The organism is Streptomyces sp. ST2-7A (assembly GCF_021390475.1).
Classification (GTDB): domain Bacteria; phylum Actinomycetota; class Actinomycetes; order Streptomycetales; family Streptomycetaceae; genus Streptomyces.
In genome coordinates this window covers 1-57,410 of record NZ_JAJUWS010000025.1, presented here as the reverse complement: position 1 = coordinate 57,410, position 57,410 = coordinate 1, and the positions used below count along the sequence as shown (strand labels likewise).

Here is a 57,410-nt window from a genome sequence, read left to right as displayed (position 1 = left end):
GCACTTCGGCACCTTCTGGCCGCTGGGCCTGGAAGGGGTGCGCCCGCACGAGTTCTCCTCGCCGGGTGACGAGTTCGTGCGGCACACGGGGCGGCTGGCCCCGGGGGTCCGGGTGCACCTGCTGGCGCCGGGACAGAGCGTCCGGCCGGTGCCCGGGAACGGTGACGGCGGATGAGCGGGACGTTCGGCGCGTCGGCGCCGGGGGGCGGAGGAGAGGGCCCGCGGTGGATACGGAAGCGGTGACGGCGGCGGTGACGGCCGCGGCGGGGACGGCGCAGGAGGTGGCCCGGGGCGTGTTCGGGTACCCCTCGCTCTTCCTGCTGGTCTTCATCGGGGCGCTGGTACCGGTGGTGCCCACCGGAGCGGTGGTCAGTTCGGCGGCGGTGGTCGCCCTGCACGAGGGGCAGCCGTTGTGGTCCTCGTTGCTGGTATTGGTGGTCGCCGCCGCCGGGGCGTTCGCCGGTGACGCCCTGCTGTTCGTGCTGGGCCGGCGCGGCCTGGAGTCGGGGGGCGCGGGTCGGTGGTGGCACCGCTTGCGCGAGCAGGTGACGCCGGAACTGTTGGACCGCTCGCGGCGGCAGTTGGAACGCCGGGGGGCGACCGTGCTGGTGCTCTCGCGGCTGGTTCCGGCGGGGCGGGTGCCGGTGCTGCTGGCCTGCATCATGGCCCGGATGCCGTTGCGCGACTACCTGCGCGGTTCGGTGCCCGCGGTGCTGGCCTGGGCCGCGACGTACCAGTTGATCGGGCTGGTCGGGGGCGCGATCTTCCCGAGCACCTGGCAGGCGGTCGCGGTCGCGGTGGGACTGGCCGTACTGGTGACGGTGGTGCCGCGGACCGGTCGGTTCCTGGTCCGCCGACGGCGGGACCGGGCGGGAGGCACGGACTCCCGGGGAGGGGTGCCGAAGTCCCCGAAGTCCTCGGAAACCCCCGGGGCACCGGCGGGGGCGGAGACGGGCACGGTCGGCGAGAACCGGTGACGACCGGCGGCGCGTCGACCCCCAACCGTCCACATGTCGGAATCATCTTGCTCGAGGAATGAGACACCCGAGAAGCTGACCGGCAGGGTCGACCGACCCCGATCCGACTCCCCGGGAGGTTCTCCCATGCCCGAGTCCACGCCCGCTCCCGCCCCCGGGGCCGGGGCACGAACGGCGGTCTACGCCCACGGCCATCACACCTCGGTGTTGCGCTCGCACCGGTGGCGGACGGCGGAGAACTCGGCGGCTTACCTGCTGCCCCACCTGCGGCCGGGCACGAATCTGCTGGACGTCGGGTGCGGGCCGGGCACCATCACCCTCGACCTGGCCGAACGGGTCGCGCCGGGCGACGTGGTCGGGATCGATCCGGCCCCCGACGTGCTGGAGACCGCCCGCGCGGAGGCGACGGCCCGGGGCGGCGCCGCCGGGAAAGCACGGTTCGTGACCGGCGACATCACCGAGCCGGAGAGCTCCGCCCTCCCCACCGGCGGCTTCGACGTCGTGCACGCCCATCAGGTCCTGCAACACCTCGGCGATCCGGTGGAAGCCCTGCGCGCGATGCGCCGACTGTGCCGACCCGACGGGATGGTGGCGGTCCGCGACGCCGATTACGCCGCGATGACCTGGTGGCCGCGCCCGCCCGCCCTCGAACTGTGGGCCGCGCTGTACCGACGGGTCGCCCGGGCGGCCGGTGGCGAACCCGACGCGGGCCGCAGGCTGTGGGGCTGGGCCCGGGAGGCGGGCTTCACGGACATCACTCCCTCGGCCTCCTCCTGGTGCTTCGCCGAGCCGGCCGACCGGGAGTGGTGGGGCGGGCTGTGGGCGGAGCGGTGCACGGCCTCGGGGTTCGCCCGTCTCGCCGTGACCGGCGGCCACGCCACGGAGGAGGAGTTGGCGGCGATCGCCGCGGGGTGGCGGGAGTGGGCCGCCGCGGAGGACGGCTGGTTCGCCGTCCTGCACGGCGAGGTGCTCTGCCGGGGGTGACACCGCTCCCCGTGCCGGCTCGACGACGACCGTGCCGGTAACCGAGGCACCCACCCACCGGCAGCCCGATCAACAGGGTGGCGGGCAGGGTTCCCCCACAGACGCACCACCACCTCGGGAACCGGCGCCCGGACACGGGCCCGCCGGGCCCGCCGGGCGTGCCGGAGGACGGAGGGCCGGGGTCCCGGCGGTGACCGGTGGTGACCGCCGGGGGCACGATTCGGCCGGAGCGGGGAATCCCCGAACCCGGCGGGCCGGCGGCCCCGTGGGGAGGCGCGGGGGCTCGTGGCCCCGGGATGCGCCGCCTCCTCGCGTCCCGCGGACCGAACCCCGGGCGGCGGACCGGCCGCTCCTCCCGTGCCGTCCGCGCGATGCCCCCACCGGCGCACGAGGCGCCGGTGGGGGCGTCGGAGGCGTGACACCCGACTCCGGGCTCCCGCGAAGCCGGTGGGCCCGCCCGGTAGGTCAGTGCGACTCGGCGTAGACGTGCCCGCAGAAGGCGGCGATCTGATCATCGCTCAGGTGACGGGCGAGGTCGGCCTCACTGATCATGCCGACCAGTCGCTTGTCCCCGTCGATGACCGGCAACCGTCGGATGCGATGCTCCGTCATCTCCTGGAGCACCTCCCCCACATCGGCCTCGGCCCCCACCCACCTCGGGGTCCCCTCGGCCAACTCCCCGCAGGTCACCCGGGAGGGGTCGTGGCCGGCGGCCACGCACTTCACCACGATGTCGCGGTCGGTGACGATGCCGCACATCCGGTCGTCGTTGTCGCTGATCGGTAGCGCCCCCACGTCGAGTTCGCGCATCAACTGGGCGGCGCGGTCGAGGGTTTCCCCGGCCGGAATCCAGCGGGCACCGGCGTGCATGATATCGGCGGCGGTGGTCATCTTCTGCCTCCCGGAGGTCTCGTTCGTGTGCTGCCACCCCGGACGGGACCGCGCGCCGGCGGGTCTCCCCGGCCCTTCCTCGTCCCGGCACCGGGACCGACGGGGCGGGGCACCGCCGGGACACGACGGACTCCCCACCCGGGGCACTTCGTCCACCCTAGGGCCGATACGCGCCGGATGCCCACCGGAGGAACTCCTCGGCCCCGGGGGGCGCCGCGGACCTCCGGGCGATCCCGGCACGGCCGCCGGAACCCGCCGGCATCCCCGGCGGAACCTCCTCCGACCGGCGAACCGACGAGCACCCCACAGTCGCTTCCGACGACTGTCGTCCGGAACCGCCGGGGCGGGGACGCGCATCGGAGCACGTCAGAGGGTGCGCAGCGCGCGGTCCAGGGCCCGGACCCCGAAGTGCAGCGCCTCCGCCGGGACCCGCTCGTCCACACCGTGGAACATCGCCTGGTAGTCGAATCCGGGCGGCAACCGCAACGGAGTGAAGCCGTACCCGACGATGCCCAGGCGGGCGAACTGCTTGGCGTCGGTCCCACCGGACATGAAGTACGGCACCACGTGCGCGCCGGGGTCGAAGTACGACAGCGCGCCGCGCAGCACGGCGTAGGTCCGCGAGTCCAGCGGGGCCTCCAAGGGCCCCATGTGGTGGTGGTACTCCCAGTCCACCGATGGACCGGTGAGGCGGTCCATGGTCTCGGTGAACTCCTCCTCGCCGCCCGGCACCACACGGCCGTCCACCGCGCCCTCGGCCCGGCCGGGGATGACGTTGATCTTCCCGCCGGCGTTCAGGACGGTCGGGTTCGCGCTGTTGCGCACGGTGGAGGCGACCAGTGTGGCGGCGGGGCCGATCGCCTCGAGGAGCTCGGTCACGGCGCGTTCCCGGGTCGCGATGTGCGCGGGATCGCCGGGTGTGTCGGCGAGCACCGCCTCCCAGGCGCGGCGGCAGGTCCCGGCCCGGTCGTCCTCGCTTCCGGTCCCGGCCGACCCGTTCGCCGACACCCCGCTCGGCGTTCCGCCCGACGGGCGCACCCCGTGCAGCACGGCCAACTCGATCAGGGCGGCGCGCACAGCGGGTGCCAATCGCAGCGGCCAGTGGTGCTCGGCGATGCGGTTCACGGCGGCGGCCAGTCGTCCGACCGCGTTCTCCCGGTTGACCTTCGAGCCGTGACCGGCCCGGCCCCGGGCGGTGAGCCGCACCCAGGAGGTGCCGCGTTCACCGGCGGCGACCGGGTAGAGCCGACGACCGTCGGCGGTGTGGCAGGTGAAGGCGCCGGACTCGCCGATGGCCTCGGTGCATCCATCGAAGAGGTCGGCGTGTTCGCGCACCAGGTGACCGGCACCGTACTCGGCGGTGTCCTCCTCGTCGGCGGTGAAGGCCAGCACGATGTCGCGGCGCGGACGCACCCCGGCCCGGGACCAGGCGCGCACCAGGGCCACGGTCATGGCGACGGCGTTCTTCATGTCGACCGCGCCGCGGCCCCACACCACGCCGTCCCGGATCTCCCCCGCGAAGGGGGGCACGGTCCAGTCGGCGGCGTCGGCGGGGACCACGTCCAGATGACCGTGGACCAGGAGGGCGTCGGCCCCGGGCTCGGTGCCGGGCAGACGGGCGACGACGTTGGTACGGCCGGGTGCCTTCTCCAGCAGTCGGGGTTCGAGTCCGGCGCCGGCCAGGCGTTCGGCCACCCACTCGGCGGCCTCGCGTTCCCGGCCGTCACCGCCGCCCCGGTTCACGGTGTCGACGCGGATCAGTTCGGCGGTGCCGTCCACCGCCTCGTCCAGGGCCCGCCGGTCGACGGGATCGGGTGGACCCGCCTCGGACCCGCCGCGATCCGGGCGGCGGGAACGGTCGGGAGCCGTCACCGGGGTCCGGGGGGAAGCGTGCTCAGCCATACCACTCCTCGACAGCGGCGGCCACGACCGTGGTGACCGCCTTGAAACAACGGATACCCCGATACATGTCCGAAACGGTGAAGGCCACTCGGCGTGAATCGATCCGTTCGACACCGGGAACGATGGTCGCGGCCCCCGCGAGGTGCTCGGCGTCGAACTCCACCTCGATGGTCCGGCGCCTCGGATCGGCCGGTGCGTGGCGCACGGCGAGGGCCGCCGCGGCCTCGGCGGCGGCCCGGATGTCGGCGGCGGTGCGGGCCGGCGGCCGGCAGACGGCGGCGTAGCGGGAGACGTGGTCCTTGACCGCGACGGTGCGGGCGGTCGGCGCCCAGGATGCGGCCTCGACGCAGGTGAGGTCGTCCCCGGTGACCAGGATCACCGGGGTTCCCCACTCGGCGACCACCAGGGAGTTGAGCCGGCCCTCGCTCGCGCGGACACCGTCGACGAAGACGCCGGTCAGGGAGTTGCCGAGGTAGGTGTGGGCGAGGACGCCCTCGTCACCGGCGCCGGTGTGGTAGCCGAGGAAGACGATGCCGTCGGCGTCGCCGTGCTGGACCCCCTCGACCATGCCCAGCGGTTTGTGCCGGCCGATCAGCACCTCGGCCCGCTCGTCGAGCCGCTCGGGCAGGAGGTTGCGCATGGTCATGTGGGCCTCGTTGACCAGCACCTCGTCGGCACCGCCGGCGAAGAGGCCCTCGACGGCGGCGTTGACGTCCGAGGTGAGCAGGGCCCTGCAGCGTTCCCACTGCGGGGTGCCGGGCAGACAGTCGGCGGGGCAGGTGACGCCGGTGGCGCCCTCCATGTCCGCGCTGATCAGGACCTTCATGGCGGGCAGGGTACGCGGGGCGGCGGGGCCGGGGCGGGCGGCGCGCCGGCGCGTCCCGACGGTTCGCGGCACGCGCGGCCGGCGCGCGCCGCCCGCGGGGTTCAGTGGGACGGGGCGGGGGCGCGGCCCAGCAGCAGGCGGTGGGCGGGGAGCTCGACCGGCCCGCCGTCGGGCCGGCGGGCGGTGGTCCCCAGGGGGACCGGTTCCGACTCCAGCACCTCCAGACCGGCCTCCCGCAACAACCGGGGGATCTCCGCGTCGGGGAGGTCGGCGGGGGTGAGGCCGGCCGCGAACACGGCGGCGAGCGAGGCGGGCGGTCCCTGCGGACGTTCCATCAGGGACCGCAGCACCGGCTCGGCCGCCGCGGCGGGTTCCACCACCAGGGCCCGACCCCGGGATCCCACCAGGGTCGCCACGCCGGCGGCCAGCGCCTCGCGCACGCCGGGCGGGGCCTGGTGCAGCACCCCGCGCAGGTACACGTGGCAGTCGCCGAGTTCGGCGTGCAGGGCCCGGACGGTGTCCGGGTCGGCGGCGTCGGCCCGCCGGAACTCCGGGGTGGGGCCGGGGTCCTCCTCGGCGGCCCGCCGGGCGAGTTCGACGGCGGTGGTCGAGACGTCGATACCGATGACCCGGCTGAAGCGGGCGGCCAGCGCACGGGTCCGGGTGCCGTTCCCGCACCCCACGTCCACCACGGGGAGGTCGGGGAGGTCGGGGTGATCGGCGCCCCCACCGGTGCCCGCGAAGAGGAGGGGCGCCCCGGGGGCGAGCACGGCGGGGGTGTCCCACAGGACGACGCCCTCACCGGGGTCGGCGTCACCGCCGGTGCCGGGCGTGTCCCCGGTTCGGGCGGGGGGAACGGATTTCCAGTACGCCTCCCACCGCTCGGCGCCGGTTCCCGGCTCGCCCGCGGGGTCGGGGGACGTCGGGTGGTGCGGTGTGGTGCCGGGTATCGCGTCGGCCATGCCGTCTCCTCGTCGTGATCCGTGCTCCTGGTTCCCGGTGGCACCCGCGGCGCGGCGCCGACGGGTACGGCGGGACGGCGCGGGACGCCGGGCATACGACCCCGGGTACGGCGCGGCGCCGCACCCGGGCGATGGGCACCGCGCCGGAGCCGTGCGCGGTGGTGGTGCCGGAGGGCCCGGTGGTGGGGTGTCGCCCCGACCGGGGACGTGCGCCGGTGACCACCGCGCGGCACCACAGGTCGGTACCGCGCGGCAGCCGGTCCGTCGGGAGGCTGCCGGCGCGGGGATCAGTGACGGGGTGGGGGTCGGTGACGGGGCAGGGACAGTTCGCACCACACCGTCTTGCCGTGCCCGGTGCGGCTGCTGCCCCAGGCCCGGGCCAGCCGGCCGACAACCGCCAGACCCCGTCCGGCCTCGTCGGTGGGTCCGGCCTCCTCCAACACCGGGAGTTCCGGGTCGGTGTCGGAGACCTCGATCAGCAGCGCGTCGGAACGCACGACGCGCAGGCCGACCGGCCCGGGACCGGCATGCCGTACGGCGTTGGCCAGGAGCTCTCCCACGACCTGCCGGGCGGGGTCGGTCAGGGAATCCAGCGACCATCCGTGGAGGCGGTCGGCCACCCATCGGCGCGCCTCGCCCACCCGACGGGCATCGGCCGGCACCTCCCGCACCGCCACGTCACCGGCCGGGATGCCGTTGAGCCGGGCCATCAGGAGAGCCACGTCGTCGCGACGGTCGTCGGGCGCGGTGGAGGCGGCCAGGGCGCGGATCACGGTGTCGCAGGCGTCGTCCATGGAGGCGGCCGGGTGGGCGGCGGACTCGCACAGTGCCGTCAGTCCGATCCCGATGTCCCGCCCGCGCACCTCCACCAGACCGTCGGTACACATGACCAGCCGGTCCCCCGGCCGTACGGGAACGGTGACCGTCCGGAAGGCGACCCCGCCGACCCCGATGGGCGCGCCGGTGGGCAGGTCGAGCAGCTCACCCCGACCGTCCCGCGCGCGGACCAGTACCGGGGGGAGGTGGCCGGCGTTGGCGATGCGCAGCGTGGAGGCGACCGGATCGTAGACGGCGTACTGACAGGTCGCCAGGTAGTGCTCCCCCAGCCGACGGGCCAGGTCGTCCAGGCCGCGCAACAGGTGCGCCGGGTCGGTGTCCATGGCCGCCATGGTCTGCACGGCGGTGCGCAACTGTCCCATCATCGCGGCGGAGTTCAGCCCGTGCCCCATGACGTCCCCGACCACCAGGGCGGTGCGGGAGCCGGGCAGTCGGATGGTGTCGAACCAGTCGCCGCCGACCCGGCCGAGCCGGGTTCCGGGCAGGTAGCGGGTGGCGACGTCGCAGCCCGCCGTGCGCGGCCGCGCCCGGGGCAGCATGCTGTCCTGGAGGGTGTCGGCGAGGTTCTCCTGCCGGGTGTACATCCGGGCGTTGTCGATCACCAGGCCGGCCCGGGCGGCGAGTTCGGCGCCGGTGGCCACGTCGATGTCGTCGAACGGCGGTCGGGAGCCGTGGCGCAGCAGGATCATGAAGCCGAGCACCACCCGGCGGGCGCGGAGCGGCACCACCAGCATGGAACGGTGGGTGATCAACGGGCGGATGTCGCGCTTCTCGAACTGCGCGGCGATGGCATCGCCCATCTCCTCGGTGATCCGGGGGACCAGCACCGGTCGGCCGGTGGTCATGCAGCGGAAGAACGGGGTGTGCTCGGGGAAGGGCATCGTCTCGCCCACCGGCACCACGTCGTCCCAGCGGCCCGGTTCGTCGTCGTGCTCGACCGCGACCCGGTGCCAGAGGGTGGAGGTGTCGGGCGGCCCGTCGGGGAAACCCTCACCGGCCACCACCTGTTCGCGCAGGTAGGTGCCGGCGACGTCGGTGAAGCGGGGCACGACGGCCCGGCTGACCTCCAGGATGGTGCGGTCCAGTTCCAGCGAGGTGCCGATGCTCGCACTGACCTCGTTGAGGAACTCCAGGCGTTCGCGCACGGCGGCGTACTCGAGATCGGGAGGCTCCCGGGTGTCCCCGGTTCCGCCGTCCGTGCCCGTCCCGGCGCGGCGGGCCCGACGCCGCTCACGGCGCGGGACGCCCCAGTCGGGGATCACCGGCAGCCGGTGCCATCGGTTGATCTCCACCATGGGATAACCGAGTTCGAGCACCCTGGAGACGATCTCGTCGCTCTCGGCGGGGCTCATGGCGGGCAGGACGCCGGCCAACCGACGGGCGACCTCGTCGTCCTCGGGGAGTTCCGCGCGGCGGGCGAAGGACGCGGTCATCAACTCCCCGGCGTCCACGGGCGGACCGGGATCCCCGACCGCTTCGAGGTCGTGGGGGTCATCGGTGGTGTCGGGGTCGCCCACCGGGACCGCGAACGGGTCGGCGGCCAGGGCGAGCAGGCGCAACGGGTGGGGCCCGGTCAGCGGATAGGTCCACCACAGGGCCTCCTGCCGGACATCGGCGCGACGGAAGGTCAGCCGACCCGAGGCGGGGTGGCCGGGGAGCGGACGGGACGGTCCGTCGACGGCGCCGGAGTACAGACCCGCGTACGCGGCCCCGTCGTCCTCGCCGTCCCCCACGACGTCGAAGACGCCCGAGACGGGGAGGACATCGGCGACGGCCCGGCCGCGGGCCTCCTCGCGGGTGAGGCCGAAGAGGCGGCGGGCCCCGGCGCTCCAGTGGGTGATGCTCCCCCGGTGGTCGGCCACCACCACGGCCAGGGGTAAGCGGCCCGGGGAGCCGGGGACCGGATCGGTCCCGCCGGCGGACGCTGCGTTCGGAGGGGTGGGCTGTTCGGCCACGGGATCTCCTTGGCGGGCGGAAGGCAGATCCCACCGTACGCCTCCGCTCCCCCTTCCCGGGAGCCGGCCGACCGATGGGGATCATCGAAACGGTGCGGTCGGACCGATGCGCGCCCAGCGTGCCCGGAGCGGACTCCCGGCGCCCGGTGGCGGAACACGCTCCGACAGGGAGCGCGACGGACGTGCCCGAGGTCGCACCGAGGGATTGACCGGCGCGTTCGCCCCGACGCACGCCGTACGGGGCTCGACGGGGCGCGCTCCGACTCCTGTCGCGGAGGAGCATGCGATCGGGTGATGCGAACGTTTTTTCGGATACAGGTGGATGCACACGAGCCCGGGTTGGGCAGCCGGGTCCCACGGCCCCGCCGCGCGCCCCGGACCCGTGCGGCAACGGTTACCCCGTGTTCACACGGAACGACCCCGTCCGGTCCCCGGCGCCGGCACGATCCGGACATGGTCGGGACGACACCCGGGGGCACCCTGCGCACCTTCCGCGAGGCCTGCCGAGCCACCGCGCGGTCGTACCCCGGGGTGACCCTCCACGAACTCACCGAGGCCCACCCCTTCCCCCACTCCCCTCCCCCGGTGGCCGCGCCGGTGATCGGGCGCGCCCTCACCGACGTCCACGCGGCGACGACGCGCGACGCGCGACGAACGGCACCGCTATCGGGTGGTGTGCCGCCAGGAGGGCGGGATGGTGGCCCTCACCGCGCCGGCGCGGATCGGCTCGCCGCCCTGGGGGTTTTGTGACCCCCGGTGTGGGCGGGGGCGTTCGAGCGGCACGGACGGCGCGTGCCGGAACCGGTGGTGTCGGCCACCCCGCCGGATCTGCCGGGACCGGATGTCCTGGACGGCCGCCGGCGGGCCGAGGTGGTCCGCCGGCGACCCCGCACCCCGGGTGAACTGTTGTTCCCCGGCGATGTTCCCCTCCCCGGTCCCGGCGGGCGCTGAGCGCCGCACCGTCCGCACCGTCCGGGCGGGGGCGCTCCGCCGACCCGTCGGGATCCGGCAAAGCCGTACGATCGGGGCGTGCGCATCGTGACGTGGAATCTGTGGTGGCGGTTCGGGCCCTGGGAGGAGCGCCGGAAGGCGATCCTGGACACGCTGCGCGAGTTGGACCCGGACGTCGTGGGCCTGCAGGAGGTGTGGCGGGAGGGCGGGGAGAACCTCGCCGCCCAGCTCGCCGTCGAACTGGGCCTGCACTGGGCCTGGGCCCCGGCGGGGTTGCCACCGCACTGGGCCGACCGGCTCGACGACCCCAACCTCGGTGTCGGGAACGCCGTTCTCAGCCGCTGGCCGATCGAGGCCACCGAGGTCCGCGGGTTGCCCGCGGCCGGCGGACCCGTGGAGGGCAGGGTCGCCCTGCACACCCGGATCGCCTCCCCGCACGGGGCGGTGCCCTTCTTCACCACCCATCTGCACTCCCCGCCCTTCGGCTCGGCGGTCCGGTGCGAGCAGGTGCGGGAGTTGGCCCGCTTCGTCGGTGAGCGCTACGGCGACGGGCCGATCCCGGCCATCGTCACCGGTGACTTCAACGCCGAGTCGGATTCCGACGAGTTGCGGCTGTTCGGCGGATCGCGGACGGCGCCGGTGGTACCGGGACAGGTGATGCTCGACGTGTGGCGGTACGCCGAGCCGGGTGCGCCGTGGGCGAGTTGGGACCCCCGCAACGAGTATCTGCGGCACCCGGCGGTGTTCCCCTCCCGGATCGACTACATCCACGTCGGCCTCCCCGGCCCCCGGGGCGTGGTCGGGGTGCGTTCGGTGGGGCTCGCGGGGGACGGGCCGGTGGGTGGGGTGTGGCCCTCGGATCACCTCGCGGTGGTGGCCGACCTCATCCCGCCGGAGGAACTGCCGGAGTTGCGCTGAGCCGTTCCCCCGACGCGCGCCCGGCGGGGTTCCGGCGGGGCGGGGGCCGATCCCGCCGGATGGCGGGATCCCACCCCTGAATGCACATCAAAAATGCGTCTTTGATAGTCTCCGGGCGTGCGGCTGACGAAGTTCACCGACCTGGCGCTGCGTGCCGTCATGCGCCTGGCGGTCTGCGACGAGGGCGAGACCCTGACCACCCGGGAGGTGGCGGACGGCGTCGCCGTCCCCCACACCCACATGGCCAAGGCCATCACCCGCCTCCAACACCTCGGGGTGGTGGAGGCCCGTCGGGGACGCGGGGGTGGTCTCACCCTGACGGACTTCGGCCGCCACGCCTCCATCGGCTGGATGGTGCGGGAACTGGAGGGTGAGGAGGAGGTCGTCGCCTGCGAGGGGGATCCGCCCTGCCCACTGCGCGCCGTCTGTCGTCTGCGCGGGGCACTGCGCGAGGCGCAGGAGGCGTTCCACCGGACCCTGGACCCGCTCACCCCCGCCGACCTGATCTCCTCCCCCGCCGGCCCGGTCCTGCTGGGCCTGCCCCGCACGGGACCCGACCGGACCGCCGGTCCGGGGTGACACCCCGGACCCGACCACCCCGCCCGTCCCCACACCTCACCGGAAGCCCATCGGGGCGTACCTTTTCGCGCCCCAAAACACGAAGATCATTTACCTATTAGGAGTCGCCGTGCTCTCCGAACGATCCACCCCGATCGTCCGTGCCACCCTCCCCGCCGTCGGTGCCGCGCTGGACCGGATCACCGATCGGTTCTACCGTCGCATGTTCGAGGCCCGGCCCGACCTGCTGCGCGACCTGTTCAACCGGGGCAACCAGGCCAACGGGGAACAGCGTCGGGCCCTGGCCGGGTCGGTCGCCGCCTTCGCGGGGATGCTCGTCGAACACCCCGACCGTCGCCCGGACACGATGCTGCGGCGCATCGCCCACAAGCACGTCTCCCTGGGCATCACCGCCGAGCAGTACGACATCGTCCACCACCACCTGATGTCCGCCATCGGCGAGACCCTGGGCGAGGCCGTGACCCCCGAGGTCGCGGCGGCCTGGGACGAGGTCTACTGGCTGATGGCCCGGGCCCTGATCGCGCTGGAGGCCGACCTGTACCGGGAGGCGGGCACGACCGCCGGGGAGGTCTGGGGCCGCATGGAGGTGGTGGACCGGCGGCGGGAGACCGAGGACGTCGTCACCCTCGCCCTGCGGCCGACCGACGACCGGTCGCTGCCCCCCTTCCGACCCGGCCAGTACGTCGGCATACGCGTCGAACTCCCGGACGGCGCGCGTCAGATCCGGCAGTACAGCCTGATCGGCCCGGCCAACGGCTCCGAGCGGCGGATCTCGGTCAAGCGGGTACGGGGCACCGAGGGGACCGGGGGCGCCGGCACCCCCGACGGCGAGGTCTCCCACCTGTTGCACGACCGGGCCCGGGTGGGGGATGTCCTCGACGTCACCCTCCCCTTCGGTGATCTTCCACTGCCCGGGGGCGAGGGTCCGATCCTGTTGGCCTCCGCCGGTATCGGCATCACGCCGCTGCTCGCCGTCCTCGAACACCTGGCGGCCACCGGCTCCGACCGCCCCGTCCTGGTGGCGCACGCCGACCGCTCCCCGATCGACCACGCCCACCGGGAACTCCAGCGGGAACTGGTCGACAAGCTCCCGAACGCCTCGCTACGGGTGTGGTACGAGCGCACCGCCGACGGTGCCCCGGGGGATCCGATCGATCCGACCGAGCTCGAACTCCCGCCCCACCCCTCCGCTCCGACGGCCTGGCTGTGCGGCCCGCTGCCGTTCATGCGGGCCGTGCGCAACGACCTGCTGGAGCGCGGGGTGCCCGCCGCCGGCGTCCACTACGAGGTCTTCGGTCCCGACCTCTGGATCGCCGACCACTGACGCTCCCCGGGGGCCCGCCCTCGGGGGCGGTCGGGTGGGGTCGGGCCGCCCCGCTGCCGGGGCGGCGGGTCTCAGCCGGCCGCGCGCGGGCGGCCGGCGCGGCCCGGCCGGCCCCGTTCCGTGCCGGTTCGCCCCCGCTCACGGTCGGCAGGCCGGACGCGCCGACCGCCGGCCGGTTCGGCCGATGGAAGCGGCAGCCCGGCGACGGCCGCCTCCGCCCGTTCGAGGAGTTCGCCGAGCGGGGGCGGGGCGGTGTCGCCGTCGCCGAGCCCGGCACCGAACCCGGCGGCCGGCGGGGCGGTGAGGCGCAGCCGCTCGACACCGCGCCGGGCGTGCGGCGCCTCCACGTCCAGGGCCAGTCGCCAGGAGTGCAGCCGGGTGATGTCGCCGCGCTCGGCGCTCCCCCGGTCGAAGAGGGGGTCACCCTCGATCGGGTGGCCGATCCAGGCGAGATGCACCCGGATCTGGTGGCGGCGTCCGGTGACCGGCCGCACCACCAGGAAGGAGTGATCGGCACCCTCCCACACCCGGGCGAAGACCGTGGTGGAGGGGTGGTTCCGCTTGTCCGGCAGCTCGGTGTCGGGTGCCAGGGCCCAGGTGCGACCGTCCTCGGCACGCACGATGTCCTCGCGGTTGCCCGCCACCCGTACCCGGTTCTTGCGCCCCGTGGTCAGTGGCAGATCGATCGTGCCGCTCTCCGGCAGGCCGGTGGAGCGGGTGATCACCAGATAGTCCTTCTCGACCGTTCGTCGGTTGAACTGACGGGTCAGGTCGCCGTGGAAACGCAGTTCCCGGGCGAGGAGGACGAGGCCGGAGGTGACCTTGTCGATGCGGTGGACGGGGAAGAGCCGTTCGCCGTGCTCGGCCGCCATCTCCACCAGGTCGGTGTCGTGGCGCTCACCGGTCACCGAGATCCCGGTCGGCTTGTTGAGCGCCAGGATCGTCTCGTCCTCGTGGACGAGCGAGGTCGCTCGCAGCTCGGGCCAGGAGGTCGGCCAGGGGGTCACCGGTGGTCCCTTCGACGGAGGCGGGTCCCGGGGGCGGAGGAGCCGCCCCCGGGACCCGCCAGTCTACGGGCGCGGCCGGCCCACCCCTCGGTCCGTCGGGGTAGGGAGCCGGTCGCCCCTCCCCCGGCGCCTCACGCCCCCGGTTCCCGCCGGCCGGGCCCCGACCGCCCTCCGGGAGCGGGACCGCCTGTTCCGTCGGGCCCCTCCGGCTCGGCCGGCTCGGCGGCCCCGGGACCGGTCGCCGCCTCCTCCGGTCCCGGTACGCCGGTCTCGCCGCCGCCGGTGAACGTCTCACCGCCGGCCGGGACCCGGGCCGCCCCGTCGTCGGACGCCCCGGCCGCGTCGTCCACCGCGTCGCTCCCCCGCCGGGACCCGCGTCGACGGGGTTCGGGCGCCACGGCCGCCGCCACCGCCACCAGGACCGGCAGCACGGCCATCGGGATCAGGAGCGTCGAGTAGTCACCGGCGACGTCCCGGCCGAGCGCGACCGCCACCGGCCCCAGCGCGCTGGCCGCGATGACGCCCGTGTGCGCGACGCCCCGAATGGCACCCAGGTGGGTGGTACCGAAGTACCGGGGAACGGCGGCCGACTCGACCGTGCGCATCATGCCGCCGGCCGCCCCCATGATCACCCCGTACCCGAGGGCCGTGAAGCCGGGCGAGACGTGCCCCAGGAAGACGATGCCGCAGGCCATCAGGACCATCGATCCGGAGAGCACCAGGCGGGGGGAGAAGCGGTCCACCAGGAACCCCGCCCCGATGGTGACCAGCAGCACGGCGGCGGTCTGGGGCAGGAAGTTGGCGGCGGCCTCGATGGTGCTCAGGCCGCGCTCGCCGAGGATGTCGATCTGGTGGAAGGCCAGGCCGGTGCCGAGCATGCTGCTGGTGGACAGACAGCCGACGATCACCCAGAACATCCCGGTGCGCATCGCCGCGCGCAGCGGCCATCCCTCCGCCGCCCGGTCTCCCCGGTCGTCGTCGGCGGGCGCGACGCCGTCCACGTGCTGGCCGATGTCGGCGGGGCGGTTGCGGATGCCCCACACCGCGATCGGGATCACCACGGCCCACACCAGCAGGCCCTGGATGGCCCAGGTCTCCCGCCATCCAGTGAACGCGATCAGGCGTTCGAAGACAACGGGAGCGGTGGAGATCCCGGCGGTCCCCAGCGCCCCGGCCAGGCCCAGCGCGAAACCGCGCCGACGATCGAACCAGTAGGCGACGGTGGTGGTGGCGACCAGGGAGAGCGCCCCCTGTCCGGCCATCCGGATGCCGACGAAGCCGGCGGTGAGGCCGACGACGCCACTGACGGCGGAGAGCGCGAGCAGCACCGCGCCGAAGACGGCGCCGACGATCGCCATCACCAGCCGGGGGCCCCAGCGGTCGATCGCCCGACCGATCATCGGCATGGCGCAGGCGCCGACCAGCGTGCCGATGAGGTAGGCGGTGGAGATCTGCGTCCGGCCGATGCCCAGATCCTCGATGAGGGGATCGATCATGACCGAGATGCCGTGGGTCTGACCGGGGGCGGTCATGGCCAGGGCGACGGCGCTGAAGCCGACGATCCGCCATCCGTGGAAGCGGGTGTCGGTGGGTGGCCGGGCGCCGTCGCCCGGCGGCGTGGAGACGTCGTCTCCGGCGACGCGGGACGAATGGCGTAGAAAGCGCTTGCTCACGGACGGACCTCCGGACCCGGGACATGACTGCGGGATACAGCGATCATCGCAGACCCCTTCCCACCATTCGGCGTCGTTTCACCCCGGAGGCCCCCGAACACTCCCGGAACCGCACGAACGGGCCGGTGGGCGCGGAGGCATCCCGCGTCCACCGGCCCGATGGTGTCGGCCGCGCCGCCCGGTCAGTGACCGACGAGCTGTCCGCCGAGCTTCTCCCGGATCGCGGCGCTGTTCTTGTTCAGGCCGATGATGGTGACCTTCTTGCCGCGGGCCGCGTACTTCGTCTCCACCGCGTCGAGCGCGGCCACCGAGGAGGCGTCCCAGATGTGCGCGGAGGACAGGTCGATGACCACGTCGTCCGGGTCCTCGCGGTAGTTGAACTGGTAGACGAGGTCGTTGGAGGAGGCGAAGAACAGCTCGCCGGTGACGGAGTAGACGACCTGCTTGCCCTCCGGGTCCACCACGCCGGAGACGTTCGCGAGGTGGGCGACCCGACGGGCGAAGGCGACCATCGCGGTGATCACACCGACGATGACGCCGATGGCCAGGTTGTGGGTGACGACCACCACGACCACGGTGACGGTCATGACGACGGTCTCGCTGATCGGCATCCGGCGCAGGGTGGCGGGGGCGACCGAGTGCCAGTCGAAGGTGGCGAAGGCGACCAGGATCATCACCGCGACCAGGGCGGCCATCGGGATCTGCGAGACCACCGGACCGAAGGCGATGCACATGAGCATCAGGAAGACACCGGACAGGAAGGTGGACAGGCGGGTGCGGGCCCCGGCGGTCTTCACGTTGATCATGGTCTGGCCGATCATGGCGCAGCCGCCCATGCCGCCGAAGAAGCCGGTGATCACGTTGGCGACGCCCTGACCGATGGACTCACGGGTCTTGTTGGAGTGGGTGTCGGTGATGTCGTCCACCAGCTTGGCGGTCATCAGCGATTCCATCAGACCGACCAGGGCGAAGGCGAAGGCGTAGGGGGCGATGATCGCCAGGCCCTCGCCGGTCAGCGGCATGTCGGGCAGGCCCGGCACCGGCAGCGCGGAGGGCAGCTCACCCTTGTCCCCGACGGTCGGCACGGCGATCGCGGCGGCGATGGTGATGACGGTCAGCACCACGATGGAAACCAGGGGCGCGGGCACCACCTTCGTGATCCGGGGGAACAGGATCATCATGGCCAGGCCGGCCACGACCAGCGGGTAGACCGCGAAGGGGACGTTCCGCAGTTCGGGGACCTGGGCCAGGAAGATGAGGATCGCCAGCGCGTTGACGAAGCCGACCATGACACTGCGCGGGACGAACCGCATCAACCGGGCGACCCCGAGGGCGCCCAGGACGATCTGGAAGATCCCACCCAGGATGACCGCGCCGATCAGGTACCCGAGGCCGTACTCGTGGTTGAGGGGCGCGATGACCAGGGCCATCGCCCCGGTGGCCGCGGAGATCATCGCCTTGCGTCCACCGACGATCGAGATCACCACGGCCATGGTGAAGGAGGCGAACAGACCCACGCTGGGGTCCACGCCCGCGATGATGGAGAAGGAGATCGCCTCGGGGATCAGCGCCAGGGCCACGACGAGACCGGCGAGCACCTCGGTGCGGAAGACCTTCGGAGAGGCGAAGAAGGAGGGACGGTACAGGCGCGGCCGACGGGCCGCGGTGGTATCAGCGGACATGCATCCGTTTCCGTTCGGGCACGCGGGACTGCCGCGCGCGGACATACAGGACGGCCGCGAGAAGTCACGGACTCCGGGCCGGATGTGGTGGGGGTCTTCCGCGTTCACTACGCGGCGACCGGACCGGCACCGGACACTGCGGTGCCGAACGGGCTTCGTTGCCCGGGAAGCATGGGGTGGAGGGGATGGAGCCGATGCGCCCGAACCCGGGACGCGGGGCCTCCCGCTCATCAAGAACTCTACCCTCACGTGAGGGATGATCTCGACCACCACCAGCTCACAACCGGGAAAACTCCCTGTTAAACGCTGTGAGAGTGATCACTGGGACGGGGGTGGGGTGACGTGTTCGCGAAACTTCCGGGAACGCCGCGGGAAGGTTCGAACCGCGGAACCGGCCGGTAGGCTGTGGGAGCACGCGAACGTGCCCCGACCGGGGACGAGGGAAGGGCGACACGGTGACGGACCACGGGCGGCACATGCAGATCGGTCGGGTCGCCGAACGCACCGGACTGTCCCTGCGCACCATCCGGCACTACGAGGAACTCGGCCTGGTGACCCCCTCCGCCCGCAGCAAGGGCGGCTTCCGGCTCTACACCGAATCCGACGTCGAACGCCTCATGATGGCCCGCCGGATGAAACCACTGGACTTCTCCCTCGAGGAAATGGGCGAACTCCTGGGCATCATCGACGCTCTGGCCGCCCGCGACCCCGAACCCGGGCCGGAGGAGGCCGAGCGACTGCGCGAGCGACTGCGCGCCTACCAACAGATCACCGACGCCCGCTGCGAGAAACTCCGCGCCCAACTCATGGCCGCCGAGGGCTTCGCCGCCACCCTCAAAAACCGCCTGGCCCACCGGAGTCGGTGAAGGCGGGGGGGGGGAAGGATGGAAGCGAGGGCGGAAGAGATCGCCGCTCCGGGGAGGCGGAGGCCGGGGGACGGGCTCGCCCACCCGGAACGGCGCGGAAGCAGGCCGATCCCGCACCCAACCGGGAACGACGAGCGGGGCAACCCTAACACCACGTGAGGTTTTCCGGCCAGGCCCAGCGGATGCCTTCACGCGAAAAGCGCGAGGGTGTTCGGGGCCGCCCGCCCACGTGGCCTTGGGCGGGATGACCGACGACACACTCTCGCGCCATGAAAACCCTACCCCGACGGCAGGGTGCGCCGGCAAGACCGGCGCCCCGCCCCGGGAGTGTCACCGCAATTCCGCCGCCGGGTCGGTGGCCAACCAGCCCCGGACCCCCCAGTGATCCACCGCCCGACACAGTGTCTCCCGCGCCCTTTCGGTGGTCTCTCCACCGGCCTCCCCCCACCGGTCGGCGAACCACCGCGCCAGGGAGGCCGCGGCCTCCGGCCCCTCCAACACGTTCAACCTCTGTTGGGAACCCAGATGGGTTCCCAACAGCAGCATCGCCGTGTGATCCACCGACCCCGAGGCATCCGCCAGAAACGCCTGGATCGCCTGCCGCACCGTCGGCACCGCCATCGGCGGGGAAGGCGCCCGCCCGCGAACCGCCCGGGGCGGGGAGGACGAACAGGAGGGCTCGGCCGGGGACTCCGGAGACGGAGCCGTAACCTCGGTCCTCGCCTCGGAGACGGAGGTTTTCGGGGAGGTGGCGAGCGCTTCGGGCCGGCGCGGCACGGGCGGTTCATCCCCCACCGGGGGGCCGGGCCTCCTGTCGCGCGGAGGCGGTGGGGTCGATCCGGGCGCGTGCAGGGCTCGGGAGACGTAATCCCCGTGTACCGCCACGTTCTCGGCGATCGAGCGCTCCAGCGCCGGCGCGTCGCACTCCCGGCACAGCGGCAACTGCCGCCATCCGATGATGGACAGCTGATTGCCGCGCGAGTACCGGGTCATCGCCTGGGGTCGCTCCACCAGGTCATCCCGACCGCACCCCGCGCACACCGGCACACCCCGCATCCACGAGGCCCCGCAGCGCAGGCAACTCACCCGGATGTCCGAACCCCGGTTCTCGCCCCGTAGTTCCTCTTCCTCACCGCAGGAGGGACAACTCGGTGTCGCGGCCATCCGCCTCCACCACCCTTTCCGACTTCTTCGATCGCCCCGGGGGTCGTTCACGGTTCCCATCCCGGTACCCGACCGGCGCCCCTCGGGGCTCGTCGACCTCCGTCACGTCCGGAGGGGCTTCACGCCGCCTCCCCGGCACCCGCGCGGTAGTGGAGGATCAGAGCTCGACCGGAATCGCGGGAAGCTCCTCCCACAACTGTCGCATATCGGTGTAGTGACGTTCGGGAAGGCGCTGCAGGACCAGTCGCACCTCCGGACGGGCCTCGGCGGCGGCGAGCAGGAGTTCGTCCCTGCTCGCCGCTCCCGAGCGGAAGGCTTCGGAGAGATGGTCGGCGATTTCGATCCGGGTGACCTCGTTGGCCATGAAGAACTCCGATCCGAGGAGGGGTGGCGGAGCAGGGAACCCCCGGGCACCTCTCGCATCACGCGGATGCGGCGGGGCGATGACTCGCGCACCCGGATGCCAGGCCCCGAAAACAGGCATACTCTAACGCAGCTGGAGAGTCACGGGCACTCCCCTCCGATCGGAGGGGAGAAGTTCGCTGGGAGGAGACCCTTCGAAAGCGAGGGGAAACCTTCCACTCTCACGTCGGGCGAGGGTATAGTGAGCGAGTCGGTGTGTCGCGGTGGACTGGCGCGGCGCCGACCGGGTGACTCCGGGGCGTCCCCCCCTTTCGAACCGGAGTCCCCGCCTCCGGCCCCTCCCCGTCACCGACTCGAGCAAGGGTTACGGGAGAGGCCGGAGCCTTGGCGTCCCGCTCCGACTCCCCTCACCGAAAAGGCCGACGCCCCGTGAGGTCCATCTTCCGAGAGGGAACGCCCCGATCCGGGGGGATCGGGCTCTTCAGCGGCCACCACCGCGAAGCCGCCCCGGGACGGGCCCGGGAGGGGTTCGCCACTTCCCGAACGAAGGCCACACTTCGGCATCGACCACCGGTCGCCGCCGAAGTCACCACGGGGGTGGGGTGACGTGTTCGCGAAACTCCCGGGAACGCCGCGGGAAGGTTCGAACCGCGGAACCGGCCGGTAGGCTGTGGGACCACGCGAACGGTCCCCACCGGGGACAAGGGAAGGGCGACACGGTGACGGACCACGGGCGGCACATGCAGATCGGTCGGGTCGCCGAACGCACCGGACTGTCCCTGCGCACCATCCGGCACTACGAGGAACTCGGCCTGGTGACCCCCTCCGCCCGCAGCAAGGGCGGCTTCCGGCTCTACACCGAATCCGACGTCGAACGCCTCATGGTGATCCGCCGGATGAAACCACTGGACTTCTCCCTCGAGGAAATGGGCGAACTCCTCGAAACCATCGACGCTCTGGCCGCCCGCGACCCCGAACCCGGGCCGGAGGAGGCCGAGCGACTGCGCGAGCGACTGCGCGCCTACCAACAGATCACCGACGCCCGCTGCGAGAAACTCCGCGCCCAACTCATGGCCGCCGAGGACTTCGGCGCCACCCTCAAAAACCGCCTGACCCCCTCCCTTCGCTGAATCGCCCCGACACCGACGCGCCGGGGCGGGATGCTCACTGCTCGTGGGCGGCGACCAGCGGCTCCAGCGGGTGGTCGGGGAACTCCCGCTCGAAGGAGCCGGCGTGCCAACGGTTGGGGAACAGCGCCAGGACGGTGCCGTCCTTGACCCGGGTCATGGCCTCACCGTGCACCAGACGCGAGGCGTCCAGCGCCGCCCCGCCGGCGGCGTCGGTGGCGCGGGCCAGGTTGTAGGGCAGGCGCTCCAGTTTCACGGCGGAGCCGAACTCGTGCTCCATCCGATGGGCCACCACGTCGTACTGCATCGGCCCGACCGCCGCCAGCACCGGGGCCTGCTCACCCCGCAGGGAGGAGACCAGCACCTGGACCACGCCCTCCTGGTCGAGCTGGGCGATGCCGCGCCGGAACTGCTTGGACTTCCCGATGTCCACCGGTCGGACGACGGCGAAGTGCTCGGGAGCGAAGGTCGGCATCGGCGGGAACTCCACCTTCTTCCCCGCGTACAGGGTGTCGCCCGGAGCCAGCGTGCCGGCGTTGACCAGACCCACCACGTCACCGGGGTAGGCCAGTTCGACCGAGGAGCGCTCCTGACCGAAGACACTGTGGGCATATTTGGTGGCGAAGGGCCGGCCGGTGGAGGCCCGGGTGACCGTCATCCCCCGCTCGAAGACCCCCGAGCAGACCCGGACGAAGGCGATTCGGTCGCGGTGCGAACGGTCCATGTTGGCCTGCACCTTGAACACCAGACCGGAGAACTCGGCATCCACCGGCCGGTGACCGCCCCCGGCCAGTTCCCGGGGGCCGGGCGGCGGGGCGAGGTCCACCACGGCGTCCAGCAGCAGGCGGACACCGATGTTGGACAGGGCCGCGCCGAAGAAGACGGGGGTGGTCTTCCCCGCGAGGAAGGTCTCCCGGTCGTGCACGGCGCCGGTGGCCGCCAACAGCTCCACCTCCTCCCGGGCCGTCTCCAGGTCTTCGCCCAGCGCGGCGGCCTCCTCGCCGGTCAGCCGCTCCTCCTCGGCGGCCCGCTCCCCACCGGGGGCGCGGGTGTAGCGCAGCACGGCGTCGGGGTCGCGGGAGTCGATCAGGCCCCGCATGTGGCCGGCGATGCCGATCGGCCAGGTCACCGGAGTGGGCTGGATGCGGAACTCGCGCTCGATCTCGTCGAGGAGTTCCAGGGCGTCGCGGCCGGGCCGGTCCCACTTGTTGACGAAGGTGATCACCGGTACGCCCCGGTGACGGCAGACGTCGAAGAGCTTGCGGGTCTGCTCCTCCAGGCCCTTGGCCGCGTCGACCAGCATGATCGCGCAGTCCACGGCGGCCAGCACCCGGTAGGTGTCCTCGGAGAAGTCGGCGTGGCCGGGGGTGTCGAGGAGGTTGAGCACCCGGTCCCGGTGGTCGAATTGCAGGACGGCGGAGGTCACCGAGATGCCCCGGGCCTGCTCCATCGCCATCCAGTCCGAGGTCACCCCGCGCCGGTCGCCCTTGCCGTGCACGGCGCCGGCCGAGGTGATGGCCCGCGCGTGCAGGGCCAGCGCCTCGGTCAGGGTGGACTTACCGGCGTCCGGGTGGGAGATCACCGCGAAGGTGCGGCGTCGGGGCGCCTGGGTCGCCGCCGCTGCCGCCGAGGTGGGGTCGTTCACCGCTGGTGCCGCCGTTCGGGATCGGTCCTGATCCGACCGGGGGTCCCCGGTCGGGGCGTGCCGCGCGGGAGTCGTCGATCGACGTCCGGGCGCCGACGCGCACCCGCAAATCTACCCCCGCGTAAGGGTCCGGGGGAAACCCGAGGCCCATTCGCCCGTGAGTCGGCCGCCGGGCGATCGGGTCACCAGTGGACGGGACGCGCGAGGCCGACGGGCAGGCAGGTCCGGGCGTCCCCCCGGCCGGCGGCCAATCGGTCGGGAAGAAGGCCCCGCGCAGGTCGGTGCCCCTGGTGTCGACGCCGATCAACTCGGCCCCGCGCAGGTCGGCGTCGCGCAGGTCCGCCCCGATGAGCAGGGCACCCCTCAGGGTGGCCGCGCGCAGGTCCGCACGCCCGAGGTCGGCTCCGGCGAGGTCGGCGCCGCGCAGGTTCCGACGCGGTCCCGGCAGGGCGGAGCGCACCCGTTCACCGAGACGCAACAGCAGGACGTTCACCCGCTCACGGTGGTCGGCGAGGTCGCGGCCGTCGTCGGCGAGAGCCGCGAGACGATCGGCGTCCGCCGAGGCCAGGGCCTCCGTCTCCGCCATGGCCCGGCGCAGGTCCCGGGCCATGGAAGGGGCCGTCGGGTGGTCGGCGGCGAGGGCGATCGCCTCGTGGAGGTACCGCAGGAGTTCGTGCAGCAGACGGACGACGGGGAAGACCTCGAACATCCGGGCGGAGATCTCCGGGTGGGTGCGCCAATCCCGGCCGCCGAAGGTCTCCCGCGACACGCGCTGTCCGGCGCCTTGGCAGTCGAAGACCCCGCATCCGGCGTATCCGCGCTCCCGGAGGTGGTCGTGAATGCCGCAGCGGAAGTTCCCCAGCAGGTTCCCGCGGGGACGACCTGCGGGTTTGTCGACGGGGAAGTCGGCGGAGGCCGTGCAGGGGAGGGCCACGCAGCACAGGGCGAAGCGGTTCGCGCGGTCGGGGCGGAGCGTCGGGGGTACCGCCTCCGCCGGGCCGGGGGGCTCGGAGGTCACGGGTCGCTTTCCGATGGGTGGGTCACGGTGGATCGGGACGACACCCCGGGGGTGTCTCCGGCACGGTTTGCGGAGAGCCGGTGGCCCGGGGCCACCGGCTTTCCGCGCCCACCGGGTGAAGCGCGGGGCATGAATCCGGCCGGGAGTGGCGCGCGCCACACGGAGCGGGGCGCGTCGGGGGCTGGCCGGCGGGTTACCGACCGGTTAGCCTGCTCATGAGAGCGGTATCCCGCTCAGGCGGTTTGGTGACGCAGCCGCCGGAGTGCCCTTCGGTCCGGCACTCCACCCGCACCGCGCGACGGGCCCCGGGACAGGGCCCGCCGTTCCGCACCACCGGAGCCGTCGTGCCCCGGCCCGGGTTTCCCCATCGCACCGACCTTCGCGCGTTCCGCCGCGCCCTCAGGGCCCGCGGCGAGCGCCCGGTGCCCGTGGTGCCCCGTCGTCACCCCTCGGACCCCAGGAGTCCCGTGATGGACCGTCCCGTTTCCACCACCTCCGGTTCCCCCTCCCCCGGTTCCCCCACCGCCGACCCCTCCGGCGCGGCTCCGACCGCCGGAAAGCCCCACCCCCCGCTGCCCGTGGTCGCCGTGGTCGGTCTGGGCACGATGGGCACCGGCATCGCCGAGGTCCTGCTGCGCTCCGGCCGCGAGGTCATCGGCATCGACATCGACCCGGCCGCCGCCGAGCGTGCCGGTGAACACCTGCGGGCCTCCGCCGACCGGGCGGTCGAGCGCCGTCGGATCACCGAGCAGCAGCGCCGCGACCTGCTCTCCCGGTTCCGCGCCGGCACCGACCCCGCCGACGCCGCCCCCGCCGATCTGGTGATCGAGGTGGTGCCCGAGGAGTACGACCTGAAGCTGTCGGTCCTCACCGCCCTGGACTCCGTGGTGCGTCCGGACGCGATCCTGGCCACCGGCACCAACGCCCTGCCCGTCACCCGGCTGGCCGCCGAGACGGCCCGACCCGAGCGGGTGGTGGGGCTGCACTTCTTCCACCCCGTCCCCGCGATGCGCCTGGTCGAGGTGGTCTCCTCCGTGCTGACCTCCCCCGACGCCGTCGAACGGGTCACCGAACTCGCCCGCGATCTGGGCAAGGAGCCCGTGTCCGCCGGGGATCGCCCCGGATTCATCGCCGACGGCCTGCTGTTCGGGTACCTCAACCGGGCCGCCGCGATGTACGAGGCCCGGTACGCCACCCGCGAGGACATCGACGCCGCGATGCGGCTGGGCTGCGGCCTGCCGATGGGCCCCCTGGAGTTGCTGGACCTGATCGGCATCGACACCGCGCGGGCCGTGCTGGAGGCCATGTACGAACGGTCCCGCGACCGCCTGCACGCGCCCACTCCCATCCTGGGCCAGTTGGCCGAGGCCGGGATGACCGGCCGCAAGGCCGGACGCGGCTTCTACACCTATTCCGGGACCGGCCCCGACGCCACGGCGGTGCCCGACCCGGCGACGGACGGCGGGAACGACGCCGGCGGCGATGCCGGTGCCGGCCGGACCACCGGCGCCCGCCCGGTGGAGACCGTCGGTGTGGTCGGCTCCGGGACGATGGCCTCGGGCATCGCGGAGGTCTTCGCCAAGGCCGGGTTCCCGGTGATCCTGGTGGCCCGCAGCGAGGAGAAGGCGAACACGGCCCGGGGGCGGATCGCCAAGTCCCTGAACCGCTCGGTGGACCGGGGTCGGATGTCGGCGGAGGACCGGGACACCGCGTTGGCCCGGATCGTGCCCACCGACACCCTGGAGTCGCTGGCCGGCGTGGACCTCGCCGTCGAGGCGATCGCCGAGGACCTGACGGTCAAGCAGGAACTCTTCCGCGCCCTGGACAAGGTCTGTCGCACCGGCGCGGTGCTGGCCACCACGACCTCCTCGCTGCCGGTGGTGGCCTGCGCCCGTGCCACCTCCCGGCCGCAGGACGTCATCGGGATGCACTTCTTCAACCCCGCCCCCGCGATGAAGCTGGTGGAGGTGGTGCGCACCGTCCTGACCGGGGACGAGGCACACGCCACCGTGCACGAGGTCTGCGCCCGCGTCCGCAAGCACCCGGTGGACTGCGGGGACCGGGCCGGCTTCATCGTCAACGCGCTGTTGTTCCCCTACCTGAACGACGCGGTGAAGATGGTCCAGGAGCACTACGCCACCCCGGACGCCGTGGACACCGCGATGAAGTTGGGTGGCGGCTACCCGATGGGCCCCTTCGAACTGCTGGACGTGGTGGGGCTGGACGTGTCGCTGGCCATCGAGGAAACCCTGCACCGGGAGTTCCGGGACCCCTCACTGGCCCCCGCGCCGCTGCTGCGGCAACTGGTGGAGGCGGGCTGCCTGGGACGGAAGACCGGACGCGGCTTCCGGGAATACACCGGGGCGTCGGCCTGAACGCGGGCGGATGGGCTACGTTCGGCTCATGGCCCAGCCCGTGAAGTCCGTGTCACCCGATGCCCGCGCGCCACAGGCGCCGGCCGCCGCCTCCCAGCGCCTGAAGGTGCGGCGGCGGCTGGCCTCGGCGGCGATGGAGCTCTTCGCGACCAAGGGCTACGCCGCCACCACCGTGGACGAGATCGCGGCGGCGGCCGGTGTCGCGCGACGGACGTTTTTCCGCCACTTCCGCTCCAAGGAGGAGGCGATCTTCCCCGACCACGACGACACCCTGGAGCGGGCGCGGGCGGTCCTGGAGGCCGCCCCGACCCGGGAGAACCCGATCGACACCGTCTGTCGGGGGATCAAGGAGGTCATGCGGATGTACGCGGCCTCCCCCGCGGTCTCGGTGGAGCGCTACCAACTGACCCGCGAGGTGCCCGCGCTGCGGGAGCGGGAGATCGCCTCGGTCGCCCGGTACGAGCGGCTGTTCACGCGCTACCTGCTGGCCCAGTTCGACGAGACGGCGCACCGGGAGGGCAGCGCCGGGGACGAGCCGCTGCTGGCGGAGGTCGCCGCCTCTGCGGTGGTCACGGCCCACAACCACGTGCTGCGGCGGTGGCTGCGCAGCGGCGGGCAGGGGGACGTGGAGGGCGACCTGGACCGGGCGTTCGCCGTGGTCCGGCGGACCTTCGGGAACCTGCCGGTGGCCGCCGGCGGCGAACCCGGCGGCATGCCGGCCGCGCCGGAGGTGGTGGTGGCGGTGGCCCGCACCGACACGCCGCTGCCGGAGGTGCTGCGCTCCATCGAGGAGGCCCTGCAACGGCGTTGACCGACCCCGGGGTTCCGCCGTCCTCACGAGGCACCCACCCACGAGGCACCTCGACGCCGGGGCGCCGACGGCCCGGCCCCGCCCCGGCACGGGGTGCCGGCGCGCCGTCCCGGAGGTGATCGACCCGGGCGGGCCCCGGGGGTCCGCCCGGAGACGGCCGGGAACCGGGCCCCCGGTCGCCCCGCCGGTCGGCGCCCGGTTCGGGTCGCGCCTCAGTCCCGCGCGGGGCGCCGGTCGGGGCGGGCGGCGTGCAGCGCCCACAGCACCAACGGCACCTGACCGGGCACCCGGGCCCGGGCGATCTGTGCCCACGGTGCCGGGCGACGGCTCCAGTCGCGAGCCATCCGCACGTTGGCGGGCAGTACGGCGACCAGGAAGACCGCCGTCGCCAGGGCGCTCGCCCGGCGGGTGCGGGGGGCGACCAGGCCGGCGGCGAGGGCGAGTTCGGCGGCCCCGCTGATCCGGGTCCAATGGCGGGGACGGCCGGGCAGGGAGCGGGGCACGATCGCGTCGAACGGTCGCGGGGTGACGAAGTGCAGCACCCCCGCCGTGCCGAGCAGGCCGGCGAGCAGACGGGCGGAGGTGCGGGGGTCCGGGGACCTGCCGGATTCCGCCGACCTCGGCGTACGGGCCACGATGGGACCTCCTGACGCGGGACGGACCGTGCGCGGTCCGGGGCTGGGCTCCCCGACACCCGGGCCGGGGAGGAAGCGGTTCTCCCGGCGGATGTTACCCACCGGTCACCCCGCCGCCAAGGAGGTGGGCCGCCCGGTCGGTCCCGACCCCCACCCCTTTCGAACACGCTCATGTGCGATCCGGCGGTGACTTTTGAGCGAAATATTTGGCACTCAGTGCCTTGTCACTCGGCACGCCGTGCCATACCGTGGGATTCGCCGGGACGTGGTCCCACCGCTCAGCGGAACGTTCCCGGCCGCCTGCGTCACAGGCACCAGCGCGACCGCGCGAGCCGCAGCACCGCCGCCGGACCGACGGCACCGCACCACCGAAGTCACGACATCGCACCCGACCCCGCGTCGCCGGTGTCCGCGGTCGTCCCCCGGGACACCGCGGCACCGGCAACGCCGCACACCGGAACCCGTATCCGCACCACCGATGTCCCGGCCGCACCCGGTCGGCGACGCCGGACCCGTCGTGACGACCGTCGTCCCCACCGCGTCCCCGTGACGCGTACCCGTCGGAGGCAACACCGTGAAGCAGATCCTGGACGCGATCAGCGCACCGGAGAGCACCAGCGAGGACTTCGCCAACCTGACCCTGCCCGGGTCCTACCGCGCGGTCACCGTCCACAAGGACGAGGCCGACATGTTCGAGGGCCTGAGCACGCGGGAGAAGGACCCCCGCAAGTCACTGCACCTGGACGAGGTGCCGCTGCCCGAACTCGGCCCCGGCGAGGCGCTGGTGGCGGTCATGGCCAGCTCCGTGAACTACAACTCGGTGTGGACCTCGATCTTCGAACCCGTCTCCACCTTCACCTTCCTCGAGCGCTACGGGAAACTCTCCCCCCTGGCCAAGCGGCACGACCTGCCCTACCACGTCATCGGTTCCGACCTGGCCGGCGTGGTGCTGCGCACCGGCGTGGGCGTCAACGCCTGGAAGCCGGGCGACGAGGTCGTCGCACACTGCCTGTCGGTGGAGTTGGAGTCCCCCGACGGACACGGCGACACGATGCTCGACCCCGAGCAGCGCATCTGGGGCTTCGAGACCAACTTCGGCGGCATGGCCGAGATCGCCCTGGTGAAGACCAATCAGCTGATGCCCAAGCCGAGGCACCTGACTTGGGAGGAGGCCGCCGCGCCCGGCCTGGTCAACTCCACCGCCTACCGGCAGCTGGTCTCCCGCAACGGCGCCGGGATGAAGCAGGGCGACAACGTGCTGATCTGGGGCGCCTCCGGCGGCCTGGGCTCCTACGCCACCCAGTTCGCGCTCGCCGGCGGCGCCAACCCCATCTGCGTGGTCTCCTCCCCGCGGAAGGCGGAGATCTGCCGGCGGATGGGAGCCGAGGCGATCATCGACCGCAACGCCGAGGACTACGCCTTCTGGAAGGACGAGCACACCCAGGACCCGCGGGAGTGGAAGCGCCTGGGCAAGCGCATCCGCGAGCTGACCGGTGGCGAGGACGTGGACATCGTCTTCGAGCACCCCGGCCGGGAGACCTTCGGCGCCAGCGTCTACGTCACCCGCAAGGGCGGCACCATCGTCACCTGCGCCTCCACCTCCGGCTACATGCACTCCTACGACAACCGCTACCTGTGGATGTCGCTCAAGCGCATCGTCGGCTCCCACTTCGCCAACTACCGCGAGGCATGGGAGGCCAACCGGCTGATCGCCAAGGGGAAGATCCACCCCACGGTGTCGCGCAGCTACTCCCTGGAGGAAGCCGGTCAGGCCGCCCACGACGTGCACCGCAACGTGCACCAGGGCAAGGTCGGCGTGTTGTGCCTGGCGCCCCGCGAGGGCCTGGGCGTCACCGACCCCGAACTGCGCGAGCAGCACATCGACTCCATCAACATCTTCCGCGGCGAGGGGTGAGGGAGACCGCCATGAGCCGCACCACTCCCCCGCCCGACCCGGGCCCGAACGACCCCTCCGCCGGGGCGCGTCCCAAGGACCGCCCGTGGCTGATGCGCACCTACGCGGGCCACTCCAGCGCCGAGGCGTCCAACGAGCTGTACCGGCGCAACCTGGAGAAGGGCCAGACCGGCCTGTCGGTCGCCTTCGACCTGCCCACCCAGACCGGGTACGACCCCGATCACGTGCTGGCACGCGGCGAGGTCGGGCGGGTGGGTGTTCCGATCTCCCATCTGGGTGACATGCGGCGACTGTTCGAGGACATCCCGCTCGAGCGGATGAACACCTCGATGACCATCAACGCCACCGCCATGTGGCTGTTGGCCCTCTACGGGGTGGTCGCCGAGGAGCAGGGGGCGGATCCCCGTGCCCTGCAGGGCACCACCCAGAACGACATCGTCAAGGAGTACCTCTCCCGGGGGACCCATGTCTTCCCGCCCGGCCCCTCGCTGCGGCTGACCACGGACATGATCGCGCACACCGTGGAACACATGCCGAAGTGGAACCCGATCAACATCTGCAGCTACCACCTGCAGGAGGCGGGGGCCGGTCCGGTCCAGGAGGTCGCCTACGCCCTGTCCACCGCCGTCGCGGTGCTGGACGCGGTGCGCGACGGCGGGCAGGTGCCGCCCGAGCGGATGGGCGACGTGGTCGGCCGCATCTCCTTCTTCGTCAACGCGGGCGTCCGCTTCGTCGAGGAGATGTGCAAGATGCGGGCCTTCACCCGCCTGTGGGAGCGGATCACCCGCGAGCGGTACGGCATCGCCGATCCCCGCCGGCGGCGCTTCCGTTACGGCGTGCAGGTCAACTCGCTGGGGCTGACCGAGGCACAGCCGGAGAACAACGTGCAGCGCATCGTGCTGGAGATGCTGGCCGTCACCCTCTCCCGGGACGCCCGGGCGCGCGCGGTGCAGCTCCCGGCGTGGAACGAGGCGCTGGGTCTGCCCCGGCCCTGGGACCAGCAGTGGTCGCTGCGCATCCAGCAGGTGCTCGCCGAGGAGAGCGACCTGCTGGAGTACCCCGACCTCTTCGAGGGCTCGAAGGTGGTCGAGGAGAAGGTGGAGGAGCTGATGGCCGCCGCCGACGAGGAGATGCGGCGCATCGAGGGGATGGGCGGTGTCATGGCGGCCGTGGAATCCGGCTACCTCAAGTCGCAACTGGTCGCCTCGCACGCCCGGCACCGGGCCCGCATCGAGTCCGGGGAGGAGCGGATCGTCGGCGTCAACTGCCACCGGACGACCGAACCGAGCCCGCTGACCGCCGACCTCGACGCCGCCATCCTGACCGTGGACCCGGCCAACGAGGCGCGGGTGGTGGAGGCCCTGGGCCGGTGGCGCGACGAGCGGGACGAGGAGCGGGTCCACCGCGCCCTGGGCGGACTGAAGCGCGTCGCGGCCGGCACGGAGAACCTGATGCCCGCCACGATGGAGTGCGCCCGGGCGGGCGTGACCACCGGTGAGTGGTCATGGGCCCTGCGGGAGGTCTTCGGCGAGTACCGGGCACCCACCGGGGTCTCCGGGGCACCGGTCGCGGTCGCGCCCGAGGAGGGCGGCGAGCTGGCCGGCGTGCGCCGGGCGGTCGAGGAGACGGCCCGGGAGCTGGGGGCCGGACGGCTGCGCCTGCTGGTCGGCAAGCCCGGCCTGGACGGGCACAGCAACGGGGCCGAGCAGATCGCGGTGCGGGCCAGGGACGCCGGCTTCGAGGTGGTCTACCAGGGCATCCGGCTCACCCCCGAGCAGATCGTCGCCGCCGCCGTGGCGGAGGACGTGCACTGTGTGGGGCTGTCCATCCTCTCCGGGTCGCACGCCGAACTGGTGCCGGACGTGCTGCGCCGGCTGCGGGAGGCCGGGGCCGGCGACATCCCGGTGGTGGTGGGCGGCATCATCCCGGCCGCCGACGCCGCCGCGCTGCGGGCCGCCGGGGTGGCCGCCGTCTTCACCCCCAAGGACTTCGGGATCACGGGGATCATCGGCCGTATCGTCGAGGAGATCCGCCGGGCGCACCGACCGGCGTCCCGGGTGCCCGGCTGAGCCCCCGACCGGCCCGACGGGACACCCGTCCCTCGCCTGCCGGCCCGACCGCCCCACCGGCGCGCCCGCGATCGACCCCGGCGCGCACCCGCACCGGACCCGCATCGAACCATCGGCGACCCGCGCCCCACCCGGGCCGATCGCCCCGAACACCGGAGGACAGATGACCGCCGAGCCCACCGGGACCCCGACCGGGACCAGCCGGCTGCGGCCCCGCCGCTCCTGCCTGGCCGTACCCGGCAGCAGCCCCCGCTTCCTGGAGAAGGCCCGGGGCCTCCCCGCCGACCAGGTCTTCCTGGACCTGGAGGACGCCTGCGCGCCGCTGGCCAAGGAGGACGCCCGGCACAGCATCGTGAAGGCGCTCAACGAGGGCGACTGGAGCGGGAAGACCCGGGTGGTGCGGATCAACGACTGGACCACCCACTGGACCTACCGGGACGTGGTCACGGTCGTCGAGGGCGCGGGGTCGAACCTGGACTGCCTGATGCTGCCGAAGGTCCAGGACGCCGATCAGGTCGTCGCCCTGGACCTGCTGCTGACACAGATCGAGAAGACCATGGGTCTGGAGGTCGGCCGGATCGGCATCGAGGCGCAGATCGAGAACGCCCGCGGCCTGGTGAACGTCGACGCCATCGCCGCCGCCTCGCCGCGGCTGGAGACCATCATCTTCGGGCCGGCCGACTTCATGGCCTCGATCAACATGAAGTCGCTGGTGGTCGGGGAGCAGCCGCCGGGGTACGGCGCCGACGCCTACCACTACATCCTGATGCGCATCCTGATGGCCGCCCGGGCCAACGACCTGCAGGCGATCGACGGCCCCTACCTGCAGATCCGCAACGTGGACGGGTTCCGCGAGGTGGCCGGGCGGGCCGCCGCGCTGGGCTTCGACGGCAAGTGGGTGCTGCACCCGGGGCAGATCGACGCCGCGAACGAGATCTACTCGCCCTCGCAGGAGGACTACGACCACGCCGAGTTGATCCTGGACGCCTACGCCTGGTTCACCTCCGAGGAGGGCGGCAGGAAGGGCTCGGCGATGCTCGGCGACGAGATGATCGACGAGGCCAGCCGCAAGATGGCGCTGGTGGTGGCCGGCAAGGGGCGCGCGGCGGGGCTGCGGCGCACCTCGCGGTTCGAGCCGCCCACCGACTGATCCCTTCCCGGACCGGGTGTCCCGGGGCGGTGGGTTCGCGGGGAGGCTCCCCACCGCCCCGGGACACCCTCCTCCCCCGCCTCCTCCCGGCTCCCGGCTTCCCTCGCCCTCCCCCTCCCGGCTCCCTCCCGCCGGGGCCCGGCCCCGTCCGCCCGCACCCCGTCACCCGCACCCCCCGGAGCGCCCTGAGATGCAGTTCGGCCGCACCTACGAGGAATTCACCGTCGGCGACGTGTACAAACACTGGCCCGGCAAGACCGTCACCGAGTACGACGACCATCTGTTCTGTCTGCTGACCATGAACCACCACCCGCTGCACCTGGACGCCCACTACGCCGAGGGCTCCACCGACTTCGGGCGCAACGTGGTGGTCGGCAACTACGTGTACTCCCTGCTGCTGGGAATGTCGGTTCCGGACGTCTCCGGCAAGGCGATCGCCAACCTGGAGATCGAGTCCCTGCGGCACGTCGCGCCGACCTTCCACGGTGACACGATCTACGGCGAGACCACCGTGCTGGACAAGCGCCTCTCCTCCTCCCGTCCGGACCGGGGCGTGGTGCACGTGGAGACCCGGGGCCACAAGCAGGACGGCACCCCGGTCTGCGTCTTCCGGCGCAAGGTGATGGTGCCCACCGCGGCGTACATCGAGGAGCGCGGCGGGGAGCAGCCCGGCCGCCCGGAGCCGCGCGAACAGCGGCCGAAGGGAGACAAGTGAGATGGGACGCCTGGCACGCACCGAGGGCCTGACCGACATCCAGCGGGAGATCCTGCACACGGTTCGGGGATTCGTCGACAAGGAGATCCTGCCGGTCGCCGGCGAGTTGGAGCACCGAGACGAGTACCCGGCCGAGATCGTCGAGGGGCTCAAGGAGTTGGGCCTGTTCGGCCTGATGATCCCCGAGGAGTACGGCGGGCTCGGCGAGTCGCTGCTGACCTACGCCCTGTGCGTGGAGGAGATCGCCCGGGGCTGGATGAGCGTCTCGGGCATCATCAACACCCATTTCATCGTCGCCCACATGCTGCGTCACCACGGGACCGAGGAGCAGCGGGCGCACTTCCTGCCCCGGATGGCGACCGGCGAGGTGCGCGGCGCGTTCTCGATGTCGGAGCCGGCCCTGGGCTCGGACGTGGCCGCCATCACCTCCAAGGGGGTGCGCGACGGCGACGACTTCCTGCTCACCGGGCAGAAGATGTGGCTGACCAACGGCGGTTCCTCCACCCTGGTGGCGGTGTTGTGCCGCACCGACGAGGGGCAGCCGGCGGACGCGCCCCCACACCGGTCGATGACCACCTTCCTGGTGGAGAAGGAGCCCGGTTTCGGTGAGGTGCGACCGGGCCTGACCATCCCCGGCAAGATCGAGAAGATGGGTTACAAGGGGGTGGACACCACCGAGATGATCATGGACGGCCTGCGGATACCGGCCGCCCGGGTGCTCGGCGGGACCACCGGGCGGGGCTTCTACCAGATGATGGACGGCGTCGAGGTGGGCCGGGTGAACGTGGCGGCGCGCGGCTGCGGCGTCGCCCTGCGCGCCTTCGAGCTGGGCATCGCCTACGCCCAGCAGCGGCACACCTTCGGCAAGCCGATCGCCGAGCACCAGGCGGTGCAGTTCCGGCTGGCGGAGATGGCCACCAAGGTGGAGGCGGCGCACGCCCTGATGGTCGGCGCGGCCCGCACCAAGGACTCCGGACGGCGCAACGACCTGGAGGCGGGCATGGCCAAGTACCTGGCCGCCGAGTACTGCAAGGAGGTCGTGGAGGGGTCCTTCCGCATCCACGGCGGCTACGGCTTCTCCAAGGAGTACGAGATCGAACGGCTCTACCGGGAGGCACCGATGCTGCTGATCGGTGAAGGAACGGCCGAGATCCAGAAAATGATCATCGGGCGTCGCCTTCTCGAGGAGTACCGGGAACGGAACTGAGCGCGTTCGCGGCGCCACCTCCGACACGCCGATTCGCCCTTTTCCTGCAATCGTGACCCGTTTCACTCCCGACCCGGGAGACGCCTTTCCCGGAGATGAGGGCCCGATTCGGACGGAACGACGCGCGCGACGGTCGGGATCGGTGATCCCGACCGTCGCGCGCGCTTGTCCGTACGCGGCACGAAGCCGATAGCATTCCCCGTAAAGGAGCATCGCATTCCCGCGCATGTCCCTCCCGCCGACGAAGGTCTCCCATGCCCCACCGCTCCCTCCCCGAAGCCCGCGGCCGGGTGCGTCTCGCCCGCGGTGCGTCGCCGTGGCTGCTGCCCACCGTCGCCACCGCCGCCGTCAGCCTCGCCAAGGCCCGCCGCTCCGGGCGCTGGGCCGCCGTCGCCGTACCCGCCACCGCGCTCGCGGCGGGCATGCTGTGGTTCTTCCGCGACCCCGAGCGGGAGATCGGTCGGGGCCGGGTCATCTCCCCGGCCGACGGCGTGGTGCAGTCGATCATGCCGTGGAAGGACGGCCGCACCCGGGTGGCCATCTTCATGAGCCCGCTCAACGTCCACGTGAACCGGGCGCCGGTGGCCGGCACCGTCTCCTCGGTGCAGCACGTGCCCGGTGGCTTCGTCCCCGCCTTCAACAAGGAGAGCGAGGACAACGAGCGGGTCGTCTGGCACTTCGACAGCGAGCTGGGTGACATCGAGATGATCCAGATCGCGGGCGCCGTGGCCCGTCGGATCGTCCCCTACGTGGTGGACGGCACCAAGGTCGAGCAGGGTGAGCGGGTCGGCCTGATCCGCTTCGGCTCCCGGGTGGACGTCTACCTTCCCGAGGGTATCGAGCCGGCCGTGGAGGTCGGCGAGATCACGACCGCGGGGGTGACTCGCCTTGACCGTGATTGACCGCAACGCCCGGGACTCCTGGACCCCGGGCGCCGATGTGGACGACGACGATGACGACGACATGCCCCTGTCGTTGCGCCTGTCGATAGCCGACGCCCTGACCCTGGCGAACGCCACCTGCGGGTTCCTGGCCGTCTACTTCACCACCACCGGCGTGCTGATCCCCCACCTCACCGGTACCGGGGATGTCGGCGTGGTGCGCAACAACGCCGCCACCGCCGTGCTGCTCATGCTCCTGGCGAGCGTGTTCGACCTGTTCGACGGCCTGGTGGCGCGCAAGCTGCGCAGCTCGCCGATGGGCGCGGAGTTGGACAACCTCTCCGACCTGATCAGTTTCGGGCTCGCCCCGGCCTACTTCGTCATCGTCTGGGGCCTGGTGGTCGGCTCGGTGCACGAGCCGCTGTCCGCGCTGGCGGCCATCGTGGTCCTGCTGGCCGTCGTGCTGCGGTTGGCCAGGTTCTCCTGCGTCACGGTGCCCGAGGGCGTCTTCCAGGGGATGCCGAGCCCCTTCGGGGCCCTGACGGTGGTCTCCATCGTCCTGCTGGAGCTGCCGTTCTTCCCCACCCTGCTGGCGATCGTGGGGGTGGCCTGGCTGATGGTCAGCCGGGTGGAGTACCCCAAGCCGCGCGGGCCGTTGGCGGCCGCGATGCTCGGATGGATCATCATCGGCATGGCCATGCTGACCGCTTGGGCGTTCGACGCCCCGGGCGGTGAGCTGTTGCTGCAGACCGGGTGCGCCATGCAGGTGGTGCTCGGCGCGGTGATCCCACTGTTCGCCACCGCGCGTCGGGTCAACAGCTTCCGCGACAACCGCCGGGAGGCGCGGGCCGCCGCGCGCGCCCGCGTCTGAGGCACCGTCCGCGTCGCGCGGCGCCGGGAACGGCGGAGACGACGCCGAGGTCACGACGGCCGGGGCACGAGCCGGTGGCGGTCCCGCCCGGTGAGTCGGGGAAACCGGAGGAGCCCGGTGAGCCGGCCCGGCACGGTCCCGTTCCCCGGACCCCGGCGGACCGGCACGTGCCCCGGAGTCCGGGGAACGCCGCACATCCCGGGCACGGACCGGTTCCCGCCCGCCGCCCCCGCACGGCACACCGCCGGCGGGGTCAGCCGCGCGGGAAGCTCTCGGCCAGGTCGGAGACGAAGGCCTCGCGCTCGACCACCAGGCCGCCGGGGACCTCGGCGTCGGGGGTCATGATGAAGCTCTCCAGCGACGAGGGGTTCGCCGGGTCGGAGAAGTCGTGCACGATGCCGAAGGCGTTGTCGTAGTCGTTCAGCTCCTGCATCGCGGCGGCCACACCCTCCCGGGTGAGGTCGTCGTTGTCACAGGCGATGCGCAGCGCGTCGGCGACCAGGCGGGCGGCGTTCCAGCCGGCGACCACACCGTTGTCCAGGGTGGCGTCCGGGTACTCGGCCAGGTAGGCCTCGGCCAGGGTGCTCGGGCCCTCCTCCTCGGAGCCGATGGGCAGGGTCGGGGCGGCGATGTAGAAGTTGTCGAGCAGCGCCGGGGCGGCGTCGGTGGCCAGGAGCTGCGGGGCGAAGGCCGAGTTGTTGCCGATGATCGGCACATCCAGGCCGACCGCCGCCGCCACACCCGCCACCGAGGCGGCCTGGCGCGGACCGGCGCTGACGATGATCGCCGAGACACCCTCCCGGGCGAGCGTGCCGACCTGCGCCGTCATGTCCTCGTCGGTGGGCTTGATCTGCTGCTCGGAGATGCTCAGCCCCAGCTCATCGGCGGCGTACCGGGCGCCCTCCAGGGCGTTCTCGCCGTAGTCCCCCTCGAAGTAGACGTGCCCGATGGTGTCGCCCTCGGACAGCCCCTTCTCGTCCATCAGGAAGTCGATCGCGTTGATCGTCTCCACGTCGTAGGTGCTGCCGACCATGTGGATGTACTCGCTGCCCAGCAGGGCGGCGGTCCAGGCCTGGGCCACGATCACGGCGTGGTCGGTGGAGTCGACCTGGTCCTTGACCGCGGCGACGAAGGGCGAGCCGATGAACTGCGTGTAGGCCAGGACGTTCGGCTCGAGTTCGTTGTAGGCGGAGATCGCCTGCGAGGCGTCGTAACCGTGGTCACGGGTGGTCAGCTCGAGGTCCCGCTCGCAGACCCCGCCCTCCGCGTTGACCTCCTTGATGTAGAGCTGCTGGGCCTGGGTGATGCTCACCCCGAGGGTGGCGTAGGGGCCGGTCATGTCGGTGAGCGCGCCGAGGGCGATGGTGTCGTCGGTGACGCCGGGGCCGGTGGCGACGCTCTCGCCGTCCCCCGCGTCACCGGAACCGCCGTTCCCCCCGCCGCCCCCGTTGTCGTCCTCCGCCTTGCTGCTGCAGGCGGTCAGGGTGAGGGCCAGGACAGTCGCCGCCGCGACCGCGGCCGACGAAGCACTGTGTTTTCTCATGACGGAACCTCCATGTTCCCGGTATTGGTGGTTCTGGCCCTGCGTCGTCGTGCCCTTCGGGCACGCAGGACGGCGGGCAGGCGTACCAGCCCGCCGGGTAGGAAGAGCACGGCGGCGACCACCGCCGCGCCGTACAGGTAGCGGGAGACCTCACCGGGCGCGACGCCGCCGGTGCCCGGTGCGGAGACCAGGGGCAGCGCCTCGCTGTAGCGGGTCAGGGCCTGCGGGATGACGGTGACGAAGAACGCCCCCAGGACGGCCCCGCCCACCGTGCCGAGCCCGCCGATCACGATCATGGCCAGGTACTCCAGGGCCAGGATCAGGCCGAAGTAACTCGGCACGGTGCGCTGGAAGACCAGCGCCAGGAGCACTCCGGCCAGCCCCGCGTACATCGAGGAGAGGATGAAGACGGCACCCCGGTAGCGGGCCACCGGCACGCCCATGACGCCGGCGGCGATGCGGTGGTCACGGATGGCGTTCATCGCCCGTCCGGGCCGGGAGCGCAGGACACCGCGGGCGAACAGGGCCCCGACCACCAGCAGGACCAGCCCGAGGTACCAGAGCTTCTCCACGGCCTGGAACGGCACCGAGGCGACCATGACGCGTTCGTTGTCGAAGGTGAAGCCGAGGATGTCCAGCGGCGGTACCGACCGGCCGTTGTAACCGCCGGTCAGGTCGTGGGCGTTGAAGAGCACGTGCTGACCGATGAAGATCAGCGCCAGCGTGGCGATACCCAGGTAGGCACCGCGCAGCCGGCCCGCGATGGGACTGAAGACACCGCCGGCCACCCCCGCCAGGAGCACCGCGAGGACCACCGCGAGCAGCGGCGGCATCCCGAAGCCGACGACGTTGGCGTCCGGGTCCCCGGCGAAGACGCAGTAGCCGTAGGCCCCGATCGCCAGGAAGAAGGCATGGCCCAGGGAGAGCTGACCGGTGGCGCCGGTGAGCAGGTTCAGGCCGATCGCGCCGATGGCGGCGGCCATCGCGAAGAGGCCGGCCCGCAGCCAGAACGCCTCCAGGTAGAAGGGCATCAGCATCAGCACCAGGCCGAGCACCAGCCACAGGCCGGGGGTGACCAGGTCGCGGGGGGTGCGGCCGGACGTTCCGCCGGCGGGACCGCCGGGACCCTTCTCCCCCGCCCCGGCCCCCCTGCGGACGCGGGTGAGCAGATCAGACACGGGAGAGCTCCCTCGTTCCGAAGAGTCCGGCCGGACGGATCAGCAGGACGACCACCATCACCAGATAGGGGGCGAGGTCGCCGATGCCGTTACCGAGGAAGGAGAGCTCGCTCTGGTATCCGGTGGCCAGGGACTGGGTGACACCGACGATCAGACCGCCGGCGAGGGCCCCGGTGGTGGAGTCCAGGCCGCCGATGATCGCGGCGGGGAATGCCTTGAGCGCGACCAGGCCGGTATCCCGATCCAGGCCGGTGGTGGGGAAGACGGAGAGGAAGAGCGCGGCGACGGCGGCCAGCGCGCCGGCCACCGCCCAGGCGGAGGCGGAGATCCAGCCCAGTCGCACGCCCATCAGCGCCGCCGTTCCCCGGTCCTCCGCCGCGGCCCGCATCGCCACGCCCCAGGAGGTGAAGCGGAAGGCCAGCAGGAAGACGGTGATCAGCGCGCCGGCGACGAGGAAGGCCGCCACCCGGGTCTGCGGGATGTTCACCGGCCCCAACTGGACCAGGGTGTTGCCCCAGGGGTCTCGGTAGCTGAAGATCTGCGGACCGATACGGCGTGCGAATTCGGTGATCAGTACGATGTCGATGCCGATCGTGACGATCGCCAGCACGCTGTGGTCGTGCCCCCGGTACCGCCGGATGATCAGGAACTCCAGGAGCATGCCCAGCAGGGCGGCGCCGGCGATGCCGACGAGCAGCGCGAGCCAGAACCCGAGGGTGTCACGGCTGATCACGGCGAAATAGCCGCCGGCGAGCAGGAGCGAGGCGTGGGCGAAGTTCACCACCTCGGTGGATTTGAAGATGATCACGAAGCCCAGGGCGATCAGCGCGTAGACCGATCCCAGTGAGATGCCGGTGATCAGCAGTTCGAGGAAGGTCGTCATCGGGAAGCTCCAGCCTCTCCCCCGTCCGACGGCCCGTCCAAGGGCCCGTCGGAGGCTCCGGACACGTCGGTGCCGGGGTCCGGGCCGTCGGCCCGGGGCTCGGTGGTGTCGGTCGTCTTCGGGTCGGTCGTCTTCGGGTCGGGGACACCGGTCACCCGGGTGGTCGAGCTGGTCTCGGCCCCGCCGTTGGTGCCCAGGTAGGCGCGGGCCACCTCGGGGTCGTTCTGCACCCGGCCGGGATCGCCGTGGGCGATCAGTCGGCCGAAGTCCAGGACGGTGACGGTGTCGGCGAGCCGCATCACCACGCCCATGTCGTGCTCGACGAGCAGGACCGAGACGCCCAGGTTCTCCCGGACGGCGGTGATGACCCCGGCCGCGTGGCGGCGCTCGGTCGGCGTCATCCCGGCGATCGGCTCGTCCAACAACAACACCTCGGGTTCCATGCACAGCGCCCGGCCCAGTTCGACCAGCTTCTGCAGGCCGTAGGGCAGGGCCCCGGCGGGAAGGCCGAGATACGGCTCCAGGCCCAGGAAGGCGGCGATCTCCCGCATCCGCTCACGGTGCCGGGCCTCCTCCCGGACCGCCGAGGGCAACCGCAACCCCGCGGCGACGAAGCCGGTGCGGGTCAGGCGGTGCCGACCCAACAGCAGGGTGTCGGCGACGGTGGCGTGGTCGGAGAGTGCCAGGTTCTGGAAGGTGCGGGCGACCCCGAGGGCGGCGATCCGCTCGGGGGGCAGGCCGGTCAGTTCCCGGTCGCCGAGCCGCACGCTGCCCGAGGTGGCCCGGTAGACGCCGGAGAGCACGTTGAAGCAGGTGGACTTGCCCGCGCCGTTGGGGCCGATGACGGCGTGGATGCTGCCGGGCTCGACGGCGAAGGAGACGTGGTCCAGGGCGGTGAGGCCGGCGAAACGGACGGTGAGGTCGGTGATCTCCAGCCGGGGCGGGGCGGGAGGGGTCTCGGCGACGGCGGTGCCGGCCGGCGCGCCGGATCCGCCGGGGGTGTCGGGGCTCACGCGACCCACCTCCGCAGCGTCGGCCGGCCGTCGGAGTGATCGTGCTCGGCCCGGATGCCGGCCTCCGCGTCGGCGGCGGCGTCCTCGTCGCCGACGCCCAGGTAGCGGCGGCGCACCTCGTCGCTGGCGACCAACTCGGCGGCGGTCCCCGACAGCGCGACGGCGCCGGTCTCCAGCACCACCGCCCGGGTCGCCAGGCCCAGCGCGAGCGCGGCGTTCTGCTCGACCAGCAGGACGGCGGTGCCCTGGGCGTTGATCTCGCGGATGGTGTCGGCGATGCGGGCGGCCATCATCGGCGCCAGCCCCAGCGAGGGCTCGTCGAGCAGCAGCAGGCGCGGGCGGGCCATCAGGGCCCGCCCCATGGCGAGCATCTGCTGCTCGCCGCCGGACAGCAGTCCGGCTCGTTGGTGCACCCGCTCCGCGAGAACCGGGAACAGGTCGAAGACCCGGTCGCGGGCCTCCTGTTCGCCCTTGCGTCCGTGTCGGGCGCCCAGGGCACCGGCCCGCAGGTTGTCCGAGACGGTCATCCGGGCGAAGACCTGGCGCCCCTCGGGCACCTGCACCACCCCGGCGGCGACGATCTGCGCGGCGTTGCGGCCGTCGAGCCGTTCGCCGTCGAACTCGATGCTCCCGCCGGTGATCGCGCCGCCCTGGAACCGCAGCGTGCCGGAGACGGCCCGCAACAGCGTGGACTTGCCCGCCCCGTTGCCGCCCAGTACGGCGGTGACGGCACCGTCGGGCACCTCCAGGGAGACGGACGAGAGCGCGTGCACCGGTCCGTACCCGGCGGCGAGTCCGCGCACCCGCAGAATGGCGGCCTCCATCGGCCACCCCCTTCCAGCAGCGTGTCCGCACACCCCAGCACCGGCCCCGCGCCCCGTCCATGCCGGATCGCGGAATCGCTGCCTGTGACCAACGACCGGGGAGGCCCGTTGTGCGGTTGCCCAACCGATACGGGGAGAGGCCGGTGACCTCGTGGAAGTCATCTTCCGTCGGGCTGCCGGCCGAGGTCGTGACCCGGCGCCGCGCGGCACCCGGCACGGTGCGCCAAGGGGCCGCCACCCGTAGCACAATGACCGCATGAAGCTCACCAAGCACGGTCACGCCTGCGTCCGGATCGTCCACGGGGACCGCACCCTGGTGATCGATCCCGGCGCGTTCGGCGAGCGGGACGCGGCCGCCGGGGCCGACGCGCTGCTGGTCACCCACGAGCACCCGGACCACTTCGACGAGGGACGGCTGCGCTCGGCGATGGAGGCGGACCCGGCGGTGGAGCTGTGGGCTCCGCGTGCCGTGAGCGAGGTGATGTCGACGGCCTTCCCGGGGCGCGCGCACGCGGTGGGCGACGGCGACACCCTCACCGCCGCCGGCTTCCCGGTCGAGGTGCACGGTGAGCTGCACGCCGTGATCCACCCCGACCTGCCCCGGGTCGCCAACGTCGGTTTCCTGGTGGAGGACCCGGAGGGCGGAGCGGGCACGGTCTTCCACCCCGGCGACGCGTTGACCGTGCCGGAGCGGGAGGTGGAGACGCTGCTGCTGCCGGTGCACGCGCCGTGGAACAAGTTCTCCGAGGTGGTGGAGTACGTGCGGGAGGTCGGGCCGCGCCGGGCGGTGGCCGTGCACGACGGGCTGTTGGGACCGGCCGGGCACACCGTCTACGGCCGGAACATGGGGCCGGCCGGTCCGGGGCTGGGCGCCGCGGAGTACCTCCGGTTGGAGCCGGGCGACTCCCTCGCCCTCGCCTGATCGCCGGTCCACCCGCTCGTCTCCCGTCGGCGCCGTCCGCCCCGTCCCACCCGCGTCCCGACAGCCCCGCCCCGACAGTCGTCATCCCACCCGCACCCACCCACGCCCGGAGCACCGATGCGCATCGCCACCTGGAACGTCAACTCCGTCACCGTCCGCCTGGAACGCCTGGTGGCCTGGCTGGAACGCAGCGGCACCGATGTGCTCTGCCTCCAGGAACTCAAGTGCGACCTCGCCGCCTTCCCGGCGGAGCGGCTGCGCGAGGCCGGGTACGAGGCGCTCGTGGCGGGCACCGGCCGCTGGAACGGCGTCGCGGTGCTCTCCCGGGTGGGTCTGGAGGAGCCGGTGACCGAACTGCCCGGCGCGCCGGGGTACGAGGGGGTCGTGGAGCCCCGGGCCGTGTCGGCGGTCTGCGGCGGGGTGAAGGTGTGGTCGGTGTACGTGCCCAACGGTCGGGAGGTGGAACACCCCCACTACGCGTACAAGTTGGAGTGGTTGGCGGCGCTGCGCGCGGCGGTGGCGGCGGACGCCGCCGGGGAGCGGCCGTTCGCCGTGCTGGGCGACTTCAACGTGATCCCGACGGACGAGGACGTCTGGGACATCGGGGTCTTCGACGAGACCTCCACCCACGTGACCGCCGCGGAGCGCGAGGCGTTGGCGGGGCTGCGCGCGACGGGCCTGCGGGACGTGATGCCCCGGCCGCTGAAGTACGACCGCCCCTTCACCTATTGGGACTACCGGCAGTTGGCCTTCCCCAAGAACAAGGGCATGAGGATCGACCTGGTCTACGGCAACGCCGCGTTCGTGGGCGCGGTGCGGGACGCGCACGTGGACCGCGAGGAGCGCAAGGGGAAGGGAGCCTCGGACCACGCGCCGGTGGTGGTGGACCTGGAGCCGGCGGGCTGAGCCGCGCCCGCGAACGCGCCACGGCCCTCCCGGCACCCCTCGGCGCCGGTGTCGTGGCGAGGGCCGGCCGGGTGCCGGTGCCGCCGTGGCCCCGGGCATGGGCATGGGCATGGGCATGGACGTGATCCCGAACGGCGGGGTGACGGCCTCCGATCGATGTTCCCGGGCCCGGGGGAACCGGGCGGGTTTTCCCTTTTCGTCACCTTCAAATCCGTCGTGCCGCCGGCCTGCCGGCGGGTCCGGGTGCCACCCTTCACGGTATGAGGTTCCCCTTCGCACACCACCGGCGCCGGCCCCGGATGCCCGTGCCCCCGACCGGCGCGGAACGCGATTACGACGCCGACGGGGTCACGGAGTTGCTCGCCGAGTGCCCCCTGCTGCGGGAACGGGCCGCCGATCAGGGAGTCGTACTCTCGGGGGACCCCGAATCCCTTGCCCTGCTGGACCAGTTGCCGCCCCTGTGGCGCGAGGACCCCGAGGAGTTGCCGGCCCTGGCCACGGACGCCGGGCTGTACCTGGGCACGGTGATCGTCCGCTCCCTGGCCGGCGCCCGCTGGGTCCCCGGCGAGGACGGCCGCCCCGAGGTGGCCCTGGCCTCGGGGCGTCGGCTCGATGTGGGGACCCGGGGCCGGGAGTGGGCGGAGAACGGCGTGCCCGAGCTGTCCCGGCTGTACGCCGAGGCGGCCGAGGGCTGAGCGCGGGCGGCTCCCGCCCTTTCCCCCGCCGTCCCCGGGCCACCCCGACCCGGGAGCGCGCCCGACCCGGTCGGGGCCCCGGGCCGGGGTGGCCCGGTCCCGCCGGTCCCGGCCGGGTCAGCGCGGTACGGAGCCGGCCGGTTCGTCCCCGCCCGCCGGGGCACGGCGTCGCGTCGGACGGGGCACCCCCGCGCGGTGTTCCCCGGGACGCGGGGCCCCGGCGACGACTCCCGCGCCCGGCGGGGGCGGCGGGGCCGGTTCCGGGGCCAGCGGGATCTCGTACTCCAGTCGCCACCGGTCCCCGCGCACCACCGAGTCCGAGGTCTCCACCGGCCGACCGTCGGCCGCGTAGTGGGTGCGTTCCACGGCCGTGAGGCACTGGCCCGGCGCACAGCCCAGCGCCTCGGCCTCCGGGCTGGTGGCCGGACGGGAGGCGACCACCTCGCGGGCGCGTACGACCCGGATGCCGATGGCGGCGAACCGTCCGCGCACGCCCCGGCGGGCGTAGGGGCCGCGCTCGGGCCAGCAGATGTCGGTCTCCCCGGTGAGGGCCAACGGCTCCCAACTGGTCGCCAGTTGCAGCGGAAGGCGGTCCGCGAGGTACTCGTAGCGGGTGCACATGACCCGCTCGCCGGTGCCGATGCCCAACCTCTCGGCGATGACCGGCGGCGCGACCGTCGCGGTGGAGGTGGCCTCCCAGACCAGGTGCGGCGCCCGCTCGGCGGGACTCTCCGCCCTCGGCGCGGGGAGGAGCCCGAAGCCCTCCGCGAACCCGCCCCCGACGAACCCGTCCCTCCCGGCGACCGGCGCCGATGGGGGCACGGCCGGGAACGGCCCGGGGCGCGCGCCGACCGCGCCCGGGGGCGGCAGCGCCCCCGCCCGTGCCACGACCCGGGGGCCGCCGCGGAGTTCGGCGGCGAGAGGGGAATCGATCGCGACCGATCCCCTCACCAGGGAGCCGATCGGCTTGCGATCGCCGACGAAGACCCCCCGTCCGAACTGACCGACCGCGTAGCCGGCGGCCTTGAGCACCCGTACCGCCCGATCCACCGTCTGATCGCTGGCGCCGTAGACCCGCTTGAGTTCCGACCGGGAGGGGATGCGTGCCCCCACCGGCAGAACCCCTTCGTCGATCTGGCGCCGCAGATCGTCCGCGATGCGCTGGTAGACCGGCCGCGTGTCACCCATCTGATCCCCTCTCACACCACCAGGGTTTCGACCGCGACCAGGCTACGTCACTCGGCGTCAGTCCTCCTTACTCGTGGTGAGCTTCGGGCGGGGGCTCAGGGCCGTGGAGGTGACGTCGGAGACGAGTTCCACCACGTCGGGGCCGTACGCCTGGGAGTTGACGACCTTGAGCAGCAGCACGAAATTCCCGGAGCCGCCGTGCTTCCGGGCCAGCCGCAGGTGGTGGCGGGCCAGGTAGCGGGCGGCGGCCTGATGGGTGATGGAGCGTTGGCCGCAGATCAGGAAGACCGGCCGTCCCTCCTGGCCGCCGGTGAGTCGGGCCAGCAGGACGTGCTCGACCGAGCCGTTCTCCAGGCGGTACCGCTCGGTGCCGATGAGGAAGGCACCCCGGTCCGGACCCGGTTCGGTGTCGGTGTTGGCGGCGATGCCGGGCAGCAGGCTGTGCAGGTGGGCGGCGGAGCGCCGGTTGCCCATCGGACCACCCAGACAGAACTCGGTGCGCTCGCCGAAACCGCGCTGGGCGGTCTCCCCGGATATCACCCGTGCGTGGGACCGGCAGTTCTTGATCAGCGCGGCCAGTTCGAGGAGGGCGAAGACGTCGTTGCGCGCCACGGCTCCATCCGCGCCGGCCTCCCGACTGACCACCAGCAGGCACTCGGAGTTGTCCGGAAGTCCGAAGAACCGCTGCTTGCGCCTCAGGTCGCGCTCGTACAGCCAGCCGCGGAGGAACCAGCCCAGGACGGCGGCGACCGCCGCCGCGACGACGATGGCGAGGAGCAGGTTGCGCGCGTCTTCGTTCATGGCCGGGACCCTACCGGCGGCTCGCGCCGGTGTTCGACCCCCGGGCGGGAACCGCGACCCGCCCGGGACCCGTCCGCGACATCCCGGCCCCGTCGGCGCCGGCGGGCCCCTCCCGACCATCGGCACGGCACGGTCGCCGGGGCGGAGCCGAACGGGCCCCGGGTGGAGGCGTCACCCGGATGCCTGTTTCGTCCCTCCTTTCACCCGCCGGGAGGGTTTGGGATCGCCGGCGTCGGTCACCCGCACAGAAGGAGGCCACAGCCGGTCGGCCGTCGGGGGGAGCCGGAGCGGCGCGACGGAACCGGCGGAACGAGACGGAGGACGAGGACGATGACGCCAGGAGCGGAACGCCGCGGCGCGGGGGACCCCCGCCGGGACCCGCGTTCGCCGGACCCGGACCCGGACCGCACGCCCGGCATGGAGCCGGGCGGCTCGGTGCTGCCCGGTGACACCCCGCCCGCCGAGGGGAGCATGAGCGAGACGGGTCCGCAGGAGACCCACAACCCCACCAAGGGGTGGGCGGTCGCCCCCCTGGCCCTGGTCATCGTGGTGACCGTGCTCATCGCCGCCTTCTTCTTCGCTTACGCGATTTCCCTGCTCTGAGCGGGTATCCCCGCCGACGGCCCGGCGGGGAGAAGCCGGCCCGCGGCGGGGGATTCCTGTTTCCCGGGTGAAAGCCGGGGTAGGCGGCGAAGTGAGCCACCGACACCCCCTTCGGAATGGATGTCGGGGCGGCCCGGCATTCCGCCGGCCACAATCGAAGAAAGACGATCGCGTTCGCAACGCGAATGTCCGGAGGAACCATGTTCGGCATCGCCGGCACCGCCTCCCGGAAACCATTTCGCCGCTTTTCGCCCGAATGTCCGCGGAGACACGGAACGAAAGAGGAACGGTCCGGAGGCGGATGGGGAATCCGAACGGATCGCGGCGATCGGGGATGCCCCGATCACCGTTCCGATCACCGCAGTCACCGAGATCACCCGATCAAGGAGTAGCGCTCGTGTCCCACATCGAGGAATCCATCGAGGTCGCCGTGCCGGTGACCACCGCCTACAACCAGTGGACGCAGTTCGAGGAATTCCCCGAGTTCATGAGCGGGGTGGAGCGGGTGGACCAGCTCTCGGACAGTCGGACGCACTGGGTGACCAACATCGCCGGCACCCGGCGGGAGTTCGACGCCGACATCACCCAGCAGGTTCCCGACGAGCGGGTCGCCTGGGCCAGCCGCAACGGCCCCAAGCAGGCCGGTGTGGTGACGTTCCACCGCCTGAACGAGTCCCGCACGAAGATCATGCTCCAGATGGAGTACGCCCCGGAGAACTTCACCGAGGCCATCGGCGACAAGATGGGCATCGTGCGCCGCAAGGCCAAGCAGGACCTGGACAACTTCAAGGAGTTCATCGAGTCCCGCGGTACCGAGACCGGTACCTGGCGCGGCAAGATCTGAGCGCCGACGCGGCGGGTTGGCCCCGCCGACCCGCCAACGTCGGGAGGTCCCCGTCGACCGTGGTCGACGGGGACCTCCCGACGTGCGCGCCCGCGTGCTCCACGGCCGTTCCGGCCCGGTGTTCACCCCGGCTGGGGGGACGGTCTCCCGTCGGGGACCGGTTCGACCGGTTCGACCAGGTCGGCCAGGAGCGCGGGGAGCGCCCGGCCGATCGGCTCCCGGATGACCTCCTCGGCCAGGGCGTCGTACGGCGTCGGCTCGGCGTTGACGATGACCAGTCGCGCCCCGGCCTCCACCGCGATCCGGGCCAACGAGGCGGCGGGGTGGACCCGCAGGCTGGTGCCCACCGCGACGAACACCTCGCTCGCCCGGGCGACGGCCACCGCCCGCTCCAGTACCTCCCGGTCCAGTGCCTGACCGAACATCACGGTGGCCGATTTCAGGATCCCCGAACAGAGGACGCAGGGCGGGTCCTCCTCCCCGGCCTCCACCCGGGCCAGTGCCTCGGACATCGGACCGCGCCCGCCGCAGTCCACGCACTCGAACAACCGGGTGGTTCCGTGCAGTTCCAGGACCTTGCGGTCGGACAGCCCGGCGGCCTGGTGCAGACCGTCCACGTTCTGGGTGATCACCCGCACCGGCGCGCCGGTGCGCTCGAGCTCGGCGACGGCCCGGTGGGCGACGTTGGGACGGGCGTGCCGGGCCGGCCCGGTGAGACGGATCCGCCAGGCGCGGCGGCGGATCTCCGGGTCGTTCACGTAGTGGTGGTAGGTGACCAGCTTCGCCGCCTCCGGGTCCCGCCGCCACACACCGTTGGGTCCCCGGTAGTCCGGGATGCCGGAGTCGGTGGAGATGCCGGCACCGCTGAGCAGTGCCACCGGGGGCCGGGAGGGGGCCGTCGCGGGTCGGCGGGAATCGTCCGGGGCGCTTCCGGACCGGGGGGCCGTCTCGTCGCCGCTCATATGAAAAGCGTACGCTCCCGGGCATGTTCACCACGCGGCCCACGCTCCAGGGCACCCTCGGCATGGTCTCCAGCACGCATTGGCTCGCCTCGCAGTCGGCGATGGCGATCCTGGAGGAGGGAGGGAACGCCTTCGACGCGGCCGTGGCCGCCGGCTTCACCCTCCACGTGGTCGAACCCCATCTCAACGGCCCCGCCGGTGACGCGCCGATCATCATCGCCCCCACCGGCGGACCGGTGCGGGTCCTGTGCGGACAGGGACCGGCGCCCATGGGCGCCACCATCGATCACTTCACCGGCCTGGGCCTGGACCTGGTCCCCGGCACCGGGCCCCTGGCCGCCGTCGTCCCCGGCGCCTTCGACGCCTGGATGACCCTGCTGCGCGACCACGGCACCCGCTCCCTGCGCCGGGTGCTGGAGGCCGCCATCGGCTACGCCGAACACGGCCACCCGGTCGTGGAACAGGTCTGCCGGACCGTGGAGGGCGTGCGGGACCTCCTGGAGTCCGAGTGGACCTCCTCCGCCGAGGTGTACCTGCCCGGTGGGCACCCGCCCGCCCCCGGCGGCCTGCTGCGCAACCCCGACCTCGCCGCCACCTGGCGACGCCTGCTGACCGAGGCCGAGGCCGCCTCCCCCCACCGCGAGGGACAGATCGACGCCGCCCGCCGCGTCTGGCGCGAGGGCTTCATCGGCGACGCCCTCGTGGCGCACGCCGCGCGCCCCGCCATGGACTCCTCCGGCCGCCGACACGCCTCCCCCCTCACCGGCGACGACCTGACCGGCTGGACCGCCTCCTACGAGGAACCCTCCCGCTACGACCACGGCGACTGGACCGTCTGCAAGCCCGGTCCCTGGAGCCAGGGTCCCGTCCTGCTCCAGCAGCTCGCGCTGCTCGGCGACGCCCCGGCCGACCTGCTCGCCGAGGCGGGCGGCGGTCGCGCAGGCGGCACCCGCGGCCTGGCCCCCGAGGAGACGGCCGCCTACCCCGAGTACCTGCACCTGCTGCTGGAGGCCGGCAAGTTGGCGATGGCCGATCGCGAGGCCTGGTACGGCGACGCCGGCGAAACCCCGGTGCCGCTGGACGACCTGTTGTCGCCGGAGTACAACACCACCCGCCGCGCCCTGATCGGCCCGCACGCCTCCGCCGAGCTGCGCCCCGGCTCCCCCGGCGGTCGGCCGCCGCGCCTGGCCCGGGCCGCGAGCGACCCGAACTCCTTCGCCCCCGCCTTCGATCCGCTCGGCGTCGCGGCGGCCGGCTCCGGCGAGCCCACCGTGGGCCGGAACGGGGAGACCCGCGGCGACACCTGTCACGTGGACGTGGTGGACCGCTGGGGCAACCTGGTCAGCGCCACCCCCAGTGGCGGCTGGCTGCAGTCGAGCCCGGTCGTCCCCGGCCTGGGCTTCCCCCTGGGCACCCGGCTGCAGATGACCTGGCTGGAGCCGGGCCTGCCCTCCTCACTGACCCCCGGCAGGCGCCCGCGCACCACCCTCTCCCCCTCCCTGGCGCTGTGCGGCGGGGAACCGGTCATGGCCTTCGGAACCCCCGGCGGCGACCAGCAGGACCAGTGGCAGGCGCACTTCTTCCTGGGGCTGTTGCTGCGGCCGGGCGTGCGCGGCGGCCCGGACCTGCAGGGCGCGATCGACGCCCCCAACTGGCACCAGGACTCCTTCCCCTCTTCCTTCCACCCGCGCGGTTCGCGCCCCGGCGAGGTGACGGTGGAATCCCGGGTCGGCGAGCGCGCGGTGGAGGAGCTGCGGCGACGCGGCCACCGGGTGCACGTCGGCGGCGCGTGGACGGAGGGCAGGCTGTGCGCGGTGGCCCGCAACCCGGAGACGGGAGTGCTCTCGGCCGCCGCGAACGCCCGGGGGATGCAGGGGTACGCGGTCGGCCGTTGAGGTCCGGCACCTCCCGCGCACGGGCCCGGCCGGTGGTCCCGGGCGTCCCCGGGCCGGACCGGAGGTGAACGCCGGGGGTCGGCACCCCCGGCGCACCACCGCTTCCGCCCCGGCGTCCCCTCCCCCGCTTCCGCCCCACCCCCGGCTCCCCGGCCGGTCAAGGGGGTGGCGCACAACCGGCGCGGAACGGCGTCACCCGCCGGGCACGACCGCCGGCAGCGCTCCGTGATCGCTTCACCGCTCCTCACCGTTTCGGTAAACGCCTCGTAGCGCACCGGAAACACTGGGCGTAACACGGTTGCGCTTCAGTAGCCGCATGGAGATGTCCGTGATGGGGCGGGAGTCGGCGGCCTTCACGGCCGAGTTCCGTTCGCTTGTCGAGGCCCTGGACCCGGCCGCGGGCTGGTTCGCCGCCTTCGGACGTCGCGTGCCCGGGGACATGGACCTCTGGTCCGCGGGGCGGGAGTTGCCCCCCTGGGACGTGGTCGCCGACCTGCTCCAGGATCTGGCGGCCCGTTACGGCGCGGCCGAGGCCGAGCGTCGCGGGAGACGGATCCGCTCCCGTTACGAGCTCGCCCGGCGCGCCCGGGACTCCCGGCCCGACGCCCGCGAGGACCTGACCCGCCGCCTGGGCCGCGAGGACCAGGCCGAGATCGACGCCCACCGGCACGGCCGGGAGTTGGCCGCCGCCGAACGCGCCGCCCGTCTGGCCGGGCGCCCCGAGGAGGCCGAGCGGCTGACGGCGCTGCGGATGTGGGCGGCGGACGACGAGGAGCGTGCCCGCGGTCGCCGCGCCGAACTGCGACGACGGCTCAACGCCCTGCCCGCCCCCACCGAACCGGCCGTTCCCCCGCAGCCCGGCCCGCCGCCCGCCGAGGGGACCGGCCCGGCCGATGTCTCCCCCGCGACGATCGTGCCGACCGGCAAACCGGCCCGTCGCCCCCGCGGCGCACGGTTCGCCGGCATCGAGGAGGACCCCGCCCCGACCGCTCCGGCCACCGCGCCCGCCGCTTCACGGGACGCGACGGAGAGCCGACGCCCCGCCGGTTCCCGCTTCGCCGGGGCGGAGGGGGGCGCCGCATCCCCCACCACACCGACCCGCCGTGTCGTGTTCACCGAGGAGGACCGGCGGATCGCCGGGGAGATCGCGGGCCGGCTGGCCCGACTCCGTGCCCGGGGGTTGAGCGCGGACCTCTACATGACCCTGTGCGGCGCGGTGGCCGGCCCCCCGCAACACCTTCCGCTCCTGGTGGAGAGCATGGAGCGGGAGGGCCTGGGGCCCGAGATCGCGACCCTGCTGTGGGAGGCTGCCACCCTCCCGCCCGGACCCGTGGTCGCGATCGCCGAGGCGCTCGCCGACCGGGGCCGGGAGAGCGAGTGCAGACAGTTGCTGCGCCAGGCGGCCGCCCGCCCGGTCGCCGACACCGGCGCCATCGCCGGCGCCCTGCTCGCCGCGGGCCGGAGCGAGGAGGCCGTCACCCTCCTCGCCTCCCTGGTCCGGGCCCGACGCGCCGAGGAGGCCGTCGGCGCGGCCCTGGACAACCCCGACCTTCTGGCGCCGGTGCTGCTGGACGCCGCCCTCAGCGTCTCCCCCCGCCACCACAACGCCGTGGCGGGCGAACTGCGCCGTGCCGGCGCGGCCTGAAAGCACGGCCTGAAAGCACGGCCCCCGCCCCGGTCCCGTGCCGGGACACGTCCCGGCACGGGACCGCCGAACGGACGAGTACGACGGGGCGAAGGGGGAACACGCGCACCACGGGAGGGGCCGACCCACCCGGCCCGGGGCGTACCGATGCCCCGGGGCGTGTTTCGATGGAGGGATGATCGACGTACAGGTGGGAGCCGCCGTCCCGGAGGTGATCCGGCGGATCGTGGCCGAGGAGGTCGTGCCGCGCCGGCGCCGCCTGGCCGAGCACGAGGTTCTGCGCAAGACGGGACCGGACGATCTGGTCACCATCGCCGACCGGGAGGTCGAGCGCCGGCTGACCGAGGAGCTGACCGCCCTGCTGCCCGGCTCGAAGGTCGTCGGTGAGGAGGGTGTCCACGAGGACCCCGGCCGGTACGCCGCCCTGGAGGGCGAGGACCCGGTGTGGATCGTGGACCCCGTCGACGGCACCCGCCAGTTCGTACGGGGCGAACCCGGCTTCTGCACCCTGGTCGCCCTGGCCAGGGCCGGACGGGTACTCGGAGCCTGGCTGTACGCCCCCGTCCCCGACCTGTTCGCCGAGGCCTGGCGCGGTGCGGGCGTCCGTCTGAACGGCGCTCCGCTGCCCGCCCCCACCCCGCGCCCGTGGAACGAGCCGCTGCGGGTGGCCTGCTCCGACCCCGACCACGTCGCCCCCGACCAGCGCCGGGCGCTGCTGGGGTTGTGGACCGAGGGCGTGGCCCCGCGGCCGGGCGGTGCCGCCGGATTGGAGTACCTGCGGGTGGCGCGCGGTGAGCTGGACGCCCTCGCCTTCAGCTGGGAGTTCCCCTGGGACCACGCGGCCGGCCTGTTGCTGGTCACCGAGGCGGGCGGGGTGCAACGCACCGTCGCCGGGGAGCCGTTCCGGCTCGCGGGTGGCAACGCGCTGCCGTTCACCGCGGCCCGCGACGAGGCGACCGCGCGACGTATTCTCGACCTGCTGGCGGCGGGACGAACCGACGCCGTCTGAACCCCAACCGCGAGGGGAGAGCCGACACCGTGGCCTCATTGCGTGACGTTGTGGTGGTGGGATCGGGCCCGAACGGCCTGACCGCCGCCATCGAGCTGGCCCGCCGGGGGTACTCCGCCGAGGTGTTCGAGGCCGGGGACGGCATCGGGGGTGGGGCGCGCACCGAGGAGCTGACGCTGCCCGGCTTCCGACACGACCCCTGCTCGGCGGTTCACCCGATCGGGGTCGGCTCCCCGGCCTTTAACGCCATGCCGCTGGCCCGGCACGGGCTGGAGTGGCTGGAGGCCGAGCACGCCCTCGCGCACCCCTTCCCGGACGGCACGGCGGCTCTGCTGACCCGTTCGGTGGACGAGACCGCCGCCTCCCTGGAGGGTCGCGACGGCGACACCTACCGGCGACTGCTCGCCCCGTACCTGGGCCGCTGGGACAACCTGGCGCACGACTTCCTCACCGTGCCCTGGGAACTGCCCCGGCGCGGGCCGATCACCCTGGCCCGGTTCGGCCTCACCGGCCTGCCACCGGTCTCCTGGCTGCTGCGCCGCTTCCGGGGCGAGCGGGCCAAGGGACTGTTCGCAGGACTGGCCGGCCACGTGATCTCCCCGTTGAACACCCCGGCCACCTCGGCGATCGCCATGGTCTTCGCACTGGGCGCGCACGAGGGCGGCTGGCCGATCGCGCGCGGCGGCTCGCAGGCCGTCTCCGACGCCCTCGCCGGCTACCTGCGGGAGCTGGGCGGCACCATCCACACCGGGGTGGAGGTCAAGCGCCTGGACGAACTGCCGCCGGCCCGCGCCTACATCTTCGACACCTCCCCCACCGCCGCCGCCCGCATCGCCGGTCTGGGCGACGCCTTCCGGTCCTTCCGGTACGGGGCGGCGGCCTTCAAGCTGGACTACGCGCTCTCCGGTCCGGTCCCGTGGACCTCGCCGGACGCCCACCGGGCCGGGACCGTCCACCTGGGGCCGACGGCCGGGGAGGTGGACACCGCGCTGCGGGCCGCCGTGGCCGGGCGCGCGCCCGAGGTGCCGTTCCTCATCACCTCCCAGCCGACCGCCATCGACCCCTCCCGGGCACCGGAGGGCAAGCACGTCTTCTGGGTCTACGGGCACGTCCCGCACAACTGGCGGGGAGACCTGACCGAGGCCGTGGAACGGCAGATCGAACGCTTCGCGCCCGGCTTCCGGGACCTGGTCCTGGGACGGGCGGTCGCCGGACCGCCGCAGTTGCAGGCCCGGAACGCCAACTACGTCGGCGGGGACATCGCCTGCGGCGCCTTCACCGGCCTGCAGACCATGTTCCGGCCCAAGCCGAGCCCGCACCCGTACTCCACCCCGCACCCGGCGGTGTTCCTGTGCTCCTCGGCGACCTGGCCGGGGCCGGGCGTGCACGGCATGTCCGGGCACAACGCCGCCCGCGCCGTATGGCGCCGCCTGCGCACCGCCGACCGGGACTGAGCGCGGGGCGGAGGCGGAGGCGGGGAGCGTGGTGGAACGTCTCCGGGGTCCCATCGCGTGCTTCCACGTCCTTCGCGGGACAAGCCCCGTCGCCTCGAAGTGCCCGCCATGACGCTGCCCGTTGCCGTGGCCGCCGAGTCGGGTCACGGCTCGGATGGCCCGCCCCGGGGAAGGAGGAGTGACGACCCCTCCTCCCCCTCCGCCCCGGGCCCGGGGTTTTGTTCAAGCCGATGGGTTCGCCCCCTTGGGATACGGGGCACCGGATGTCTCGCCGATTGATTTTCCGGGATCCCTTGTGCGGTCTTGTCGTCCGAGTGCAGGTACGCATCGCACGAGATCTCGGGGTCGCGACCCGAGGGTCATTCCTAAGCGACTCGGAGTGGAAGGTGTCGACTCCCGTTCCGTGGCGTTCGCGCCGGCAAGGATGAATACCGGTTACGGGTCGTGTTGTGAAAAGTTGGCCCCACCGGTTCGTCCCGACATCACCTCCCGCAATACCGACCCCCGCAACAGGGGTTCCTGCCGCTCTTCGGAGCGCACCCGGGGGCACTGATAGATGTTCCCGTTCCCGAGACGCAGTCGGTTGGGAAATTATCTCAGAAGTGCGGGACGTTCGATCAGGGTTACCGAAGTGAATCGATTACCATAATCGAATCCATCAATTCTGGACGGGGAGGCGGCGCCTCGCAATCCCCTGAAAGCGTCCAGTATCGAGTTCCTTTCTCCGGAGCGGGACGAACAGGCCAACCGGAACGGTCCGCTTCCGAATCCCACCAGAGCAACTCCCCACCCTCGACAGTGGTCAATACATAATAAACCCCGAAAGCCCAGTACTCCGGCTCCTCGTGGCACATGAGATCCGGGTAAGGATCAATTTTCGAGTCGCAGTAAACCTGGTTCAGGCGAGCCACCGCCTCGGAGTAAGAGATTCCAAATTCATGGCATGCGAATCGAGCCACCTCCCGAAAATACTCCTCCGTCCCGGAGTCGAGCTCGAGAGTAAATTCACTCAAGGAAGCCCATTCATCGAGGAATCATCGGGTTGCATAAACCACTTCAGGAAGCGGCTGAGAGGATGCCTCGCGTGGTGTCGGTTTGATGCGGCATGGTGCAGTGTCCCGGGTGGTGATCTGTCGCAGCGATTGCTTCCCGATGGACAGTGGTCGCCGGTTGCTCCGTTGCTGCCGTCGTTCTCCTCGCATCCGCAGAGTGGGGGGATGGCGCCCGTTGATGAACGGGCCATCTTCGTGGTGATGTGCGTCCTGGCCAGCGGTTGTGCGTGGCGGCATCTCCCGTCGACGTTTGACGTTTCCCCGGCGACGGCACATCGCCGGTTCGTGGTTTGGACCAAGGCCGGGGGCTGTGTTGTCGGCTGCATCGAGCACTCCTGGACGAGTATCGGGGCCCGGGGCGAGGTGGACTGGACCTCGGCGATCGTGGACGCAGCCTCGGTCCGCGCAAAAAGAGGGGATCGCCGGCCGGATGCAGGCCGGTCGATCGGGGCAAGAAGAACTCCAAGCCGCACGTGCTGTCCGACGCGCGGGGTCTGCCCCTGCCCTGCCCTGCCCTGCCCTGCCCTGGGAGTCTCGGGTACGAACGTCCACGACAGCCAGGCAGCGTTGCCGCTGGTCCTCGACATCCCCGCCATCCGCTCCATGCGCGGCCCCCACCGAGGCCACCCGGACAAACTCCGCGCGGGCAAGCACTACCACTCCGCCGAATACCTCGCCCGGCTCCGCGAACGCGGCATCGTCCCGGCGCCTCGCCCACCCCGGGATCGAATCGAGCAAGCGGCTCAGCCGACACCACTGAAAAGCAGAACACTCGATCTACTGACTGTTCGAATACCGCCACCTGACCGTCCGGTACGAACGCAAGGGCTCACACTTCCTCGCGTTCCCAGGACTCATAGCTGCTCGGATCCACTAAAAAGCAGCTCACCACATTAGACCCCCTCTTGTCCGAAGCTCAACTAAATAGTCCGCGCCCCGTCAATTTCGGACGCGGAAAAATTTGCAAAAAGAGCTCCTCCTCCACTTCCCCCGAATCAAACCTCAAAGAGATTTGACTTGTGCCATCAAAACTCACGACGGACATTCTCGTCGCACCCTCCTTGAAGATGTCGACAATTACCTCCCCGCTGAAATTTTTCCAAATGATCGCAATGGATCTGGCGAGCGCGTCATAGGTGAGAACAACTCCTCCCTCCATCACCGAGGAGAAATCCAGCCTCTTTGCTTCGAATTCCGATACAACTTCAGGAATCACACCAAACTCTTCAATGATCTCTTCATCACTTGGAACTACGAATTCTCGATACACGGCCATTCCCTTACTCGACGATTAAAAATTCCGGCAAGGAATTATCGCCCACCTCGCAAAATTGCAGTAGAAAAACGGAGAGTACCGTCCCCCATGACTTGCCATGTGCTCTCAACCCCAACCGCTCCCCAGCGCCCATGGAGAACGGAATCAGAAACACCGAAAGTACCCCATTCATTATTGAAGGTTCGACTGAAACCGCTACGGGCAGCACTGCCTAGATGATCAGCCACAAATTGACGAGAGAGGGGAGTGTCGCCAAATCCTACCCTCCGCAACTGCGCTGCATTCTGCTTGGCTCGTGGCGTATTGTGTGAGTCCGGCTTAATGTTCTTATTGAAAAGATAATCTAGCTTCCGTTCATCGATCTGGACGCATGGGCTGAGGCCGAGTGGGTCCACCCACTGGTGGGGGTTGTGGGGGTAGGTGTGGGGGTTGGGGGC

At 72.5% G+C, this 57,410-nt stretch carries 49 protein-coding genes and 1 pseudogene (1 of these 50 running past the window's edge); 28 read left to right on the top strand and 22 right to left on the bottom strand.

What is annotated here, in order from left to right; all coding sequences use genetic code 11:
* The 3 genes from LZF96_RS16215 to LZF96_RS16205 all read left to right on the top strand — a co-directional run.
* Positions 1 to 175: the end of an MBL fold metallo-hydrolase gene (locus LZF96_RS16215; RefSeq protein ID WP_233872387.1), read on the top strand. It extends 620 nt beyond the left edge of the window; only the last 175 of its 795 coding nucleotides appear in the window; the start codon falls outside the window, past its left edge; its stop codon occupies positions 173 to 175.
* A 49-nt stretch (positions 176 to 224) separates the two neighbouring features.
* Positions 225 to 977, top strand: a complete 753-nt coding sequence (locus LZF96_RS16210) for a DedA family protein (protein WP_233872384.1) — start codon at positions 225 to 227, stop codon at positions 975 to 977.
* A 126-nt stretch (positions 978 to 1,103) separates the two neighbouring features.
* A complete protein-coding gene (locus tag LZF96_RS16205; protein ID WP_233872381.1) occupies positions 1,104 to 1,961 on the top strand; it encodes a methyltransferase domain-containing protein in 858 nt (285 codons plus the stop codon).
* Positions 1,962 to 2,426: 465 nt separating this feature from the next.
* Here the strand turns inward: LZF96_RS16205 and LZF96_RS16200 are convergent, their stop codons facing one another.
* The 5 genes from LZF96_RS16200 to LZF96_RS16180 all read right to left on the bottom strand — a co-directional run bounded on the left by LZF96_RS16200 (position 2,427) and on the right by LZF96_RS16180 (position 9,334).
* Positions 2,427 to 2,852 (bottom strand): CBS domain-containing protein, encoded by a 426-nt coding sequence (locus LZF96_RS16200; RefSeq protein WP_233872378.1) that lies wholly within the window; start codon positions 2,850 to 2,852, stop codon positions 2,427 to 2,429.
* Between the two features lie 366 nt (positions 2,853 to 3,218).
* Positions 3,219 to 4,754 (bottom strand): M20/M25/M40 family metallo-hydrolase, encoded by a 1,536-nt coding sequence (locus LZF96_RS16195; RefSeq protein ID WP_233872375.1) that lies wholly within the window; start codon positions 4,752 to 4,754, stop codon positions 3,219 to 3,221.
* Positions 4,747 to 5,580, bottom strand: a complete 834-nt coding sequence (locus LZF96_RS16190; RefSeq protein WP_233872372.1) for a M55 family metallopeptidase — start codon at positions 5,578 to 5,580, stop codon at positions 4,747 to 4,749. Before LZF96_RS16190 ends, LZF96_RS16195 begins: the two co-directional genes overlap by 8 nt.
* A gap of 101 nt (positions 5,581 to 5,681) precedes the next feature.
* The gene (locus LZF96_RS16185) at positions 5,682 to 6,542 is read right to left on the bottom strand and encodes a class I SAM-dependent methyltransferase (protein ID WP_233872369.1); all 861 of its coding nucleotides are present in this window, start codon (positions 6,540 to 6,542) and stop codon (positions 5,682 to 5,684) included.
* Positions 6,543 to 6,829: 287 nt separating this feature from the next.
* On the bottom strand, positions 6,830 to 9,334 hold the full coding sequence (locus LZF96_RS16180) for a SpoIIE family protein phosphatase (protein ID WP_233872366.1): 2,505 nt from the start codon (positions 9,332 to 9,334) through the stop codon (positions 6,830 to 6,832).
* Between the two features lie 453 nt (positions 9,335 to 9,787).
* Between LZF96_RS16180 and LZF96_RS16175 the strand changes: the two genes are divergently transcribed.
* The 4 genes from LZF96_RS16175 (at position 9,788) to LZF96_RS16160 (ending at position 13,106) form a co-directional block, all read left to right on the top strand.
* Positions 9,788 to 10,084: a hypothetical protein gene (locus tag LZF96_RS16175; protein WP_233872363.1), complete on the top strand. Its 297-nt coding sequence runs from the start codon at positions 9,788 to 9,790 to the stop codon at positions 10,082 to 10,084.
* Between the two features lie 279 nt (positions 10,085 to 10,363).
* The gene (locus LZF96_RS16170) at positions 10,364 to 11,203 is read left to right on the top strand and encodes an endonuclease/exonuclease/phosphatase family protein (RefSeq protein WP_233872360.1); all 840 of its coding nucleotides are present in this window, start codon (positions 10,364 to 10,366) and stop codon (positions 11,201 to 11,203) included.
* A 117-nt stretch (positions 11,204 to 11,320) separates the two neighbouring features.
* Positions 11,321 to 11,782 (top strand): Rrf2 family transcriptional regulator, encoded by a 462-nt coding sequence (locus LZF96_RS16165; RefSeq protein ID WP_233872357.1) that lies wholly within the window; start codon positions 11,321 to 11,323, stop codon positions 11,780 to 11,782.
* Positions 11,783 to 11,891: 109 nt separating this feature from the next.
* Positions 11,892 to 13,106, top strand: coding sequence for a globin domain-containing protein (locus LZF96_RS16160; protein ID WP_233872354.1), 1,215 nt, complete (start codon positions 11,892 to 11,894; stop codon positions 13,104 to 13,106).
* Between the two features lie 71 nt (positions 13,107 to 13,177).
* Here the strand turns inward: LZF96_RS16160 and LZF96_RS16155 are convergent, their stop codons facing one another.
* The 3 genes from LZF96_RS16155 to LZF96_RS16145 all read right to left on the bottom strand — a co-directional run bounded on the left by LZF96_RS16155 (position 13,178) and on the right by LZF96_RS16145 (position 17,468).
* Entirely contained in the window at positions 13,178 to 14,113 is a 936-nt protein-coding gene (locus tag LZF96_RS16155; protein WP_233872351.1) for an RluA family pseudouridine synthase, read from the bottom strand.
* Positions 14,114 to 14,244: 131 nt separating this feature from the next.
* Positions 14,245 to 15,786 (bottom strand): MFS transporter, encoded by a 1,542-nt coding sequence (locus LZF96_RS16150; protein ID WP_233872348.1) that lies wholly within the window; start codon positions 15,784 to 15,786, stop codon positions 14,245 to 14,247.
* Between the two features lie 182 nt (positions 15,787 to 15,968).
* Positions 15,969 to 17,468 carry a SulP family inorganic anion transporter gene (locus LZF96_RS16145; protein ID WP_233872344.1) on the bottom strand — a complete coding sequence of 500 codons (1,500 nt, stop codon included), beginning with the start codon at positions 17,466 to 17,468 and terminating at the stop codon, positions 15,969 to 15,971.
* Between the two features lie 476 nt (positions 17,469 to 17,944).
* Here LZF96_RS16145 and LZF96_RS16140 point away from each other — a divergent pair, with 476 nt between their 5' ends.
* The gene (locus tag LZF96_RS16140; RefSeq protein ID WP_233872477.1) at positions 17,945 to 18,334 is read left to right on the top strand and encodes a MerR family transcriptional regulator; all 390 of its coding nucleotides are present in this window, start codon (positions 17,945 to 17,947) and stop codon (positions 18,332 to 18,334) included.
* Positions 18,335 to 18,664: 330 nt separating this feature from the next.
* Here the strand turns inward: LZF96_RS16140 and LZF96_RS16135 are convergent, their stop codons facing one another.
* A complete protein-coding gene (locus LZF96_RS16135; RefSeq protein ID WP_233872341.1) occupies positions 18,665 to 19,498 on the bottom strand; it encodes a hypothetical protein in 834 nt (277 codons plus the stop codon).
* Between the two features lie 157 nt (positions 19,499 to 19,655).
* Complete coding sequence (locus LZF96_RS16130; RefSeq protein ID WP_233872338.1) at positions 19,656 to 19,862, bottom strand: hypothetical protein; 207 nt, start codon at positions 19,860 to 19,862, stop codon at positions 19,656 to 19,658.
* 739 nt (positions 19,863 to 20,601) lie between these two features.
* Here LZF96_RS16130 and LZF96_RS16125 point away from each other — a divergent pair.
* Positions 20,602 to 20,991 (top strand): MerR family transcriptional regulator, encoded by a 390-nt coding sequence (locus tag LZF96_RS16125; RefSeq protein ID WP_233872474.1) that lies wholly within the window; start codon positions 20,602 to 20,604, stop codon positions 20,989 to 20,991.
* 34 nt (positions 20,992 to 21,025) lie between these two features.
* Here LZF96_RS16125 and LZF96_RS16120 read toward each other — a convergent pair whose 3' ends face one another.
* Both LZF96_RS16120 and LZF96_RS16115 read right to left on the bottom strand, forming a co-directional pair.
* A complete protein-coding gene (locus LZF96_RS16120; protein ID WP_233872335.1) occupies positions 21,026 to 22,633 on the bottom strand; it encodes a peptide chain release factor 3 in 1,608 nt (535 codons plus the stop codon).
* Between the two features lie 182 nt (positions 22,634 to 22,815).
* Positions 22,816 to 23,651, bottom strand: a pseudogene (locus tag LZF96_RS16115) (pentapeptide repeat-containing protein).
* Between the two features lie 470 nt (positions 23,652 to 24,121).
* Here LZF96_RS16115 and LZF96_RS16110 point away from each other — a divergent pair.
* Together LZF96_RS16110 and LZF96_RS16105 are read left to right on the top strand one after the other, a co-directional pair.
* A complete protein-coding gene (locus LZF96_RS16110) occupies positions 24,122 to 26,026 on the top strand; it encodes a 3-hydroxyacyl-CoA dehydrogenase family protein (protein WP_267940976.1) in 1,905 nt (634 codons plus the stop codon).
* A gap of 10 nt (positions 26,027 to 26,036) precedes the next feature.
* Positions 26,037 to 26,837 carry a TetR family transcriptional regulator gene (locus tag LZF96_RS16105; protein WP_233872332.1) on the top strand — a complete coding sequence of 267 codons (801 nt, stop codon included), beginning with the start codon at positions 26,037 to 26,039 and terminating at the stop codon, positions 26,835 to 26,837.
* A 212-nt stretch (positions 26,838 to 27,049) separates the two neighbouring features.
* On the opposite strand, the gene LZF96_RS16100 is transcribed toward LZF96_RS16105, so the two are convergent.
* Positions 27,050 to 27,472, bottom strand: a complete 423-nt coding sequence (locus tag LZF96_RS16100) for a DoxX family protein (protein WP_374203255.1) — start codon at positions 27,470 to 27,472, stop codon at positions 27,050 to 27,052.
* A gap of 574 nt (positions 27,473 to 28,046) precedes the next feature.
* Between LZF96_RS16100 and ccrA the strand changes: the two genes are divergently transcribed.
* The 7 genes from ccrA to pssA all read left to right on the top strand — a co-directional run bounded on the left by ccrA (position 28,047) and on the right by pssA (position 36,280).
* Positions 28,047 to 29,387, top strand: a complete 1,341-nt coding sequence (gene ccrA / locus LZF96_RS16095) for a crotonyl-CoA carboxylase/reductase (protein WP_233872329.1) — start codon at positions 28,047 to 28,049, stop codon at positions 29,385 to 29,387.
* Positions 29,388 to 29,398: 11 nt separating this feature from the next.
* Positions 29,399 to 31,456 carry a protein meaA gene (locus LZF96_RS16090; protein WP_267940975.1) on the top strand — a complete coding sequence of 686 codons (2,058 nt, stop codon included), beginning with the start codon at positions 29,399 to 29,401 and terminating at the stop codon, positions 31,454 to 31,456.
* A 163-nt stretch (positions 31,457 to 31,619) separates the two neighbouring features.
* Entirely contained in the window at positions 31,620 to 32,606 is a 987-nt protein-coding gene (locus tag LZF96_RS16085) for a CoA ester lyase (protein WP_233872326.1), read from the top strand.
* Between the two features lie 190 nt (positions 32,607 to 32,796).
* On the top strand, positions 32,797 to 33,321 hold the full coding sequence (locus LZF96_RS16080; protein ID WP_233872323.1) for a MaoC family dehydratase: 525 nt from the start codon (positions 32,797 to 32,799) through the stop codon (positions 33,319 to 33,321).
* A gap of 1 nt (position 33,322) precedes the next feature.
* Positions 33,323 to 34,528: an acyl-CoA dehydrogenase family protein gene (locus tag LZF96_RS16075; protein WP_233872320.1), complete on the top strand. Its 1,206-nt coding sequence runs from the start codon at positions 33,323 to 33,325 to the stop codon at positions 34,526 to 34,528.
* Positions 34,529 to 34,782: 254 nt separating this feature from the next.
* Positions 34,783 to 35,430 (top strand): phosphatidylserine decarboxylase, encoded by a 648-nt coding sequence (locus LZF96_RS16070; RefSeq protein WP_233872317.1) that lies wholly within the window; start codon positions 34,783 to 34,785, stop codon positions 35,428 to 35,430.
* Complete coding sequence (gene pssA / locus LZF96_RS16065; protein ID WP_267940974.1) at positions 35,417 to 36,280, top strand: CDP-diacylglycerol--serine O-phosphatidyltransferase; 864 nt, start codon at positions 35,417 to 35,419, stop codon at positions 36,278 to 36,280. The genes LZF96_RS16070 and pssA overlap by 14 nt, the downstream gene beginning before the upstream one ends.
* 253 nt (positions 36,281 to 36,533) lie before the next feature.
* On the opposite strand, the gene LZF96_RS16060 is transcribed toward pssA, so the two are convergent.
* From LZF96_RS16060 to LZF96_RS16040, 5 genes are all read right to left on the bottom strand, one after another.
* The gene (locus LZF96_RS16060; RefSeq protein ID WP_233872314.1) at positions 36,534 to 37,823 is read right to left on the bottom strand and encodes an ABC transporter substrate-binding protein; all 1,290 of its coding nucleotides are present in this window, start codon (positions 37,821 to 37,823) and stop codon (positions 36,534 to 36,536) included.
* Positions 37,820 to 39,001, bottom strand: a complete 1,182-nt coding sequence (locus tag LZF96_RS16055; RefSeq protein ID WP_374203254.1) for a branched-chain amino acid ABC transporter permease — start codon at positions 38,999 to 39,001, stop codon at positions 37,820 to 37,822. The genes LZF96_RS16060 and LZF96_RS16055 overlap by 4 nt, the downstream gene beginning before the upstream one ends.
* Entirely contained in the window at positions 38,994 to 39,884 is an 891-nt protein-coding gene (locus LZF96_RS16050) for a branched-chain amino acid ABC transporter permease (RefSeq protein ID WP_233872311.1), read from the bottom strand. The genes LZF96_RS16055 and LZF96_RS16050 overlap by 8 nt, the downstream gene beginning before the upstream one ends.
* Complete coding sequence (locus LZF96_RS16045) at positions 39,881 to 40,819, bottom strand: ABC transporter ATP-binding protein (RefSeq protein WP_233872457.1); 939 nt, start codon at positions 40,817 to 40,819, stop codon at positions 39,881 to 39,883. The genes LZF96_RS16050 and LZF96_RS16045 overlap by 4 nt, the downstream gene beginning before the upstream one ends.
* Before the next feature lie 74 nt (positions 40,820 to 40,893).
* A complete protein-coding gene (locus tag LZF96_RS16040; RefSeq protein ID WP_233872308.1) occupies positions 40,894 to 41,721 on the bottom strand; it encodes an ABC transporter ATP-binding protein in 828 nt (275 codons plus the stop codon).
* Positions 41,722 to 41,977: 256 nt separating this feature from the next.
* Here LZF96_RS16040 and LZF96_RS16035 point away from each other — a divergent pair, with 256 nt between their 5' ends.
* From LZF96_RS16035 to LZF96_RS16025, 3 genes are all read left to right on the top strand, one after another.
* Positions 41,978 to 42,643 carry an MBL fold metallo-hydrolase gene (locus LZF96_RS16035; RefSeq protein WP_233872305.1) on the top strand — a complete coding sequence of 222 codons (666 nt, stop codon included), beginning with the start codon at positions 41,978 to 41,980 and terminating at the stop codon, positions 42,641 to 42,643.
* Between the two features lie 117 nt (positions 42,644 to 42,760).
* A complete protein-coding gene (locus tag LZF96_RS16030; RefSeq protein WP_233872303.1) occupies positions 42,761 to 43,549 on the top strand; it encodes an exodeoxyribonuclease III in 789 nt (262 codons plus the stop codon).
* Between the two features lie 260 nt (positions 43,550 to 43,809).
* Positions 43,810 to 44,244, top strand: coding sequence for a DUF6278 family protein (locus tag LZF96_RS16025; protein WP_233872300.1), 435 nt, complete (start codon positions 43,810 to 43,812; stop codon positions 44,242 to 44,244).
* A gap of 117 nt (positions 44,245 to 44,361) precedes the next feature.
* On the opposite strand, the gene LZF96_RS16020 is transcribed toward LZF96_RS16025, so the two are convergent.
* A complete protein-coding gene (locus LZF96_RS16020; RefSeq protein ID WP_233872297.1) occupies positions 44,362 to 45,432 on the bottom strand; it encodes a GntR family transcriptional regulator in 1,071 nt (356 codons plus the stop codon).
* A gap of 57 nt (positions 45,433 to 45,489) precedes the next feature.
* Entirely contained in the window at positions 45,490 to 46,233 is a 744-nt protein-coding gene (locus LZF96_RS16015) for a hypothetical protein (protein ID WP_233872295.1), read from the bottom strand.
* Positions 46,234 to 46,563: 330 nt separating this feature from the next.
* On the opposite strand from LZF96_RS16015, the gene LZF96_RS16010 reads away from it, so the two are divergent.
* Together LZF96_RS16010 and LZF96_RS16005 are read left to right on the top strand one after the other, a co-directional pair.
* Positions 46,564 to 46,836: a DUF6480 family protein gene (locus LZF96_RS16010; RefSeq protein WP_233872292.1), complete on the top strand. Its 273-nt coding sequence runs from the start codon at positions 46,564 to 46,566 to the stop codon at positions 46,834 to 46,836.
* A gap of 397 nt (positions 46,837 to 47,233) precedes the next feature.
* Positions 47,234 to 47,680, top strand: a complete 447-nt coding sequence (locus LZF96_RS16005; protein WP_233872289.1) for an SRPBCC family protein — start codon at positions 47,234 to 47,236, stop codon at positions 47,678 to 47,680.
* Between the two features lie 122 nt (positions 47,681 to 47,802).
* On the opposite strand, the gene LZF96_RS16000 is transcribed toward LZF96_RS16005, so the two are convergent.
* Positions 47,803 to 48,642, bottom strand: a complete 840-nt coding sequence (locus LZF96_RS16000) for a Sir2 family NAD-dependent protein deacetylase (RefSeq protein ID WP_233872286.1) — start codon at positions 48,640 to 48,642, stop codon at positions 47,803 to 47,805.
* Positions 48,643 to 48,665: 23 nt separating this feature from the next.
* On the opposite strand from LZF96_RS16000, the gene LZF96_RS15995 reads away from it, so the two are divergent.
* The 5 genes from LZF96_RS15995 to LZF96_RS27375 all read left to right on the top strand — a co-directional run bounded on the left by LZF96_RS15995 (position 48,666) and on the right by LZF96_RS27375 (position 56,594).
* On the top strand, positions 48,666 to 50,537 hold the full coding sequence (locus tag LZF96_RS15995) for a gamma-glutamyltransferase family protein (RefSeq protein WP_233872283.1): 1,872 nt from the start codon (positions 48,666 to 48,668) through the stop codon (positions 50,535 to 50,537).
* 316 nt (positions 50,538 to 50,853) lie between these two features.
* On the top strand, positions 50,854 to 52,182 hold the full coding sequence (locus LZF96_RS15990; protein WP_233872280.1) for a hypothetical protein: 1,329 nt from the start codon (positions 50,854 to 50,856) through the stop codon (positions 52,180 to 52,182).
* Between the two features lie 175 nt (positions 52,183 to 52,357).
* The gene (locus LZF96_RS15985) at positions 52,358 to 53,191 is read left to right on the top strand and encodes an inositol monophosphatase family protein (RefSeq protein WP_233872277.1); all 834 of its coding nucleotides are present in this window, start codon (positions 52,358 to 52,360) and stop codon (positions 53,189 to 53,191) included.
* A gap of 29 nt (positions 53,192 to 53,220) precedes the next feature.
* Positions 53,221 to 54,645 (top strand): NAD(P)/FAD-dependent oxidoreductase, encoded by a 1,425-nt coding sequence (locus LZF96_RS15980; RefSeq protein WP_233872274.1) that lies wholly within the window; start codon positions 53,221 to 53,223, stop codon positions 54,643 to 54,645.
* 938 nt (positions 54,646 to 55,583) lie between these two features.
* Positions 55,584 to 56,594, top strand: coding sequence for a transposase (locus tag LZF96_RS27375; protein ID WP_374203253.1), 1,011 nt, complete (start codon positions 55,584 to 55,586; stop codon positions 56,592 to 56,594).
* A gap of 19 nt (positions 56,595 to 56,613) precedes the next feature.
* Here the strand turns inward: LZF96_RS27375 and LZF96_RS15975 are convergent, their stop codons facing one another.
* On the bottom strand, positions 56,614 to 56,973 hold the full coding sequence (locus LZF96_RS15975; protein WP_233872271.1) for a hypothetical protein: 360 nt from the start codon (positions 56,971 to 56,973) through the stop codon (positions 56,614 to 56,616).
* Positions 56,974 to 57,410 lie beyond the last annotated feature (437 nt).

Bases quoted from the DNA above. Each gene is read 5' to 3' on its own strand.
- LZF96_RS16205 (WP_233872381.1), top strand. From the start codon at position 1,104: ATGCCCGAGTCCACGCCCGCTCCCGCCCCCGGGGCCGGGGCACGAACG.
- LZF96_RS16200 (WP_233872378.1), bottom strand. From the start codon at position 2,852: ATGACCACCGCCGCCGATATCATGCACGCCGGTGCCCGCTGGATTCCG.
- LZF96_RS16195 (WP_233872375.1), bottom strand. From the start codon at position 4,754: ATGGCTGAGCACGCTTCCCCCCGGACCCCGGTGACGGCTCCCGACCGT.
- LZF96_RS16190 (WP_233872372.1), bottom strand. From the start codon at position 5,580: ATGAAGGTCCTGATCAGCGCGGACATGGAGGGCGCCACCGGCGTCACC.
- LZF96_RS16185 (WP_233872369.1), bottom strand. From the start codon at position 6,542: ATGGCCGACGCGATACCCGGCACCACACCGCACCACCCGACGTCCCCC.
- LZF96_RS16175 (WP_233872363.1), top strand. From the start codon at position 9,788: ATGGTCGGGACGACACCCGGGGGCACCCTGCGCACCTTCCGCGAGGCC.
- LZF96_RS16145 (WP_233872344.1), bottom strand. From the start codon at position 17,468: ATGTCCGCTGATACCACCGCGGCCCGTCGGCCGCGCCTGTACCGTCCC.
- LZF96_RS16140 (WP_233872477.1), top strand. From the start codon at position 17,945: ATGCAGATCGGTCGGGTCGCCGAACGCACCGGACTGTCCCTGCGCACC.
- LZF96_RS16135 (WP_233872341.1), bottom strand. From the start codon at position 19,498: ATGGCCGCGACACCGAGTTGTCCCTCCTGCGGTGAGGAAGAGGAACTA.
- LZF96_RS16130 (WP_233872338.1), bottom strand. From the start codon at position 19,862: ATGGCCAACGAGGTCACCCGGATCGAAATCGCCGACCATCTCTCCGAA.
- LZF96_RS16125 (WP_233872474.1), top strand. From the start codon at position 20,602: ATGCAGATCGGTCGGGTCGCCGAACGCACCGGACTGTCCCTGCGCACC.
- LZF96_RS16110 (WP_267940976.1), top strand. From the start codon at position 24,122: ATGGACCGTCCCGTTTCCACCACCTCCGGTTCCCCCTCCCCCGGTTCC.
- LZF96_RS16105 (WP_233872332.1), top strand. From the start codon at position 26,037: ATGGGCTACGTTCGGCTCATGGCCCAGCCCGTGAAGTCCGTGTCACCC.
- LZF96_RS16090 (WP_267940975.1), top strand. From the start codon at position 29,399: ATGAGCCGCACCACTCCCCCGCCCGACCCGGGCCCGAACGACCCCTCC.
- LZF96_RS16085 (WP_233872326.1), top strand. From the start codon at position 31,620: ATGACCGCCGAGCCCACCGGGACCCCGACCGGGACCAGCCGGCTGCGG.
- LZF96_RS16080 (WP_233872323.1), top strand. From the start codon at position 32,797: ATGCAGTTCGGCCGCACCTACGAGGAATTCACCGTCGGCGACGTGTAC.
- LZF96_RS16075 (WP_233872320.1), top strand. From the start codon at position 33,323: ATGGGACGCCTGGCACGCACCGAGGGCCTGACCGACATCCAGCGGGAG.
- LZF96_RS16070 (WP_233872317.1), top strand. From the start codon at position 34,783: ATGCCCCACCGCTCCCTCCCCGAAGCCCGCGGCCGGGTGCGTCTCGCC.
- LZF96_RS16060 (WP_233872314.1), bottom strand. From the start codon at position 37,823: ATGAGAAAACACAGTGCTTCGTCGGCCGCGGTCGCGGCGGCGACTGTC.
- LZF96_RS16050 (WP_233872311.1), bottom strand. From the start codon at position 39,884: ATGACGACCTTCCTCGAACTGCTGATCACCGGCATCTCACTGGGATCG.
- LZF96_RS16040 (WP_233872308.1), bottom strand. From the start codon at position 41,721: ATGGAGGCCGCCATTCTGCGGGTGCGCGGACTCGCCGCCGGGTACGGA.
- LZF96_RS16035 (WP_233872305.1), top strand. From the start codon at position 41,978: ATGAAGCTCACCAAGCACGGTCACGCCTGCGTCCGGATCGTCCACGGG.
- LZF96_RS16030 (WP_233872303.1), top strand. From the start codon at position 42,761: ATGCGCATCGCCACCTGGAACGTCAACTCCGTCACCGTCCGCCTGGAA.
- LZF96_RS16025 (WP_233872300.1), top strand. From the start codon at position 43,810: ATGAGGTTCCCCTTCGCACACCACCGGCGCCGGCCCCGGATGCCCGTG.
- LZF96_RS16020 (WP_233872297.1), bottom strand. From the start codon at position 45,432: ATGGGTGACACGCGGCCGGTCTACCAGCGCATCGCGGACGATCTGCGG.
- LZF96_RS16015 (WP_233872295.1), bottom strand. From the start codon at position 46,233: ATGAACGAAGACGCGCGCAACCTGCTCCTCGCCATCGTCGTCGCGGCG.
- LZF96_RS16010 (WP_233872292.1), top strand. From the start codon at position 46,564: ATGACGCCAGGAGCGGAACGCCGCGGCGCGGGGGACCCCCGCCGGGAC.
- LZF96_RS16000 (WP_233872286.1), bottom strand. From the start codon at position 48,642: ATGAGCGGCGACGAGACGGCCCCCCGGTCCGGAAGCGCCCCGGACGAT.
- LZF96_RS15995 (WP_233872283.1), top strand. From the start codon at position 48,666: ATGTTCACCACGCGGCCCACGCTCCAGGGCACCCTCGGCATGGTCTCC.
- LZF96_RS15990 (WP_233872280.1), top strand. From the start codon at position 50,854: ATGGAGATGTCCGTGATGGGGCGGGAGTCGGCGGCCTTCACGGCCGAG.
- LZF96_RS15985 (WP_233872277.1), top strand. From the start codon at position 52,358: ATGATCGACGTACAGGTGGGAGCCGCCGTCCCGGAGGTGATCCGGCGG.
- LZF96_RS27375 (WP_374203253.1), top strand. From the start codon at position 55,584: ATGGCATGCGAATCGAGCCACCTCCCGAAAATACTCCTCCGTCCCGGA.
- LZF96_RS15975 (WP_233872271.1), bottom strand. From the start codon at position 56,973: ATGGCCGTGTATCGAGAATTCGTAGTTCCAAGTGATGAAGAGATCATT.